A 57,671-nucleotide genomic window follows, 5' to 3' on the forward strand; every position below is an offset into this window, starting at 1 on the left:
TCTAATGTAAATCAAATCCCTCTTCAAGGTATAAATCTTCTGGAGTATCTCCTTTTTAGGATTTAATAGTAGCTCATCTTCTACAGTATCTATCTTTTCTCCTATATCCTCTACTATCAAAAAATAATTATCTACTATTGCATCAAGTAATCCATATAATAAATCATCTGCTCCGTTTTTCCTTATATTAGTACCTTCCTTTAATCGACACAAGATACCATCAAATAGCTCTGTTTCTAACTCTTGAAAAGATATAAGTTTATCTTTGAACAATATAAATGATATTTGCTCTGTTTCCAATTCCTCTTCTTCATTAAAATACATTAACTTAGTGACTAAAAATATATAATCATCATAATCCTCCATTTTTGGATTTTGAGATGTATTTAATATATCTTCTATTACTAGTGGATGTACCTTTAGTGATTGGCATATTTTATTTACTAAATTTGTATCGTGGATTCCTATTATATCTAACCATTTCACTTTATCATCCGTATCATTTATATCATTTATAAACTTACTTAAATCATTTATTTCTTTTCTTTCAAGTTCTAGGTTATTATATTTTGTATATGTAATTTTAATATTTTCTACCTTTTTCTCTCCTACATGTATCAGAGAACCTAGAGGCGTATTTACTATTTTAGCTATATTTTTACTTTCCTTAGTCATTTTACTCACCTCAGTATATTTCTATATATTATACCCTAAAAAAATCATACTTCATACCAAATATAATAATGAGCCAGAGAATAATCCCTGACTCATTGGTTAGTGTGAAGCAAAAGGAACCGTCCCTCTTGCATTTTCTATTTTTATATTTAACTCTTGTCTCTCTTCTCTGATTAACATATATGACGCAATACTTGCTAAAATATCTGATATTGGATAAGCTAACCAAACTCCCATAGCTCCTAAATGAAATACTTTCACTAATATAACAGATATCGGTATGGTTAAAATTAGCTGCTTAGATATTGATAAAAATATTGATGTCTTTGCCTTTCCAAGGGCTTGAAAATAAAATATAGATACATAATAAATACTAGCCATCGGAAGTGCTGCCACCACTATTCTAAATGCTTTTACTGATTCAGATATTATCTCAGGCTCCTTCACAAATATAGATATTAATTGTGGAGTATAAATCATAGCAATTAACCACATTATCATAGATGTAAGAAAGGCATATATGCTAGTTTTTTGCATTACTGTTTTTAATCTCTTATAATTCTTAGCCCCTACATTAAATGCGGCTATTGGCTGCATAGCTGAAGCTATTCCAAACATTGTTATAAACAGGAACATATATACCTTAGATATAACCCCAAGTACTATGATTCCATTATCTCCTGCTGTATTAAGTAACAAATGGTTGCGTACTGCCATTAGTACTCCATCTTCTGATTCTATAATAAATGCAGATAAACCTACTAATATAATTGCTTTTATTAGCCTTTTATCAAATTCAAAACCTGATGGTATTTTAAATTCTTTCTTTACCTTTGAATAATTATAATAAGCATAGCTAAATCCAATTATCTGAGAAACCGTTGTAGCTATGGCTGCCCCTTTAACTCCTATTTTAAATTCTACAACTAAAATATAGTCAAGGATTATATTAATTATAGCTCCTATACTGGTGCTTATTATTGAAACTTTATTATTCCCTACAGATATCATTATATTAGATATAAATGTTGTTAAACTTAAAAACGTAGATCCAAATATTATTATATCTAAATAATCCTTCGCATAAGGTAATGTCTGATGACTAGCACCAAGACCTAAAAGTATCTTCTCTGAGAATATATATATAATAGCCGTAATAGATACCATCAATAAGAAGGATAAAGAAAAACCATTTCTAACAATTTTTCTAGATTGATCCATATTATTTTGTCCGTTAGATCTAGAAAATGCTGTTGATGTTCCTACAGCTATCATTACACTCAATGCAATTATTATCCTTTGTATGGGAAATACTAGTACTAATCCTCCTATTCCATATCCCCCTACAGTTCTTCCCACAAATAGCGTATCCACCATATTATATAGTTCTGATACTAAGAAAGAAATTATTATTGGAATAGAAAATCTAAGTAGTAGTTTACCAATCTTTTCCTCTCCGAATAATTTATTGTTTTTACCCATAATAAAACCTCCATTTATCTTACCTTATTATGTTAACATAAATGGAGGTTCCTTTTCATTCACTTGTTTATCCTCTATCTTGGATTGTTTTTGGCTTTTTGAATAAACAAGATTTTCAAAAACCTTAAGATAATCCAAAAATTTATGAATTTAGTACATTATTTAGTACAAAAAGCACAGTTCCATATGGTTTTATAGTAGCGACTGTATTATATACTGTAGATTTTTTTCCATAATAGAAAGATACATTAGGATGTACATATTCCTTTAGTAATTCCCAATTATCATTATCTAATCTTTCTGGTCTATTTAAACCAACCCATTTATCATATACTGAGCCAAATCCCTTATCTAATACATATTTAGTGACTTGAAAATCTGATTCCATATTTAGTATATTCAATGAGATTTTTCGCTCTTTAATTTTATCCATAGGAAAGCTATCATATATTACCTTTTCATCTATTTCTACAGGATTAAAAAGCATTATCTGATATCCATACTCTGATTTTGTAACTATATAACCTTCCCCCCTATCTATTACTCTATCTCCTAAAAGAGATAATAACATATAAGCATAATAGGAAGGCTTCTTTAAGTAGTTAGATGTAAATATACCATTTCCACCGAAGAAGGTATCATTGTTTAATATGGTTTCCTTAGATATTTCATCTACCATGTTTAATACAACTCTATTATTCAAATGAATATAATTATATAGTACATAAGGTACCATAGAAATCGTATCCTGCATTCCACTAATTTTCTTCTTTGGGAAATATGGCTCTAAATCTTCTATCCCCATACTTAACCATTTCTCCACATCTTCATCATAGAGATTAGAAAAATGATTTATAAAATCATTAATTATATATTCTTCAACATTTTCACTAATGATTATCGGGATAAGATTCTGATCTCTTAAAAAATCTAATATATTTTCAACTCTAGTCCAGTTAATAAACTTATGATTCTTATCTCTATAAATATCCATATCCTCAGAGAAAAGTTTATTGACTATGCAGTATTTAAATTTTATCTCCCTTTGTATTTCCTCTAGAATTCTTCTATTTTCCTCCTCAAGAAGAAGATAAATATCCCCCAAATCTATTATATCTGGTTTCCTATATTCATCTATAATATCTTTATTCAAGTCTATATCAATCTTTATAATTCTATTATCATAATCATACCTTTCATAATCTTCAATGTGGTTAGTAAGATAAGGCATGGCTTCTCTAATATTAAAGTATTTAACCTTTGTCATCTTCTCAAGTTCTTTTTCGCTTACTTTATATTTCTTCCTATACTGCATAGGTGTGCAATTATAATGAAGCTTAAAATGTTTGTTATAATATCTTACATGGGAGAATCCTACTTCTTCTGATATTTCTGATATATTTCTATCTGAATCTAAAAGTAGTTTTGTAGATTCTTCTACCCTTATTTGATTTAAATACTCATTAAATCCATGACCTAATATATCCTTGATTTTATAAGATAAATACTGAGAGCTGAGAAACTCCTTGTCTGCTATTTCCTGCAAACTTACCTTATTCATATAGTTATTACTTAAATATTTAACTATTCTATGATATCTCTCTAACTGTTCGTCATCCTCTTCTAAGCCTTCTCCTTCATAGAAAAGGTAGTGAAAGTTATTTAATAGATGATACATCATATCTAATAAATATTCTTCTATCTTATCTTCATAATCATCTATTTTAGATATTGCTTCGTAAAGAAGTATCGAAATATACTTTCTTAACTCATGATATTTTTCATCTTCTTGGGGTTTTCCCTCTGAGGAATCTGTATAAAAGAATACTTCCTTGGCATCATCATAATATCTTTCAAAAAAATTAGGGTCGATATTGAGTACAAGGACTAAATTATCTGGATCATTGGACTTTATACTATACACTTCATTGACATTGATTATCTCTATTTCTCTTTCATTTAATGTATATATTTCATTTTCTACACCTACATCTATAGTGCCTTTCAGAACAAACAAAATTTGAATGGAATCCTGCCAATGGATTGGGTATTCCATGATATTGGCTAAAAATATATTTATAGGTAAATCCTTCATATATTCCACATGTACTTTTCTCATATTAAATCCCCTTCATTATCCCAATCTAATGTGTATTATTAGAAGAGTTTAATAAACGCCTTTACTATTTAAATAGTTTTTATATTTCATATCTGTAACAAGAATATGATTTTCGATCCAATTAGCTATAAAAACAATTAAATCCATACCAATTTTTCTTTGTTTTACATCTACATCATCAGCTTTAATAGACTGAATCTTAGCTACAAATGCATCATGTTGTTTCTTGTGATTATCAAAATCATTATAGCCATGAATCTTCATCAATTCTTCTTCATATGTGAAATGTTCTATAGTGTACTCTGCCAATCTATGGATTACAGTCATAATTTCATCATAGCGATCAACTCCATCTTTTGCAGAAACTAAGTTATATAATTCTGTACCCATTTTAAATAGTTCCTTATGTTGTTCATTAATCTTTTCAATGTTGACACTGAAATCGTCCTTCCATTTAAACATAATTTATCCCCCTTGTACTTTATTATTCCTCAAATTCTTCTCTATGATGTAAACCTATTAAATTAGTAACTGGTACTGTAAAAATAATGCCTGTCCCAGGCTTCTTAAGCTGTCCTGCATCTACCATTGCATTCATTATATTCTTATACTTATCTATTTCCGTTAGAATTAAGATTATCTCCTTAGAGGCTTCAACATGCATATTTAAGAACTTTTTCACTTCAGATTCTCCTGTTCCTCTACCATAGAAAATAGTAGCACCATTAGCTCCTGCTGATTTTGCAGCATCTACTACTTTTTCAGCTTTACCTCTTTCAACTACGGCTATTATACATCTAATTTCAATCACAATACCACCTCCTAAATTTTAGTTAATATACCTAATATCATTACAGAAATCATTGAGCCTATGGATGTAAGTCCTACTATTCCAAAACCAGATATCAATGGGTCAACCCCTTTAATAACTGAAGCCAATCCTACAGCCAAAGCCATATTGATTGGTATGTTCACAGGTCCTGTTGTAGCAGATGCAGCATCAAATGCTATTGCACCAAAGGGCTCTGGTGCGAAAAAAGATAGAAGTATCACTATTAGTAGTAGTGGTACAAGGACTTTTATATATGGAAGGTTCAATAATATCTTTAATAAACCTATTGTCATACCACAACCAAATCCTACGGCAACTCCATGGATTAGGACCATATGTGGTATAGCTCCTTGAGATAATTCTTCTACCTCTAAAGCTAATGCTTTCAATCCTGGTTCTACTAAAGTAGCAGCATAACCTATTACAAACCCTATTACTAGTATAATCCATTTTTTCTCAATAATTACAAAATTTCTACCAACTGAATCCCCTAAAGGTATTAAGCTCATGGTTGTACCTTTTAAGAATAAATGTAAACCTAGTACAGATAATATAAATCCAATTATAAAATCCCTCACATTATGTAATGGCTTTTTTAGGATAAATATCTGAAGTGCAGCTAATATAGCGGTTAGAGGTATGATGCTAATAGCAGTTTCCCAGAGTGCACTCAAATTCGGTAGTCCCTTCATGTCAATTCACTCCCTTGCTATTTTTATGATTTGTTTTATATATCCATTATAGCATATTTTTAACTGCAAGATTATGTAAAAAGAAAATCATAGAGGAAAACAATATTTATGGGTATAATATAATCATATAAATATCTTTAGGAGGTGTTTTATGGAAAAAGAAAAATATATACCAGAAGTAAAATCTCAGCTTAGATCTAGGATCATAGAGGTTCCACCTGTAATCTATAAAGCTAGTGGTATAAAAGTATTAGGGACAAGAATCAAATCCTTGCTATTTTCAACAGATGTGGCTATTATAAAAAATACAAATGCCAATTCAATTATAGCAGTATATCCCTTTACCCCGCAATTGTCTATTACTCAAGCTATACTTGAAGTTGCTCCAGTTCCTGTTTTTGTAGGTGTAGGGGGTGGACTTACAACTGGCAAAAGATCTGTTGATATAGCCCTTCAGGCAGAACTCATGGGTGCATATGGAGTTGTAGTAAATGCTCCTACAGCTAATGATGTAATTTCTAAAATGAAGGGTAGAATCGACATACCTATTATAGCTACTGTTGTTTCAGAATGTGACGATTATAAGGGTAAGGTTCAGTCTGGAGCCAGTATATTAAATATATCTGGTGGTCCTAGAACAGCTTCTCTCGTGAGAAAAATAAGGGAAGAATTTGGAAAAGAATTACCTATCATTGCTACAGGTGGTCCTACAGAAGAGTCAATCCTTGAAACCATAGAAGCTGGAGCCAATGCCATAACCTATACTCCGCCTACTAGTGCTGAAATCTTCGCAGGGGTTATGGAAAAATACAGAAAAGAAATGAAAGATCATCAATAAACAAAGGACAGATCCATTAAAAAGATCTGTCCTCTTTATTTATAGTTTATTTATTGCCAAGAACTCTTTCTTTTGCAAAGAATTCCTTAGTAAGTTTAATAACAACTCCACTTAAAGCAACCACTCCTATTAAGTTTGGAATAGCCATTAAACCATTTAATGTATCTGCTAAATCCCAAAGAACTTCAAGTCCACCCACAGCACCTACAACTATGAAAGGTATCCATAGGATTCTATAAATAATATTGACTTTAGGTCCAAATAAATATTCAGCACAACGCTCTCCATAGTATTCCCAACCTAGTATAGTGGAGAATGCAAATAGTAAGATACCTATAGAAACTATAATTCCACCCCAAGTTCCAGGTAAACCATGGCTGAAAGCTTCAGTTGTAAGAGCTGCTCCTGTTGCTCCATTCTTCCATACACCAGTGGTTAAAATTGCTAATGCAGTTATAGAACAAATAACTATTGTATCCATAAATACTTCAAATACTCCCCATAGTCCTTGACGTACAGGGTGGTCTGTAGTTGCAGCAGCATGAGCTATCGGTGCACTACCAAGACCTGCCTCATTGGTAAATACCCCACGTGCAACCCCATATCTCATAGCATGCTTAAGAGCTGATCCTGCAAATCCTCCTACAGCGGCTGTTCCAGTAAATGCTGAGCCAAAGATTAATTTAAATGCTTCCGGAATATGTGCTGCATTTATAATTATGATTACTAATCCACCTAAAATATAGAATGCTGCCATAAAAGGTACTAATTTTTCAGTTACAGAACCTATTCTCTTAATACCGCCTATAACAACCATAGCTGCAAATACTGCTAAAGCAATTCCTATCCCTAATTTAGGGATACCAAATGTAGCTTCCAATGCTTCAGCTATAGAATTTGACTGAACCATATTCCCTATACCAAATGCTGCTAAAGCTCCAAAGAATGCAAATATATATGCTAACCATTTCCATTTTAATCCATTTGTAATATAGTACATCGGACCTCCAACAAATCTTCCATCAGGAGTCTTTTCTCTATATTGAACTGCAAGTACTACTTCTGCAAATTTTGTAGTCATGCCAAATAATGCAGCAACCCACATCCAGAATATAGCTCCAGGTCCTCCAATAGATATTGCAGTAGCAACACCAGCAATATTACCTGTACCTACAGTAGCAGCTAATGCTGTGGCAACTGCCTGGAACGCTGTTACCTCACCTTCACCATGTTCATCCTTAGCGAACATCTTAAGTAAAGTGTTCTTTAAAATATAACCAAGTTTTGTAATTGAGAAAAAATTAGTGCGAAGAGTTAAATAAATACCTGTTCCTACCAATAAAACAAGCATTGGTGGGCCCCATACAAAATCATTAAGAATACCATTGATTTCCATCAACTTATCCATTAACCTGCCTCCTTTTTTATTAGACTAGGTCAATTATATATATGGAGTTTCAAAAAACTTCAAAAATACTCAGAAATGATTTCTGAATATTTCTAATTGTTATACTTTTCGCAAAGTATACATAATCCTGAGAGGAATTTTTTCATATTTATTGAACCTTTTCCATTATTTTTCCCTCGAATATAGTCCATTTCACGCTTTATTTGTTCGAAATTAAACAGAGTATTTGAATATTCCACAAAGGTTTCATTCATATAGTCCTCTATACCTAAGGATGCAATATTGCTCATAGCTACATTGATAGTCCTTCTCATTCTTTGTTCCATGGCCTTAGGATTATTGGTAAATCTAGAGCATAATTCTCGTATAGAAAGATCATTTATTTTAACTCTATTTTTCATTAAAAAATTTGCTACTTTTACTAAATCTTCACTTCCTATTTCACCCATAATACCTAGTCTAAAAAGTATTAAATTGATATCTTGTTCACAATCCTTTGACTCTATAGTTTGTTCAAAATTTGGCGTAATATCGTTAAATATTTGTTGAATTTTATTCATCTTTTCTTCTAATTCTATTTTATATTTGACCTTTTTTATTATGGTTTCTACTTCTAAGTAATTTATAGGCTTATAAATAAAATATTCTACTCCATGAATATATGCCTTTTCAACATTTTCCTTAGATGTAAAATTGGAAATCATAATAAATTTAGTGCTAAGACTCTCTTCTTTTATTTCTTTAATTATACGAAATCCATCAAATTCTTCATCTAACATATCCAAAATAATCAAATCCGGCTCTGAAGTCATTATTTCTTCTACACCTTCTAAAGGATCATCAGATACGCCCACTAAAAAACCTAAATGATTGTTATGGATAATCTTTTTTAGAGTATTTATATCATCCATATTTTTATCTAATATAAATATCTTCATATTTATCCTCCAATTACAATCTTTTGTTTTAATCCCTCTTCAACTTTAAAAATTCCCACTTTGTTTCACTAGTTATAACTGAAATTAAAATTGCCATACATCCTATTAAAAATCTTACAGTAAAGGGTTCTTTCAGAAATATAATTGCAAAAGTGCTTCCAAACACCGCTTCTAGACTTAAGATTATAGCCGCATGAGTTGAGTTTGTGTACTTTTGAGCAACAGTTTGTACTAGAAATGCAAACATTGTACTAAATAAAGATAAATATAATATCGGAATTAATGTCTGAGTTTGAATATTCATTTTTGTCCCTTCAAATAATATGGCAAATATAAATGAAAGTATACCTGCTGTACCTAATTGTACTATTGATATAACATATGGATCTGATTCCTTTGCAAAATATCCTGTAGAAGATATATGGCATGCAAACATTATGGCACATAAAAATGTCAAGAAATCTCCATATCCAATTGTCAAATTACTATTTAAGCTGAGTATTCCGATCCCAACTAAGCATAAAAAAGCTGCTGCTAAATCAAATTTATCTGGTCTTTTCTTAGATATACCCCAATAAATAAATGGTACCATAACCACATTGGTTGCGGTAATGAAAGCCTGTTTTCCAGCTTCAGTATATTGTAGACCTACTGTTTGCATAGCAAAACCTGCAAATAGAAATAATCCTATAATTACTCCAGCTTTTATATCTTTTATAGAAGCCTTCCTAATTTTGTTAAAAAATATCACTGATAGTATTATGGTGGAAATAATAAATCTAAAGAACAATAAGTAATAAGGAGTTACATGATCTAATGCATTCTTTGTCACAACAAACCCTGAGCCCCAAACAACAGCAACTAAAAGTAAAGATAAATCTGCATATAAAGTTTTTTTACCTGTCAAAAAAATTCCCCCTATATTTGAAGCAGTAGGGATGATCCTACCTTCTTATTTTTACTACTATTATATCATAATTATAGGATTATAACTTATATTCAGTAAAATGGCACCAAAAATATATTTTCTAATAAAATAGTATTATATTAAATAGTAAGGGTGATTTTATGGATAAAAACTTAATTATAGGTAGCAATAGTCTAGTAAGGTTAGAAAATGGCAACTCTGTGCATTATATCAACTTTGATAATGCTGCTACGACACCTCCCTTTCAATCTGTTGTAAAAGAGATAGTTGAGTTTTCTAGCATTTATTCTTCTGTGCACAGAGGTACAGGATATAAGTCCATAGTGTCTTCAATGATATATGATGAAGGAAGAGAAATAGTATTAAATTTTGTTGGAGGAAATAAGGATTATCATACAGTAATATTTTTAAAAAATACTACAGAATGTATAAATAAGCTATCTTATAGATTAAAAGATACTCTACAGGATAAAATAGTCTTATCTACATACATGGAACATCATTCTAATCTACTACCTTGGAAATATAGATATACTACAGATTATATACAAGTAGACGCCTCTGGAAGACTATGCTTAGAGGATTTAGAATTCAAATTAAAACTATATAAAGGGAAAGTGGGATTAGTCGCAGTAACTGGTGCATCAAATGTAACTGGTTATATTAATCCCATATATGAAATAGCAAAGTTATGTCATAAATATGGAGCTGAAATTTTAGTAGACGGAGCCCAGCTCATTCCCCACAGTCACTTTGATATGAGACCTGTAGATAGCCCTGAGCATATCGATTATATAGCATTTTCTGGACATAAAATGTATGCCCCCTTTGGTGTAGGTGCATTGATAGCGCCTAAAAAAGTTTTTGAAAAGGGTTTTTCAGAACAAGTGGGCGGAGGAACAGTAGAGTTTGTATCTATTAAAGATACAATATGGGCAGACCCTCCTGAAAAAGAAGAAGCCGGAACCCCTAACTTAATGGGAGTGGTTGCATTATCTACTAGCATCAAAACATTACAGAACTTAAATATGAGGAAAATAGATGAATATGAAAAAGATCTTACCCGATATGCCCTAAGTTTAATACATGATATACCTGGACTTATTCTCTATGATGATATGAATGTAGAAGAGAAAGTATCTATTATTTCATTTAATATGGAAGGATTAAAGCATAATGAATTAGCAACCATACTTGCTCGTGAGGGAGGAATCGCCGTTAGAAATGGTTGCTTCTGTGCACAGCCTTATGTTCAAAGACTGCTTAAAATACCTGATGAAGATGTAGAAAAATATATGACTAATCAATCACTATCTCGCCCCGGTTTAGTCAGAATTAGTTTCGGTCTATATAATGATTATAATGAAATATATCTACTTGCATATCTTCTTAAAGAAATCAGTCAAAACTTAGATTTTTACAAAAACAAGTATAGAAATTCTCCTTTCTACTAAACCTAGTAGAAAGGAGGTTTTTTATGGAAATGAATACTGATAAAAAAATGAGTATACTTATGTTCAGCGGTGATTATGATAAAGCATTAGCAGCTCTTATATTAGCTAATACTGCAAAGGAGATAAATGTAGATGTCACAATGTTTTTTGCATTTTGGGGATTAATGCTTGTTAGAGACCCCAATAGCATCTCTGCTGAAGATAAAACCACGTCAGAAAAAATGTTTGCAAACATGACTCCAAGACATATTGAAGAGTTACCTCTATCTAAAATGAACTTTGCGGGTATAGGAAAGAAAATGCTTTTAGGGATGATGGATGATAGTGATACTCCTAAATTATCTGATTTTCTCAATGGAGCATTAAAAAAAGGTGTAAACATGAAAGCATGTAAACTCTCTTGTGAAGTAATGGGCTTTAAAGAAGAGGAACTTCTCGAAGAAGTTAGTATAGTTACAGCAGAAGACTATTTAGTAGAAGCCTTGGATTCTAATATTCAGCTTTTTATCTAGGGTGCTATTATAGTACACAATAATATATAGGTGTAGGATTCTTCTATCTTAATACACAGAAGAATCCTACACTTATATGTCAATCTTTTTTCTTCCATTATTTAAATTTATCATATATGCTGAGGATAAAAGATATTATGGAAAACTATTTTATTATTCTTGGACATAAATTTTGAACCTCTTCATGTTTAGTTTCTAAGAAGACTATTAAAACACGAAGAGGTTCTCTTTTTAAGTTTTAAATATTTCCAATTTAATTTGTCTATAACTAACTTTTATATTGATGCAACACTAGAACTATGGATCAACCTAATTAATACTTACTTTTTTCTTTCTATATATAAAGTCTACTAATGTTACTAATCCAGCTATCATGACTCTCAAATAATAATCTATAAATCTCCATAGAATTAAAGCGAAGGATAAAATCTTTTTAGGGAATATCACTTTAAATAACATATAAAATCCACCTTCTGCTGCACCAGCAGTTCCTGGGGTAGGCATAAAAGATACTGCCATATAATGTAGCGATTGAATAGCAATAATGTCTAAGAAATGACCCATTTCAAAACCTAGTGCCAGATAAACAAAGAAAGTAATAGAAAAGCCAATTGTCAACTGTACTATAGATACTAGAATCAACTCTAATGTTGTTCTCTTATCTTTTTTCATCTCTTCAACACTTGTTTTATAATCTAATAAAGTATTATTCATTTTTTCTTCAGATTTTTCTATGTCTTTTATTATTTTAAATTTGTGTAAGATTCTAATAGACTTACTTAAAAGATTTCTAATAAATTTTTCATTCAGTAGAAATCCAAATATCATAATTAAAATTATAAAATTAACCAAGCAACCTATTATTACAAAAGGTAATGCTAGTTTGGCTTCAGTATAAAGCAAGTTAAATCTAATTATAAACATAAATAATGAATAGAAAGTAACTACCAATTGATATATCAAGAACCTATTAACAAACAAAGATGATGCAGTCCCTACAGGGACACCGTCACTTACCAATGAATATATTTGAACAGGCTGACCACCAGTGGAAAATGGAGTAATGGCACTATAATATTGACCTATCATACAAAGTTTGAGAGATGATCCATAGGTACTTTTAATATTTAAGGTTTTTTTCATTCTATGGATTATATAAGCCTCAAAAAACCAATACAATACCATACATAAAACGGCTATTAATAAAAACACAGTGTTTGCACTACTGATTAATTCAGAAAAATTATCAAAATCATTGTTGCTAACAAAAATCCATATGGTAAGCCCTATAAGACCTATTAATATCATATAATTTAATGCTTTTTTCATAGTAATTCCTACTTTCTTTTATTATGCACAAGAACTTTTATTCTCTATTATACCTCTTCTTGATATAAATTAGAAGGGGGCAATTTAAATGGAGAACTCATATACATAAAAAAAGACAGGATAAACGCCTGTGAGTCAATAGACGCTACCTGTCTTTGCCCTAAATTAATTGCATTCTTATATCTTCTGGCACTAAGCTTCCACCAGTCCCCCAACACATATGAGTTATATTTTCATCTTTATATTTTTCAGAAGTAAATATAGGTCCTAAAAATCCTGCAAGAGCAGAAGGCTCTAAGAATATTTTTTCCTCCTCATATAGTGATTTTAGAAAATCATATAACCTATAATCATCAATAGTAAATGCACCAGTTAATGTTTTATCCATAATTTTCCCTACAAAAGAGGAAGGTCTTCCAACTGCCAAACCATCTGCATCAGTTTTATTATCTAAACCGATATCTTCTACTGAAATTTTATCATGAAGTCCAGAAGCCAAACCTAATAACATAGCAGGTGAATGGGTTGGTTCTGCAAAGAAACATCTTACATTATCTCCATACATAAGTTTAAGTCCATAGGCTACACCGCCAGGGCCTCCACCTACACCACAAGGAAGATATACAAAAAGAGGATGCTCCTTATCAATTACAATTCCCATATCTTCAAGTTGTTTTTTAGTCCTCATACCGCCAACAGCATATCCCATAAAAAGATCCTTTGAGTTTTCATCATCTATAAAATAAGATTTAGGATCTTTATCTGATAAAGCTCTCCCTTCTTCTACAGCCTTTGAATAATCTGATGTATATTCGACTACTTTAACTCCTTTAGAGCGAAGCAAATCTTTCTTCCACTGCTTAGCATCTTGAGACATATGGACTATTACATTAAATCCTACTTTGGCAGAAATTGTACCAATACTTAGCCCTAGGTTTCCTGTACTGCCTACCTGAATTGTATAGGTAGAGAAGAATTTCTTGAAATTATCATCAGCTAATATACTATAGTCATCTTCTAATTTGAGTAGTCCATTGTCTATAGCCAAGGTTTCTGCATGTTTCAGTACTTCGTATATACCACCTCGAGCCTTAATAGAACCAGCTATGGGAAGTAAGTCATCTCTCTTGAGAATTAACCTACCGTATATGTTTTTATTATATTCATTTCCCATTCGACTTTTCATCTTATCAATTTTAGATATAGGTGATTCAATGATTCCATCTATTACTTCAGGAAATACTTTTTTTATATAAGGCGAAAACCTTTTAAGTCTATTTTCTGCTTCTAGTACATCATCTAAGGATACAGGTAGTCCATCTTTAACTTCATCAAAACTAGTATAATTGTCGTTATACCATATAATTTCCTTTGCAGCCTTCAATTCATTTAATAATGGAAAATCCATATGAAAACCTCCAATACAATATCTTTTATCCTTAGTATATATGATAAATTTAAATAATAAAAGAAAAAATATGTCTTTTTAATTAATACTTAATTTTACCTAATATTCTTATATAGTTTTATTTATACTATTATATTTTTCTTCCCAAATGCTATCTTTTATATTTAACAACTTAGGATCAAAAACGGGATCAATTCCTTGAGATTTCTGTTTTTCATAATCTTTTAATAGCATAATTCCTTGCTTAGATAATATTAAAATTGCAACGATATTTAACCATGCCATTAGGCCTACACCCAAATCACCACATGTCCAAATTAAATTACTTGTATTCAAAACTCCTGAAAAACTTGACAATATAAATATTATACGCATTATAAATATTGCAGTTTTATTCTTTGGGAACAAATATGACATATTGCTCTCTGCTTGATAGTAGTATGCAAGTAAAGATGTATAAGCAAACAAAAATATAGCAATTGCAACAAACTTACTACCAAACCCTGAAAACAATGTATCTACTGCATACTGAGTATATAAAACACCATACTCAATTCCAGGTAAGTTTTCTACTATAAAATTACCAGAGCCATCTAGTACATTATATGAGTTAGTTAATATAACCATTAATGCCGTTGCTGTGCACACTAACAATGTATCTATATATACAGAAAATGCTTGTACCAACCCTTGCTTAGCAGGATGAGAAGCTTCTGCTGCAGCTGATACTATTGCTCCTGAGCCTTGGCCTGCTTCATTTGAGTAAACACCTCGCTTCACTCCCCATGCTATAGCACTACCTAAGATAGCAGAGAACAAAGGCTCCTTTCCAAAGGCCGACTTAAATATCAATGCAAATGCCTGTGGAACTCTTGTAATATTAGTCCCAATAATAATTATTGCCATAATTACATATCCAGCTGCCATAAATGGAGCTATTATTTCGGCAGTTTTACCTATTCTTTTTACTCCACCAAATATTACAACTGCAATTAATACAGCTAAAATCACTCCTGTTATATAAACATTAATTCCAAAAGCCTCTTGTATTGAAGAAGCAATAGTATAGGTTTGAGCACCAGGCATCAATATACCCGGGGCCAATATAGTCACTATTGCAAAAGAAATACCGTACCATTTAGCACCTATTCCTTTTTCTATAAAATAAGCTGGACCACCTATATAAACATTTCCTTCTTTCACTTTATATGCCTGAGCTAAAGCAGATTCTATAAAAGCAGAAGCTGCTCCTAAGAAAGCAATTATCCACATCCAGAAAATAGATCCAGGACCACCTAATGCTATAGCCACAGCAACGCCCCCAATATTTCCTACGCCAACTCTTCCACCTACACTTGTCGCAAAAGCTTGAAAAGGTGTAACACCAGTTTCTGAAGTTTCCCCTTTCGTTAATAATCTTATCATATCTTTGAAAAGTCTTACTTGAGGAAATTTCATTCTAAATGAAAAGTAAATTCCTGTTAATAGACATAAACCCACTAGATACTTACTCCAAATTATGGTTTCTAAAAATGTTATAATGTCCTTAATACTCATATACTTTTCTCCTTGTATAGTTATATTTAGGTTTTAAGGATACCTATAAACCTCATCATTGGCTTTTTCATCTCATGTTGCTGAGACTATATTTAATCCTCAAGAAAATTAATTAGCTAAAATCAGGTTAGTTGGATTTTTGAATATATTATTTAAGTGCTGATTTTAATATATAATTTTATTCCTTCAATGTTCCTAATTCACTAGGAAAAACCCGTTCTTTTATCGTTACTTAATATCTTATATAATCTATAATTTAAGCTATTCGAAATATCCTTCATATAATGGAAATCTTCGACTTATGTCTAATACTTCCTTTTTTATTTCATTAAGCATATTCTCATTATCTATGTTGTTGGCCACTTTATTTATTACTGATCCTATTTCTTCCATATCCTCTTCTCTCATACCTTTTATTGTCATTGCTGTAGTTCCTATCCTAACCCCGCTAGTTACCATTGGTTTTTCAGGATCAAAAGGTATCATATTTTTATTTACAGTGATACCAACATAATCTAATGCTGTCTCTAACTGTCTACCAGTCAACTTCTTTGGTCTTAAATCAACTAATAATAAATGTGTATCTGTACCTCCAGATACAATCCTAAATCCATATTCTGATAACACTTCTCCTAATTTCTGAGCATTTTTTACGACTTGCTTCATTAGGTTTGCAAACTCTTCTGTAGATGCACGTTTAAAGGTATATGCTTTTGCTGCCATAGTGTGGAGATGAGGTGAACCTTGAGAACCAGGAAACATTGCTTTATCAATTGCCTTAGTATACTCTTCTTTACATAATATAAATCCACCCCTTGCACCACATAAAGTTTTGGTTGTGGTTGATGTAACAAAATCTGCATACTTCATAGGATTAGGATATATCTTAGCTGCCACAAGTCCTGCCACATGAGCCATATCTACCATGAAATATGCTCCAATAGATTTTGCTATTTCAGAAATCTTTTTGAAATCAATAATTCTTGGATAAGCACTTCCTCCTGTGACTATAAGCTTTGGATTGTGTTCTTTAGCAAGTCTTTCAATTTCATCATAATCAATTAACTCTGTTTCTTTATTTAGTCCATAAGCAATAAAGTTGTAAATCTTTCCTGAAAAGTTTACTTTGTTACCATGGGTTAAATGACCACCTTGATCTAATCTTAGTCCTAATACAGTATCTCCAGGTTCTAATATTGAAGCATAAACTGTTTGATTTGCTTGTGAGCCTGAATGTGCTTGTATATTAGCATGTCCAGATCCATAAAGTTCTTTTGCCCTATCTATACCTAGGTTTTCCATCTTATCTATTACATGACATCCTGCATGATATCTTTTTCCTGGAAATCCTTCCGTAGTTTTGTTTGTCAAGATACTACCCTGTAATTCTAGAATTTCAGTTGGCACGTAACTTTCAGATGCAATCATTTCAATGCCCGTCCTCTGACGCTCTAACTCCTCATTTACTATTTGAAATAACATAGAATCTGTTGTTTTTAAAGTATTTAACATATTTGTCTCCCCTTTACATAGTTGTTATAATACATTATTTCAAATATTCAAATAATTTTAAATTAACTAAATCACTATTTAATTGAACTAAATCATCTATTAACAAAACAGTAGCCTAAAGCTACTGCCTATAATTTTTAGGTGTATTTCCCGTTATAATTTTAAAGGTTTTATAAAAATAATTTAGATTATTAAACCCCACTTTTGTTGCTATCTCCTTAATAGGAAGTTCTTCATTGTACATTAATTCTATAGCTTTATCAATTCTAAATTTATTTAAATATTTTATAAAAGTCATATGAAAATATTTATTAAACAATCTATTAATTTGATTTACACTAATATGAAAGTCCTTAGCACATTGATTTAATTGAATATCATTTCTATAATTAATATTTATATATTGAAGAATATCATTTAACAATGGATTATCGGTGAACTTATATCCTATAACTCTAGCAATAGATTCCTTCAAGCTATTAGCCTCTATAGGTTTTAATAATATGTCCTTTGCTCCTAATCTCAGTGAGGACTGGGCATATTCAAAATAGCTAAATGCTGTGACCACAATAAATGTTATTGGTTCAATATAATGATTCTTTATATAGTCCATAACATCTATTCCATCGCTACCTGGCATTTCTATATCCAAAAAAACTACTTCTGGCTTTAAATCAAAGATTAGTTCTATAGCTTCTCTCCCATTTTCAGCTTCTCCCACCACTTCTAGAGGTATATTATTTTTGCTTATTAAAAGTTTTAATAAGTCTCTAGCTAGTATTTCATCGTCTACAATCAATGTTTTAATCATAATTCCTCCTTAATAGCTGGAATTACTATTATGACTTGAGTGCCAGCATTCTTCTTACTTAAAATTTTAAATTCAAAATTATTATGATGGAGTAATTCTAGTTTTCTATATATCATCATTAGACCACTAATAATAAAATTTTCTGTCTGTCCTTTAATCATATTATTAAGTTTTTCAATTTCATCTTCTTCTAATCCAGTTCCATTATCTAGTATTTGAATATAAATTTTATCCTGATTTTTTCTACAGCTAATTTGGATGCTTAGGTTGTCCATTTTATTTTTAAAACCATGGACAAAAGAATTTTCAATTATTGGCTGAATGAAATTAAAGGGAATTCTTGCCGATTTGGCATTTTCAGAAATATTAATATTTACACTAAGTCTTTCACCATATCTTAATTTTTGCAGCTCTAGATAATCCATAATAAATAAAATCTCATCATTTAATGTGGCAATAGAATTGCTTGACTTCAATGAATATCTAAAAATTTTTGATAATCTAATTATTGATTCATAAGTCTTTATGCTATCTTCTTTTATAGCAAGACTAGCAATTGCATTTAATGTATTAAAAAGAAAATGATTATTAATCTGTATACTTAAAACCTGTTCTTTTGTAGATCTTAAGCTCTCCTCCAATAGAAGTTCATTTTTAGCAATATCTTTAATTATTTCTTCTTTCTTATATAATTCCATCTCAGTATTTTCTAATAGATAATAATATGAAATGTTCTTACTCAAGGTCTTTATATGCTGCAAAATAGCCATGATACGTCCTTGATGAACTATCTGAATTTTACGATACAATTCATAATCTAAGTCTAATTCATCTTTAAATTCTACATAATTTTCATCATATATTCTAATATGTCCTCCTTTTATAGTACCAACCAAACTATTGTTTATAATAATTGGCATAACAAATACTCTTAATCCATATTGACAAACAAAAGCAAATGGATCTTTATAATGTGGAGGCATATATTCATCATAAATATTATATAGATGGCAATTCCTTACATCTTTATGTACATTGCATTTTTTCATGCAAAATTCGGGATAGTTATGAGAAATAATAATTGGCTCATTTTTTCTGTCAAATATGGATAATGGAATTCCTAGTATATCAATAGCTTCATCATATAGATGTTTAATCTTATCATTTAATACTATTGTATCCTCAAAATTTTCTTTATGTACCTCCCCGCTACTCAATATATCATTTAGGGGATTGCGTTGATTATAATATACTGGAATTGATATCAGTAATTCTTTGATTGGTTCTTCACCCGAATTTATTGCCTCATGTACTGAACCTGCATCTATATGAAATAAAGACCCAGGCTCCTTAATACTTAACTCCTTACCAATAAGCTGTTCTCCTTGTCCAGATAAAACATATAATAATTGTTCATCTCCATAGTGAATATGCTCCTTTTGTCTTTTTCCCGGTAATATGGTACTAATGCCTATATGCATTATATTAGTAGAGTTCTTAGTATCAGGCTCATAAATCCACTCTATATTACCCCAATCAAAATATTGTATATGACTCATTATCTTCACCCCTAAAACTATTGATAATAAAAATATGATATTGATTTTAGAATATTGAAATTATTCTATGTTCAGTTTACTATACCTAAGTAGAAAAGTAAACCAATGAAGTTAACCTTAAAATGCTATGTTTCTACGTCAAAATAATATTATTATAAATATCAAAGCAATAAAAATAAGTTAAGATTTTGATAAGAACATCAAAATCTTAACTTACTTTTATTTGTTTACTTTATTATTAATTTCTTTTTTGGTTGGTTAGTTTTAATTTTAAAAATAACTGTTGTTAGCAAAAAAGAGTATATATACCGTTTGCACAAAACATTTTATAGAATCTAGAAAACAGATTATGCTAACCATTTAATTTTAGTCTATTTTTATTTCATTATCATCCCTATCAAATATATACCAAGTCTCATATCCATCGATATTATCTGGTTCTTCATTTGATACTTTTGTTTTGTTATATTTACTATAAATTATATAATCATAACCATCCTTTTTATACTCTCCTATATGAATCCTTAATTTAAATCCACTAGGTCTGCTGCCATTCCAATATTCATCTCCAATTTTTTGCATAAAATCAATATCTATTATTGTTTGAAATTCATTTATTAGATATTGGAAATCTCCTTTTTCTAAGTCTCCTTTATAATTAATATCTGCATAAAGAGCAGGTCTTTTAAATCTAAATTCTAAATTTGTTATTTTTTCGTTAGAATCCATAATTGTTTTGGTAAATTCTTTGATTTCATCAATGCTAACGGTTTTATAAGGACTGCATCCTGCTAGTATTGTTATAAACATTAGGATAACAGTTAGGGAATAAGTTTTTATTTTATCTTTATAGATATATGTTAAAATATACAATTCCACCACCTAAATTATTATCATATATTTCATCTAAACTGTAAGATTTTCTTTTTTCCCAGGTTGATATAGCTATATTCCTATCTCCATGCACTCCATTTTGGAGGTATTTAGTTATAGTAACTCAATGCCAGTTTAGTCTAGATACTACTATATTATAATATTATATTAGATAAATATGGCATAAATTCTTACCTCCTTGTTATTTATTGCATAGCAACTTTTATTTAACACAGGTTCAGAGTTTATGCCCTATTCATTTTTGGTAACATTACCAATTATTATTTTATTTTCATAGAATTAAAGTTATTCACTTTATTATTAACTAATTAATCTTAACTAATTTAATTATCCATTATTAATCAGGTCTAGTTGTACCTGCATCACCTCCACAAGAGCTAACTGTAGGATATTCTGGTTTTCCTTGATAACCTGAATATCTCTTAGCTTCTGGTCTAGCAGTACCTGAATCTCCTCCAGCAAATGCAACTATAGATAGATTAAATAATAAAAACATCAATACAACTACACTTATTAACTTTCTTCTCTTCATATGCTTTCTCCTCCTTGATATTTTATTATATTATCGATTAGTTTTTCAAACCTATCATATTGTTTGCTATCAACATATGTCTTTAAACACTTAAAGACTGCCAATGAACCATCATTAAATTTCATACCAGATATAATATCATCATTATACTGCTCTATTATTTCAAAAATATTGTGAATCCTAGTTTTTCCATTTAACTCCAATAAGGATATTATATTCTTAGAAATATAATTGTACTGAACGTTTTTCTTTGCATATCCTAAGGATTCTTTATAATACTTTTCTGCTTGTTCAAACTCTCCTAGATTTTCATAGGAAACAGCTAATTGATTGCAAATTATTGAATAACTATATGAATTCTTATCCAATTCATCTATATCTTTTAGAATCGCATCTACATATTTATATGCACGATTTTCATCATCTAGTTTTGTATAGGCTTCAGCTATATTTCCATATATTAAATATTTAAGATCACTATATCCAGTAAATGTCAGAACTTGAAGTGCATTATTATAGCTGCTTAGAGCTGATTCATAATCTCCCATCTCAAGATAACATAGTCCTTGTAGATTATATGCTCTTCTCCATAAATCATAATCTTTTCTCTTAGTATAATTCAACAAATCTGAAATCACTTCTAAAGAAGGTGAATACATCTTTAATCTATAATAAGCTAAAGCATAATTATAGTATAGATGCATCAAATACTTTTCAGGTATGTCATCAATATTTACAAGTGCTTTTTGATATAGTATTATTGCATCTTGACATTTTCCTCTATCAATATAATTATTAGCTAATTTTATCATTATTCTATAATTTAGCTTTCTCTTAGGATATCTAGTTGTTAGCTCCCAAGCCTTAGACATATATTCATATTCCTTCTCATAATCTCTAGAATTAAAATATATATCTCCTATGAGCTCATATGCCTTAATCTTTTTGTCCATAAGATCATATTCATTTAGGAGAAACTCTAAATCATCTACATCATCTACATCAATAACATAATCCTTATCATTTTTATGCTTGTCCAACTCTGCAATATATGCTTCCACTTCTTCTTTTGCATCATATCTTCGTGGATTGAGCAGGTCCTCAGGCTCCATGATTAAGTCCATATTTCTTTCTTCTAGGATATTATTTATTTTCTTACATATTAATTGTGCATTATCTATCTTTAGGGGAATTTTACCAGACTCTATTAAGCTTATTAAGTTGCTAGTGCTATCTTCTCCCGTAATTTCTGATTGGCTTATATTTAATGTCTCTCTTATTCTTCTTAGAACTCCCCTAAAATTAGTCTCTGAGATTGCAATATCCAAACACATCACCCCTATCTAATATTTAACTTCTGGTGTTTGATATGGAAAGTTAGAACTATCTAAGGGAATAACTCTTCAATATAAAGAAACCCTTCTTATTTCATATACCTAACTCTATAATTTAAAATTATTATAGTTAGTATACACCATAAGTTATTTATTGAATCAACAATATGATTCTTAAGTTCATTAAATCATATTGTAACTTCTAGGGTCAACGTTTTTGTTTTTACAATTTTCGATACTTAGTGTCGTATTTTATCGAAGACTATCTTTCTAATCCTATGCTTGTTGGATCATAAATGTGTTTTTTAAAACATTTATCTTGCAAAAATATTTGAATATTTAATGACATCTTTTGTCTAATTATTTTGATATAATTAGAATAAAAAAACCTATAAATATAGATTTTTTTAGTATCTATACTATAGGTTTGATTTTAAAATATTCTATAGTTTTTATATAAACTTATTGTATCTTTATTTTTTCTAAAATTCCTTACCTTTATATATACCCTTTGAAATCTGTAGAGAAATCAAATACATTATTATCCCAACACCAACAAACAGAAGAATAAGTATTTTCCAATCCATGTTTATTAGATTTTGAAATATCTCTGCATTTTCAAATTTTCTACCAAATCTACTTATTATATTTGGCAATAAAATAAGTATAATATAGAAGATTTGGTTAAATGCTTGGGCTTTTCCTACATTATAATAATGAAATGGCAAGTATATAGAGAAAAATATCAGAGATAATCCCAATATAAATAATACGTCCCATATAGTTGCAGGATTTCCTACTATTGTGGTATTAAATATAATCTTAGATAAATTAGAGGATAAAAAGACAATTCCAGTTATAAATAAAATATATAGTCCCATAGATATATATTTGGATTTCACAATATCATATCTATCTACTGGAAATGAGTTTAACATCATATCAGTTTTTCCTTTTACATCATATTGAGTGGAAAACATTGAGACCATATATACCATTATAAACATAGCAAATCCATATACAAGCTTAGATTTATATACATGGTCGATACTCACTCCAGCATATCCAAAGAATAGCCCTCCACATAGTATAAATAGGTTTATAAATCTTAATAATCGTATATCCTTAATTACAAGCTGTTTCATTGATATCCCCCCTATGCAAAGTCCCTTGTTTCATATAACCATAAAGATATTCCTATGGATAAGAAATATACTATAGCTGCTATAGCTGGCAATCCTAATCCATTTAATATGTTCTGAAATTTATAAGATGTTACAATAACAAAATTCATGATAAATATATATACAAATATATTTGCAATACTAGCTATTTTAGGCGGTAATCTAAAAAGAGCTGGAAGTGATATAGATAGTGACAATAATACTATTGGTAAAGTAGATCCTATTAGAGAAAGATTGAAAGTATCCACATCTATAAATCCTAATAGATTAATTATCCACAAATAACCCCCAGTAATAACAAAACCAACTACATAATTTACAAATATAGATAAATACCTGCTAATAACTATATCCCTTTTCTTAATAGGCAGAGATTGCAATAATATATGAGGTTTCGTCTGCATCTCATAACCGAAAGGCATGGTTGTTAGCATATATACAAATGTGTAAATCATTAGGCTAACTACAAATTCATTATCTGTTCCCATTGTAAATAAAATAAACGGTACATATAATATTATTAAAATCCAAGATTGTTTATTGGAAAAGGTTAATAAGAAATCTTTTTTAATCAAGTTTAACATCTTCCTACCTCCTTACACTATAAACCATTATATCTTCAAGTGTTGGTTTTTCAATTAATATCTCACTGCCAAATAACTTCTTTAGCCTTTGTGGATTTTCTGCTAACCCTTCAAAACCTACATTAGTTTCCCTAAGTCCTATGAACTCTTTTCTTGTATCTCTGTCTAATAAATTTTTTCCACCCTTTATCACTCCATAGGATTCTAAGATTTCATCCTTCGATTTTGAAAATACTATTTTACCTTTATTAATAAATGTTATATAATCCGCTATCTTTTCAAGATCTGTCGTTATATGGGTAGAAAAGAATATAGATTTTTTTTCATCTTGTATAATACTATATAATACATCTAAGATTTCAGATCTAAATATTGGATCAAGTCCTGATGTAGGTTCATCCATTATTATCAAATCTGCATTGTGAGATAAAGCTATTGCCAAAGAAAACTTCATCTTCATACCTTTAGATAATTTTTTTATCTTTTGGTTAAGGTCTAAATCAAAATCCTTTATATATTTATTAAACAACTTTTCATCCCATTTTTTATAAAAAGGTGATATTATATTCTTCATCTGTCTTATGGTCAAATCCTCATAAAAATAAGATTCATCATATACAAAACCAATCCTATTCTTAATTTCTTTTTCAAACTGTATATGGTCTTTGCCAAATACTTTTATCTCTCCAGAATCCTTTTTTAGCAAATTCATTATGAGTTTTATAGTTGTACTTTTTCCTGCACCATTTGGTCCAATAAATCCCATTATATATCCTGGTTCTAATTTAAATGATACATTATCTAGCTTAAATTTATTAAAATCTTTAGTTAAATTTTTTATCTCTAACATATTTAAACCTCCTCAAATAGAATCTTAAGCATTTCGTTTACTTCAGTGTACTTTAATCCTAGCAATCTAGATTCTTCTACTACTTCAGCTAATTTTTCTTCTATTATTTTTAATTTTTTTTCTTTCATTAGCTCTTTATTTTGCATAGCTACAAAAGAGCCTTTTCCTTGCATAGTTTCTATAAATCCTTCCTTTTCTAATTCTTCATAAGCCCTCTTAGTTGTAATAACAGATATCTGAAGATCCTTTGCTAGACCTCTTATGGAAGGTAATGCTTCTCCTTCTCCTAGCTCTCCCTTTATTATCATACCTTTTATCTGATTAGCTATCTGCTCATATATGGCTTCATTAGAAGAATTAGATACGATTATTCTCATAACGTCCCTCCTTATATAACTGTTATCTTCGTATATACTGTATATATAATATATATACAGTATATGTCTATATTATTCTTTTGTCAATATTTTTTTTAATGATGATTTAAATAATATTTATAACGCATATTTATAAGATATAAATACTATATCTACAGATTGATTTATTATATGGTGCAGTAAAGTTTTTTTATATCCCGTTATAGTAATGGGTATATTAATGATGAGAATTTATTTATATATTAATATATCCTAATACAAAATTATTTAATGAATTAACCTATCAAGGGGGACTTATATATGAAAAAAGTACTAATATTTACTGCCTCCATAGGAGGCGGTCATAATGAGGCAGCCTCATGCCTAGAAAAAGAATTTACTCAACATGATTTTATAGTTAAAAAAGTAGATGCATTATTAGCTATAAGTAAAAGCTTCGATTCTTTTATCTCTGGTTCATGTAAAATTATAGTTAATAATTTCCCTAAATTATATGGAAATCTATATGATATCAGCAATAAAGAAAAAACTAATAAATTGCTTAATATATCTTTAGCTAAAATTGCTAAGGAGAAAATTTATAATATGATATTAGAAGAAAATCCAGATTTGATTATTTCAACTCACTCATTTGTCATAAGTATGGTAGGACATTTGAAGGAAAAGAATCTTATCAATATACCTTTTATTTCTGTAGTAACAGACTATGAGGCACATAAAATTTATGTAAATGATAATGTAGATGCATATATTGTTGCTAGTGAACATACAGGAAAAACCTTATTAGCTCAAGGCGTATCTAAGGATAGAATATTCCCTTATGGCATACCAATCAAAGCCGAATTTTTAGATAAGTGTAATATCGCCCCTATAAATAAAAAGCCTTTCCAGATATTATTGATGGCAGGAAGCTTAGGTCTAAAAAGTATGACAAAGGTATTAGATAATATAATAACTCTAGACGGTGATTATCATATTGTGGCTGTTTGTGGAAATAATAAAAAATTAAAACTTTCTATAGAAACAGAATATACTAACCTAATTAAAAGCAATAAAATTACTCTTTATGGATTTACTACTAATATACCATCTATCATGGAAAATTCAGATATACTCATAACAAAACCAGGAGGTTTAACTGTATCAGAAGCAATAGCCAAAAGACTGCCCATGATTATTCCATATTATATTCCCGGTCAAGAAAAAGAAAACTTAGATTTCTTGGTAAAAAATGGTATGGGCATATATGTATATCAGATAAAGGAAATTAAAAGCCTAATAGAATATATTATGAAAAATCCATCTGTTATTAATAGCATGAAAAAAAACATGGAGAAAATGGGTAATGGATTCTGCCCTAATAATGTTGTTTATCTTAGTGAAAATTTAATCAATGATTGTACTTTAAATAGATGAAATTGGCCTAGCATAAAGGTCTTTGACATATATTAATTTTTAATAAGAGATAACTTAATTTTAAAAGCCTAAGAAAAAAAGTGAAGAAACACACAAGGTAGGTTCAATATATGAAAAAGATAATAAATTACATTTTATTAATAGTTTCTCTAGGATTAACTTATTGGATCTTCTTTTATAAAAATGATTTCTCTAATTTTCCTCAATTAATAGGTAAAACCAATAAATTTTATCTCTCCTTAGGCTTTTTATGCATAATATTATACTGGATATTTGATGCATATATAATTTATAAAATAAGAAAGGTACTGGATATTGAAGGTAGCTTTAAATCATCTTTTATAATTACTATGATCGGTCAATATTATGGTGCAATTACACCATTTTCCAGTGGAAGTCAACCTGCACAAATCTATTTATTAATAAATAATGGTTTCCCAGTGGGAACTGTATCTTCATTAATGATAATCAGATTTTTAATTTATCAACTTGTAATTACATTCTACTCAATATCCATGTTTATAATTAATTTTAATTTTCTACTAAATAAAGTAAAATTTGCTATACCTTTTATAGCAATTGGCTGCTTATTAAACCTTTTTATATTATTAATGATAATAGGATTTTTCCGTAATGAAAAATTGATAAAAAAAGTATCTTCCAAAGTTTTTGCTATTGGTCATAAACTAAAACTAATAAAAGATATTAGAAAATTAGAAAATAAAATAGATAAGGGTCTTGTGGACTATACAGTTAGTATAAATCATATGAAGGAAGACAAGAGAATTACTTTACTTTTAATTTTAACTAGTTTTTTACAGCTAACATTTTACTTTTCAATAACTTACTTTGTATATTTAGCTATTGGGCTTATAGGATTTTCTTTTTTAGATATAATTGGAATCCAATCTCTGCATTATACGGCAGTCTCTTTCATACCTACACCTGGCACTGTAGGTGCTGCAGAAGGTGGATTTTATATATTATATAATACCATATTTCCTAGAGAAATCTTAGTATTTGCAATGATACTATGGCGATTTATAAGCTATTATTTTGTAATAATTATGAGTGGAATAGTTACATTGGCCAATTTTATCCACAAAAGAAAAAGAAATCAAGATAAGTATAACTAATCATAATATCTTTTGTAAACCTCTGTATATTTTCCTGTTGACAATTGACTAAAATTAATTTATTATACTATTGTAAACTATTTTTATATAATTGGTTGACAATAGGAGGTAATAAAATGAAATTATCTACAAGGCAAATGACTCTAGTTGCTATGTTTACAGGACTTACCACTGTAGGAGCTTTTATTAGTATTCCTTTAGGTGAAGTACCTATAACCTTGCAGACTCTATTTGTTATTTTATCTGGTCTTATTTTGGGTCCTAAATTAGGTGCTCTATCTCAAATAGTCTACATATTCTTGGGTTTAGTAGGTGTACCCATATTTGCAGAATTTACTGGTGGAGTTCAAGCTATAATGAAGCCTAGCTTTGGATTTATTATTGGATTTATTTTTGCAGCTTATATTGTTGGAAAGATTGCCCATTCTGGGGAGAAAGTATCTTCTAAGAATATTTGGATTGCATCTTTAGTTGGAATCATAGTTATATATTTATTTGGTCTGCCTTATATGTATTACATACTAAACATTGTAATGGCAAAAGGTTTATCTTTCAATACGATTATGAAAATAGGATGTCTTATTTTCTTACCTGGAGATTTTCTAAAACTTATAGTAGCTTCAGTTGTTGCAGCTAAGACTTTACCAATATTAAATAAAGCAGGGTTATCTGTAAATTAAGATAACCCTGTTTTTTATTAATTTATTTGAATATCTGATTTGTTTGGCATCAACATTCCCAAAACAGCTCCCAATATTGCTGGAACTAGCCATGATAATCCCCATGAAGCTAAAGGCAAATATTCCACTACATGGGTAAAATATGTCCATATTTTAAATCTATATAATAATTCTAGTGTACTTACTATTAAAGTTGCATATATCGCATGTCTATAAATATTCTTATTTGGCTTGTCACCTAAAATTATAGTTAATAAAATCATGACTATTACAACTGGATACATGAATACAAGTATTGGTTCTGAGAAAGCAATTATAGATTCTACTCCTCTTATGGACATAATGGCACTAAATATAGTAGTTGCTATTACTATAGCCTCATATTTTAGTTTTCCATTACTTATCTTATTGAAATATTGTCCCACTGTAGCAGTAAGTCCTATGGTAGTAGTTAAACAAGCTAAAGACACTACTATTCCAAGACCTATTTTACCAAAACTTTCTAAAGAATTATTTGCTATATTTACTATCAAACCTACCTTCTCTATATCCTTTGAAAATAATGAGCCTCCAGTAGCTCCTAAGTACCCCAATCCTCCATAAACAATAGTTAATCCTATCACTGCTACTAAACCAGCTTTTCTAGTCATGTTCATTTGCTCTTTCTCATCATCATATCCATTTTGAATTAAGGAGGTAGTTATTATTCCGCCAAATAGTATGGAGGCTAAAGCGTCCATGGTTTGATATCCGCTAATAAATCCCTCAGAAAAAGGTCTTGCAAAGCTTTCTGCTACAGGTACACCCATAGGATCAAAAAGACCCTTGATTATAATTAGACCTAATAATATAAGTAAGGCTGGTGTTAAAATCTTTCCTATCTTATCAATTACTTCATTGGGCTTTATAACTAATAATAAGGTTATCCCAAAATAAAGTATAGAAAATATTGTAGAATTGCCATTAGGCATAATGGGTAAAACTCCTATTTCAAAAGCAGTCGCTCCAGTCCTCGGAATTGCTAATAAGGGACCTATAGCCAAAACAACTGTTATTCCCAGAAATTTACTAAATAAGGGTGAAACTCTTCTTCCTAGTTTATCTACATCTCCTCCAGCTTTAGCAGAAGCTATTATTCCCAAAAGAGGCAGGCCAATCCCTGTAATAAAAAAACCAAACATAGACCAATTCCATTTTTGGCCTGCCAGCAGCCCTAAAAATGGAGGAAAAATTAAGTTTCCTGCTCCAAAAAACATGGAAAACAAAGCTGCTCCTAAAATAAATGCATCATTTTTCTTTTTCTTCACAACAACACCTCTCTATATTTTAAAAATTATTTAAATTGTACCATAAGTCTGAAAATTGTTCAACTATTCTTATAAATTTAGTGTTGTTATATATATCCTTCTAATCCTCTAATAGATATTTCTCCTGAATAAATATTTTCAACAACTCCACCATCAAATTCTACGACCAAATGCCCTTCTTCATTTATGTCTAATGCCTTTCCTACTCTTACTTCATCTCCTCTGATTATTCTAATGTCTTTACCTATTAATGCAGAATTTGCTTTACATATATCTATTGCTTCAGATATAGAGTCTTTATCTATAAAGTCTTTATATATTTTCTCAAACTCATTAAGAATATTGGCAAATAATTCTTTTCTATCTATTTCTTTGTCTTCAATTATCTTAATAGATGTAGCTTTATCTTTTAACTCTTCAGGTATATCACTTTCATCAAGATTAACATTTATACCTATCCCCATAATTACATAATTAATCATATTTAATTCAGCACTCATCTCTGTCAATATCCCACAAATTTTTTTTCCATCTATTAATACATCATTTGGCCACTTTATCTGAGATTTTATATTCATATTAGATAAGGCTTTATATACTGTTGCTGCACCTAATAAGGTTATCTTAGCTACCTTCATTGGATCTACTTTAGGTTTTAGAATTATACTCATCCATATACCCTTTCCCTTTGGAGATATCCAATGTCTTCCTAATCTGCCTTTTCCTTCTTCTTGTTGCTCCGCCACTATAACAGTACCTTCTTTTTCCCCAAAAGCTATTTCCTTGGCTTTTCTATTTGTAGAATTTATCGAATTAAAATAGTATATATTTCTTCCTATAAAATCAGTATCTAAATATTCTGCCACTTCTTCATATGTGAGTATATCTGGAAAAGACATTATTCTATAACCTTTTCTAGGAATAGATTCTATAATATATCCATCTTCCTTCAACATATTTATGTATTTCCATATGGCAGCACGAGTCATATGAAACTCCTTAGACATTTCTTCTCCAGATATAAAATCTTCACTGTCCTTTAGTATCTTTAGAATTTTATTTTTCAATTTATCACCACCTAAAATATAGTGAATAATTAATAGATAATAGTGAATAGTTAAAAGACAACAAGCTTTTACTTAAAACTATTCACTATTCACCATTCACTTTTCACTATTTATATCTTCAATACATCCTTCATGCTATATAGTCTTGGTTCTTTTCCAATAATAAATTTAGCTGCTTCTATGGCACCACTAGCAAAGACTTTTCTATCATAAGCCTCGTGAACAATTTTTATGGATTCTAATTCATTTATAAAGTTTGCTTCATGGTATCCAACTATATTTCCACCTCTTATGGCATGAATACCTATCTCACCTTTTTCCCTCGGACATTCACCAAGTCTTCCATATTGGTGAGGCCTCACTTCTCCTAGACCTCTTTCTATAGATTCTACTATGGTTACGGCACTACCTGATGGTGCATCTTTTTTTCTATTATGATGTGCTTCTATTATTTCAATATCAGTCTTATCTCCTAATATTGCAGCAGTTTGTTCCACCAATGCAAATAAAAGGTTCATCCCTAAGGACATATTAGTTGCATGAAGAATTGGAATTTTAGTTGATGCCCTCTTTATCTTTTGATTTTGTTCTTCACTATATCCTGTAGTACCTATTATAATTGGTAATCTTCTATCTAATCCAATTTGAAGTACTCTATCTAATGAGGATTCGTGAGTAAAGTCTAGCATTACATCAAATTTAATATCATCTGCTGGCATAGGAATCGTCCTACATAAACCATATACATTAGTCCAATAAGAATCCTGTATTGCTAATTCTTTAATTGTTTTCCCCATCTTGCCATTTATCCCATTGATTAATAAATTCATATTAACCTCCTAAATGATATTTAATTTCCTCATTTCTTCTGCTAGTTTATTTCTATTTACTTCCTCCATAGGTGTTAAAGGTAATCTTAGTTCATTCTCAATATAATTCATTTCTACTAAAGCTGCTTTAACTGGTATAGGATTTACTTCACAGAATAATAAATCTATGAATCTCTTATATTTTAGCTGAAGCCTTAATGCTTCTTCTACATCTCCATTCATAAATGCTTCACACATATGCTGCATTTCCTTAGGGATAACATTAGATGCTACAGAAATAACTCCATGACCACCACAGGCATATATAGGTACTACCTGATCATCATTTCCTGAGTAAATCATAAAATCTTCTGGAACTAATCTTTTTATCTCTAATATCTGTGAAATATTGCCACTAGCTTCTTTAACTCCTATAACGTTCTCTACCCTTGACATTGCTACAACTACATCTGGAGGTATATTCACTGCTGTTCTGCCAGGTACGTTATATAATATGACTGGTAGCTTTGTAGCATTAGCTACTGCTGTAAAATGTGCTATCATTCCTTTATTCGTACATTTGTTATAATAAGGCGTGACAATTAGTATTCCATCAGCACCTAATTCTTCTGCCTGTTTAGTATATTTAACTGCAACATCAGTACAATTAGAACCAGTACCTACTATAATTGGAATCCTCTTAGCATTTTTTTCTATTGCTGTACGAATAACTTCTTCCCTTTCTTCATAGCTAAGTGTTGAAGCTTCACCTGTTGTACCTAATACTATTAAAGCTTGGGTTCCGTTTTCAATTTGAAAGTCAATTAGTCTTTCATAAGCATCCTTATCAAATTTTCCATTCTTAAATGGGGTAACTATAGCAACACCTGCTCCTTTAAACATTAACTATCCCTCCATTTTAATATTCTCTATTGCTTCTATAATTTGAACAGCATTAGTGGCTGCACCTTTTCTAAGGTTATCTGCCACTACCCAAAGAGATAACCCCTTTGGATTATAAAGATCTTTTCTTATTCTCCCTACATAGGTAAAATCTGTATTTGCTGCTTCTATAGGTGTAGGGTATCTATTCATCTCCGGGTCATCATCTACTATTATACCTTGAGATTCTTCTAATATTTCTTTAATGCTATTTATATCTACTTCTTCTTTTAGCTCTAGATAAATTGATTCACTATGACCATAAAAAACTGGAATTCTAACTGCTGTAGGATTAATTTCTATTGAATCATCTTCCAGAATCTTATGTGTTTCATATACCATTTTCAATTCCTCTTTGGTAAATCCATTTTCATTAAATACGTCTATATGAGGTATACAGTTTCCAGCTATTTTTCTTGTATATACTTTATTTGGATATTCTTCATCCCTTATTTGGTTTTGTAATTCATCTATAGCCTTGTATCCACTGCCAGACACTGCTTGATAAGTAGATACTACTATCCTTTTTATGCCATATTTCCTATATAAAGGTGCTATAGCTACTATCATTTGAGTAGTAGAACAATTTGGATTAGCTATTATTCCTCTATATCCCCTTAGGACATGGGAGTTTACTTCTGGTATTACTAAAGGTATATTCTCAACCATTCTAAAATGTGATGAATTATCTATTACCATATTACCTGCATCTCTAGCTATTGGTGCAAATTTTTCTGATATACTTCCACCTGCTGCAAATAATAGATAGTCGTATTTTCCCTTCATAACATCTTCTGTGAGAAGTTCTACTGTAATTTCTTTATTATACTTATCTAGTCTAATAGTTTTTCCTGCTGATTTTTCAGATGCAAAAAGTCTTAGATTCGATACAGGTAAATTTCTTTCCATAATCACTTCAATCATCTTTTGCCCTACTGCACCTGTAGCTCCTACAATTCCAATAGTTAAACCCATGTTATATCACTCCTATTCTTGGGTAATTAATAGATATATTATATATCTTCTGACCTACCTAAACAAGAAATTCTTCAGTTATTGTCATACTGTTATTATATGAGAAAGCTGTTAAATATTAACTCGTATTTCTGATTATTTAGATATATAATATAATATATTATATCAAATATATACTATTTGGGGGTGGTCTATTTGTTTAGCAAAAGATTTAATATTTTATGGATTATAGTTCTACTAATTTTCATTTCTCCCACTAGCTTTGCAGATACTAGTATGAGTATTACTAGATGGATAGTTGATTCTACCTTGAGTGATAACGGTGATTTATTTATTTCTGAAGATATTACTTTTGACTTTGAAGATAAATTTAATGGTGTATATCGTGATATCGTTATTAATGGCACAGAAGGCATTGAAAACTTAGAAGTCTATGAGATGGCACAGGGAATTGAAGTTCCATATTCTCTTGTAGGGTCTGCTAAGAAAGGAGACAAAGCTGTATTTACACAAACAGAGGAAAAAAACACCTTGAAACTAATGATATTTTCACCTTCTAAAAATGAAATGAAGACATTTCGTATCAAATACACAGTTAAAAATGTGGCTGTTAATCATATAGATACTGGAGAATTATATTATAAGTTTTTAGGGAGTGAAAACTCTACTCCTATTGAATTTTTTTCTGCCAGTATTAGGTTACCAGATAAAAATAAAGAAAGCACTAAGATATTCGCTCATGGCCCTCTTAATGGAAGTATAAATTTTATAGAAGATGACTTAATAAAATTAGAAGTGTCTAATGTCCCTACAGATACCTTTGTAGAAGCAAGAATATTATTTCCAAATTCATTTATAAGCCAAAGTACTAATAAAGGAAATAGAACTCTTGATAATATAGTGGATCAGGAATTAGCTTTGATTAAATCGGCAGAAGAAAAAGCTATATCAAAAGCCAGAAATAAAAGTACTTTTAACAATATTGCCCTTATAGTATCGGGTTTACTTGTGGCTTTAACTGGATTTATATTTAATAAATTGAGGCGAAATTCGGATATATATGAATCATTAAATAGCAAGTATCCTGAGGATATTACACCTGCTGAGCTTAGAATGCTTATGGCTTCCGTTATTGATTCTAGAGCCTTAATGACAACGATCTTTGATTTTGCAAGAAAAGGATATGTCAATATAGAAGAAATTGAAAGCTCACAAAAGAAGAAAAAAGATTTTTTATTTTCAAAAACCATTAGACCAAGGGCAGATCTATTATCTCATGAGGAATTCCTCCTTGATTGGTTATTTAATACTATTGGAAATGGCAATGTAGTTTCTACAAGAGATATAGAACAATATAGAAAAAAATCATTTGATAAATTCAATCGAGATTTTAACTCATGGCAGAAAAAGGTTAGCTCAGATTTAAAAAATAGAGATTATTATGATCCCAGCAGTAAGAAATGGGGATTTATAACTTTAACTATAAGTATAATATCCTTTATTGTGGGAATTATTGCTATGGTATTTGAAGCATTCTATGGCGGAATTTTACTTATATTGTCAATCTCACTCTTCGTATATAGCATATTTATATTTTACAGAAAATCAGATAAAGGATATATCCAATATCAACTATGGAAGGATTTCAAGAAAAATCTAGATTATCAAGGAATAACACTAGAAGATTACAATATAAATATAACTACAGATAAGATTTTAATCTATGCCTTAGCTATAGGACTGCCTATGAAGTCAATAGATAGATTTAGAGAAAGAATGCCAGAGTCATATACATCAACCCACTGGTCTTACTGGTATTTTATGACAAACCGACACGGGGGCTCTAGTTTTGAAGATAGATTTAACTCATCATTTTATGGAAGTTCTGCAAGTTCTACTTCCAGCTCTATTGGAGGTGGAGGTGGCTTCTCTGGAGGCGGAGGCGGTGGTGCTGGCGGAGGAGGAGCAGGGGGATTTTAAATTCAGTGAATAGTGAAAAGTGAATAACTAATAGTTAAAAGGACCAGTTTTAGATTAGTTAGTATATCTATGATACCTAATCTAGTAACTGGTCCTTTTATAAAGATTTATAAATTATTCACTATTAGTTATTCACTAATTCTTTCAATTCTCCAACTATCTTATAATCTGTAGCTTTTAATTCTTCCATATTTCTCTTACCTAGAAGCAACATCACTATCTTCATTTTATGGATAGTTGCTTCTAAATAATTTCTTGCATTTTCATAACCTCCATGAAGCAGATATGATAGTATTTCCCCTGATATACCCGCCATATCTCCACCGACTACTAATGATTTTATAATGTCCATACCCGTTCTTATTCCACCACTAGCAATTAAGTTCAACTCCTGAGATAATTCTCTACATTTAATTAAAGCTAAGGCTGTAGGAATCCCCCATGAATAAAGGTCAGAAAAATCTATATTATTATATCTAATATTTTCGATTTCAATAAAATTAGTTCCACCGTAGCCAGATACGTCTATATTTTTAACTCCAACGTTATATAGTTTTTCAGCCACTTCCTTTGATATACCGAATCCGACTTCTTTTACTATAACAGGTTTGCCTATACCTTTTACAATAGTTTCAATGTTTCTCAAAATTCCCCTAAAATCTCTATCTCCTTCAAGCATAACTACTTCTTGAGCAGGGTTCAAATGCAGTTGTATTGCATCACCCTTTATCATGTCTAAAGCTCTTTTAACATCTTCTAAGGATGCCTGAGCATTAAGGTTGGCTATGACTATACCGTCATCTCCTATAGTTTGTCTAACTATTTCAAATGAATCTCTACATTCTTCTTCCTCACACAAAGCTATGGTTTGAGAGCCAACAGCCATTGGAATTTTAAATTCCTTAGCAATTAGTGACAAATCTCGATTTATTTCCCAGGAAAAGTCAGAACCTCCTGTCATTGCATTGATTATAATTGGATAATCTACAGTTTTCCCTAAAAAAACTGTTTTTGTGTCTATATCCTCAAAACTTAAATCTGGTAATGCATTATGTTGCAAAAATACGTCTTCTAATAACGTATCGCCTTTATAGGTTGTTCTTAGATAGTTCTCAACATGCTCTCTTTTCCTCTTTTTTCTCATATTTCCACCTCTATCTATTGACTTAATAAATAGTCTCCAAACATTTCTTGGACAATGGTTCTTGTCTCTTCTCTATTATATATCCAATAGTCAACTCCTGCAATCCTTTTACCGTCTCCAGGAATTGTATTTGTTGTCATATTTTCCATATTGATCTTTTTAGCGGATAATGCGCCTTTTGTAATAACCTTAAGTGGGATATTAGTCTCTACATAATCAAAATATGTTTCAATAAATTTTGGTATTTTTATTATGTTTTTAGGTTTTAGAGCTTGCTTAATTAGCTCCTTCATAAACATTTGCTGTGCTTTTATCCTTCCTATATCGCCTTCTTTGTAACCAGACCTATATCTTAAAAAATCATGTGCTTCTTTTCCATATAGGGTTTGTACTCCTTTTTTTAAGTCTATATGAAGTGGCGGAATTCCAGGTGTCGTATCATCATATTTCATTCTTTGAGGCACATCTATTTCTACTCCACCGATTGCATCTACTATTTCCATTACTGCTCTGTAATCAACTTTTACATAATAATCTATATCTATATTTAGAAAATCTCTTAGAGTCCTCATAGTAAGTTCTGGTCCTCCAAAGGCATGAGCATGATTGATTTTATCTTCTTTTCCTTTTATTAGCACTCTCGTATCTCTAGGTATAGATAGTAAATTTATATCTCCTGTGTCAAAATTAACTTTAAAAAGCATCATAGTATCTGTTCTTGTACCCTTAGACTTTTTCACGTCCTCAGCATCTACACCCATCATTAAAAATAAGATTTCATTGTCGACTTTTGGCTCCACTGCATTCTCACTACCTGGCTCTTCACCATCACCATCATCTACGGCTACTGTTGAATTCTTCCTTAGAAATATTTTTTCACCCAAAAAGGTGAATACTAAAGCAAAACATATAAATGATAATATAAATGATAGCACAAACTTCTTTTTCATCGTTACACCTCTAGTAATTAAATTATACATTAAATAATACTACATATGTCTACTAATTACAATTAAAAATATGACGAAATTAAGTTACAATTTAGATACAATGTCTATTTATGTAAAAAAAAGAGGCTATTTAGCCTCTTAAAATAATAAATGTCCTACTATTGCAATAATTGGTAATGTCACTAATGTTCTCTCAATAAATATAATAAATAGCTCTCCAACATTTACAGGAATCTTGGAACCTAAGATAACAGCACCTACTTCTGATAAATATATAAGTTGAGTAACAGAAGTTCCTGCAATCACGAATCTAGTTAGCTCAGATTCTATACTAGCACCAATTACAGATGGTAAGAACATATCTGCAAAACCTATAATCATAGTTTGACTTGCTTCTACTGCAAAAGGTATGTTTAATAGTTTCAATATAGGGATAAATGGCATACCTAACCAAGTAAATACAGATGTAAACTCTGCTAAAATTGTTGCTATAGTTCCAAATGCCATGATTACTGGCATAACCCCTACCCACATTTCAAGGACATTATGAAGTCCACCTTTAATAAAACCACTAACATCTGTACTGTTTTTAGCCTTCTCAATAGCTTGATCAAGTCCCCATGTAAATGGAGTGTATCCTACAGGCAGGTTTTCCATATTATCTCTACTAGTATCTGTTAGATAATCATCTTTCTTCCATGATAGTGGAGGTATGCGAGGAACTATAATAGCTGCAACTACTCCTGCAAAAGTAACTGCTAGATAATAAGGAACAAAGTGTTGTTCTAAACCAACTTCTGCTAATACTACTAAGGCAAAAGTAATAGATACTGCTGAGAATGTTGTAGCTATAACAGATGCTTCTCTGGTAGTATAATATCCTTCTTCGTACTGATTATTTGTGAGTAGAACACCTATAGTTCCATCACCTAACCAAGAAGTAATACAGTCAATTGAAGATCTTCCCGGGAGCTTGAATATTGGTCTCATAACTGGTGTAAGCATTGCTCCAACAAATTCAAGTAGTCCAAAATCCAATAATAAAGGAAGTAAAAATGCAGCAAAGAAAAATATAGTAAGTAAAGTTGTCAAAAGCCCATGTAACAACAAACCTCCTGTATTCTCATTCCATATCCATTCAGGTCCTATTTCAAAGTATGCCAAAATAACGAATATCATACCAACGATTCTAACTATGAACCAGAATATATTTACGTTAAATAATCCCTTTAGATTCTTGGATTTCTCAATAAAGCTTGGTTTTGCTACTTTATAAATTATGGTCATTATACCAGTAAAAGTAATGAGCAAAGTAATTATAGTTGGCAGTGCAGGTTCTAATATTGATGCGACAGATTTAGATAATATTGCAACTGGAATCGTATATTCCCCTTGAAATTTTAAAGGAATCATAAATAGCATAATACCAATTAAAGATGGAAGCATAAACCGTGTATAATCTGCACCAGAATATTTTTTCTTAGTCTTATCAGACATAGAAATCCCCCTCTCATATTTTATTTATTTTATCCCTTACTACCCTCCTTTCTTTATTATATTATCATAATATCACTAAACAACACTAATTTCAAGAAATCATATGAATATTTCAAATTTTCATTATTTTGGAATATATGACATGAAAATTTATATATCCCTTAATTATATAAGAAATCTTTACAAATATCTATAATAAAAACAAGATTTTATCTATAGTGATGTTTTTATTATAGATATTTTCTATTGGATTTGTTCATATTGGTGTGATAGTCTATCCAAGGAGAATAGTGTTTAAATTTAAAAGAAAAGGAGAGATGCAAATGAAAGAAATTATTAAAAAATTACCAGTTCCAATTGTTGGCTTAATGTTAGCTTTGGCAGCCATGGGAAACTTAGTCTTATCATATGGAGAAATATACAGAAATATCTTTGGTGTATTATCAGCAATTATTTTAGTTTTAGTATTAGTTAAAATTATTATGTTCCCAAAAGGTGTTTCTGAAGCTTTAGACAATCCAGTAGTTGCAAGTGTTTTCCCTACACTTTCTATGGGAATTATGCTTTTAGCAACATATCTTAAACCATTTGCTCCATCATTAGCATTTGGCATATGGATTATAGGGTTAGTATTACATGGCGTTCTAATTATTTATTTTACTAAAAAGTATTTATTTAATTTTGGAATTAAAAAAGTTTTCCCATCTTGGTTTATCGTTTATGTTGGCATAGTAGTTGGATCTGTAACTGCTCCTGCATTTGATAAAGCAAATATTGGACAAATTCTATTCTGGTTTGGTTTCATATCTTATTTTGCATTATTGCCAATAGTTCTTAAAAGGGTTTTTAAAGTTAAAGAAATACCTGAACCTGCATTACCAACTCTAATAATTTTTGCTGCACCTGTTGCTCTTTGCCTAGCAGGATATATGAATTCCTTCCAAGAAAAAAACATGTTTATTGTTTGGTTATTAGTTGCTTTATCTCAACTCTCATATTTATGTGTATTATTACAATTACCAAAGTTATTGAAACTAAAATTTTATCCGTCTTACTCAGCTTTTACCTTCCCGTTAGTTATTAGTGCAATTTCTATTAAATTAACTAATGGATTTTTAGTTAAAATTGAGAAACCAATAGCTATATTAAAGTATGTTGTAAATTTTGAAGAATTAGTGGCTTTGGCAATTGTCATCTATGTATTAATTAGATATATAAGCTTTTTATTTGCCAGAACTGAAACAGCTAAATAATCTACTGTATTGATAATATTATATAAATAAATTTAAGGAGGCTTTCTATATGACTAAGGAAGAATTATTAGCAAAAGTTAAAGAAGAAGCAGAAGGATATTTTGCAAGAGGAGAGTTTTTCTGTTCAGAAGCAGTAGCTCAAACTATCAACAATTTACTAGGAAATCCATATGATAACAATATCGTAAAAATGGCTTCAGGATTCCCAATTGGTATGGGAAAATCAGGCTGTCTATGTGGAGCAGTAAGTGGTGGTCAAATGGCTCTTGGTATGGCTTATGGTAGAGTTCATGGTGAACCAATGAAAGAAAAAATGTTTCCTATGGCAGCATCATTACATGATTTTATAAAGGATGAATATGGTGCAACTTGCTGTAGAGTTATTACTAGACAATGGGCTGGAGATAATTTCATGAGTCCTGAAAGAAAAAAACATTGTATTGAAATAACTGGAAAAGTTGCAGAATGGGTTGCAGCAAAATTAATAGAAGATGGCCAAGTAGAAGTTGCAGAAACGGTAGAATAAAAAACCACCATTTAGTAGCTACTAATAAGGCAGTATCACAACAAACTGAAATAGGGTAGCTGTCATATAGGGTGCAAAGCAAAACGGGCATATCGTCAAAATGGCGATATGCCCGTTTTGTCACGCAGTAGAATGCTATTTTGAGGGTGGCAATATAAAACCTTTACCCACCTTGTTTTCCCGTCTGCAACTGTTTCAAGGCTGCAATCTTCTGATAAGTGTGTACTTACTTCCTCACTGGTCTGATATACTTCCAAAACCGCTGGGGATTAAAATAAAAGTAAATTATTCTACCAGGGGAAGTATCAAAGCAGTAACCGGTGCCTGCAAAATCAAAAGCTGCCATTGCCTTTTCAACCTTTTCCTCTACACTACGATTTTCCTGCTCATAATCGTATGGACCATGTTCAAAAACAATATACTCGGCTTCGGGAACATCAATCATAAGCATTTGTGGTGGTACTTCTCCTTTATAGTCAAAAGGAAGACGTACACCATAACACTCTGTACGTGGAATACCCCAATCGCAGAGCCTGCCATCCGGGTCATTCATGTACGCCATAATCTGACCGCTGCTGCTGTTAGATTCGCTCCCACCATCGTCATCCAATTTGCCCTTGATACTATCGAGTAAGCCGCAAATTGTTTCGTAGTCCTGTCCTGGAATAAGACTTTGCTTTTGCCAAAAATCCCAATATCCATTACTCTCATAGTTTTTAATGTGCAAAAATTTGTGTGCGGGAATGGTTACAAAATAAATTTTAACATCATCTGTAGATTTCATCATACCAATCTCTCCAAATCCTAAAAAGTAGCGATCGAAAGGATTTATTTTTGTGCGAAGAACGACAGGCTTAGGCCTTTTTCGGTATTCACTTGGAGTTACACCATATGTTCCCTTGAAAGCTCTGGTAAAAGCTTCATGTGATGAAAAGCCATAATCAAAAGCAATATTCAAAATGCTTTTTTCACTATCTCGAACCTCTTTTAGTGCAAAGGCTAATTTTCTATGCCGCAGATAATCTCTAAATTGCATACCCGATATTTCTTTGAATTTTCTCGTTGTATAAAATTCGGAATAACCCAGCTTGCGAGAAAGAAAGCATAGTGTCAAGGCTTCGTCATTATAATTTTTAATACATTTGTCAATTTCATCAACGATTATTTGAATTTGTTTCTGCCACTCGTACATTCGTCTGTTCACCTCGTTTCAATCACCCTACATTTATTATAAAGAAATAGAGAGATTACTGCTTGATTTTACTTGCTGTTGTTTCATTTTTCTCTTTTAAGTTCTGCATCTTTGCGTCTAGCTATTTGATAACTGACATATTGAATTGTTTAATGCTGATTAGAGTTTCTTGTTTGCACTTCGGGCAAAATAGTGGAAAGTGCTTTAGCTCCGTATCTTCCCGGATTTTTAGACTTATTTTGTTCCCGCATACGGGACACAATATTCATTGTTCACCCTGCACCTCACCACCTCGATTCCTAATAACAAGAATCTTATTTCGTTTCAATATGAGATTTTTGAAATCTTATTCTATCCTTATTTGTTGGAATACCATTCGATATTTTTTCCCATCTTCCTTTGTTGAATAATTCATATTCCTCAAAAGCACACGGTAATCCGTTTGCGGTAGCTATGTCACTACTATCCATAAGCTGAAAATGTAAATGTGGAGCAAAGGAATTACCTGAATGACCTACTTTGCCGATGATTTCCCCTTTTGTTACACTCTGACCGACTGAAACTTGAACAGTCCCTGTTTGAAGATGACAAAGTGCAGCATATATATTATCGCCATATTCTATAATGATGTAGTTGCCCGCAACTGATTGTACGTCGTCTTTTTCCGTATAGGCCGTACATCTCCTAACCCCCTATTCATTGTTGGAAGTGTAGAATACTTTTCTAAACTTAGCTTCATCAATTTCATCAAATAATTTTGGATAGCAGCTTAAATGTTGTGTTCTATTTTCAATCTCCTTATTAACCTCATTGGAATTAGTAGTCCATAAAAGTTTATTAAACTCTAAAATCTAAGGATACTTTTCCAACAAATTAATTTGCAAAACATATGATTGACGCAATTTGTCAAAAATATCTTTTTCATCATAATTCATCAACTCAAAGTATTCTTTTTCCATTAGGTGGTTTTTTTATTCTGACATCAATCTCTTTTCTCCTGTTATTGCTTGAATAGGGGCTATATCTTGTGAAAACTCTAGAGTTCCCAGAAATTCTCCATTTTCGTCTCTCACAGCAAAATAACTAATTAGAATATATTTATCTCCCATCTTGATCCAAAAACTCTCACTATCTTTCTTTCCTCTCCTAAGATCGTCTACTAACTTATCTACCACATTTACAGATGCAGGAGGATGACAGTTTTCAACTGATCTACCAATCACCGCCTTAGTTCTGGCAAATATTCTCTCTTTTCCTTGGGAAAAATATTTAACTATATTATCCTTATCTACAAATGTCATATCTCCGGGTATAGTATTTAATATATAATTAATCTCTTTAGATGTTAATATTCCTGTTTCAAATTTTATATATCCATTATCTACTGTATTATTTATCTCTTCTTTTGCCTTTTGTTCTACATTTACTCTTACTCTATTCCATTTCCCTTCTGGAGCTATTAATGCATATCCTATCTCATCCGATTCATCATATATGCTAATCCATTCATCTTCTGTCAAAGTATCTAAACACATAGGGAATAATATGCTATCTTCCTTAAATATCATTTCTTTTATCTGAATTAGCATCTCCTCCACTTTTTCAGCAACCTCATCTTTATTTCCCTTATATGAAGTTAAAGATAATTTAATATCCTTTATTTTAGCTCTTATTTCATCATCTACACCCCACATAACCTTCGGTGGTGCTGTAATTCCATACTTCTCTAGATATGGGAATATTAGGTTTTCCTTTCTACTATAATGTTTATCAATATCCCAGAGTAAATTAATATCAGCAATTAAAGTAAATATATTTTCCTTCGAGTCATTTCCTTTAAATCTAACCAAATTAGGCTTGATTACATTTTCTATATGTTCCTCTATTGCCTTATTTTCCTGTCTCATAGTATAAATAGGATGTCCTGGTACTTCTTCAGGATGATGAATTTCTTCTATAGAGCCTTTAAATACAGCTGCATGAACATCACAAAGATTTTGTATTTCTTCTATAGGTAATCCTTCTTTAACAAGCTGTACCTCCATTTCTGATATTTCTTTTGCAGATACTCCTTTAATTACCTCAGCAAATTTTGCCTTTACTTCTTCTACCGTTTTTCCTTCATGTAGCTCTTTAATTACTTCTTTAAGTATCTTTTGTCTATGTTCTCTATTATTAATTAATTCACTCATTTTATCACTCCTATATTCTATTTCTTAATATAATACCCCTTATACGCTAATATAATTAAGTAAATAAAAGAATTGCCCCTAAATAGGGGCAATTCTTTTATTTACTTATTTCTAATGAAGACAATGCTTCATTTACAAGTGATACAACCTTATCCTCTACATCCTTATTTATTAAATTGTTGTTTTCTTTGATAACATCAATATATTTATTTACTACAAATGCTGTAGCTGAATCTTTTATTTTAGCTGTTTTATTATAGCTTTCTAATACATCATCATAAATCTTCTTTGTTTCAAAATCAGCTATTGGAGTATTATCTAACCCTCCTAGATAGAGAGCTAGTTTGTTTTTATAGTTTCCTAGCATTTCTTCATATCTCTGTCCTTGGGAATATTTCTCAATATATTTCTCTGTTTTTATTATTCTATCAGCCAAATCATCATAGGAAATCCTTAGTCCAGCATCCATTGCTACTGGCTCATTTGAGTCCATAGCTTTAATCTCGATATATTCCTTCATTTCATCTGAAATATAATTATTGTATTGTTTTATTTTTTCATAGTCTATTATTGGATAATAACTTCCTTCTAAATTTATAAGTTTATATTTACTATTTATTGTTTTTGTAATTTCGTCACGAAGCTTTTCATTCTGTATGTCTTTTATCTTATCCTCTGGGTAGAAAAGTTCTGTGCCTGCAATAGTCATTAGTTCTCCATTAGTATCTGCCTGAGAAATTTTATTGGTTGTAACATCTAAGGACTGATTAAGTATTTTCTCTAATTCTGATACCATCTTGTCCCCTTCTATCTGAGAAAGCTTTCCTATATTCTCATCTATAAAAAAGACTATCTTATCTAACTCTTTACCATTTAAAGCATTGTTAAATTCTGCCATGATCTTTTCTCTATCTTTTTCATTTGCACCTAAATCTTCTGTAGGTCCTGCTGGCTCTTTAACAGGATCTGTTATCGCTGGACTTTTCTTTTTACATCCTGAAAGAGTTGTAACTAAAACAACTAAAATAAGAATTATAGCCATATTTATTGACTTCTTCATAAATATCACCACTTTCATAATTATTTAATTAATATTATTATACCCAAACTATACCATATACTTAATAATAAGTCGTTACATTTCTATTACAAATCCTATGAAAAGCATTTCTATTTTATTTATTTTATTATACAATAGTATAGATGCATAAATGAAGGGTGGTTTATTATGGATATTAAAATATTAAAAAAAGAAAAGTCTATATATAAAGTGAATTTGTTTTATCTTTGTACAATTATATGGTCTATATTTAGCCAATTCTTACCTACACCAGCAAATTCATATCAATATATAGCGTTTTTAATACCTATTAGTATTTATTTATTTTTCAATAGATCTGAAGTGGAGAGAATACTGAAGCCAGATATGTTAGACTTAAAAAGTACAATAATTATATTCCTTATATGGCTGGCCTCATTACCCCTTATATTTTTAATTGTTGAATTATATATTTACTTTTTTGGAAGCACTTTAGCAGATATAGTATCTCAAGATACTCATGAAACCTTTGCTTTCAATCTATTTTTTACTGCAGTAACTCCTGCTATTTTGGAAGAAATCTTAATGAGGGGAATTATATTAGATGGATATAGAAACAAATCTAGATTAGTAGCTGCTACAATGAATGGTCTTATGTTTGGAATGTTACATTTAAATTCTTTCCAATTTTTCCATACCTTTATAGCAGGGTTTTTAGCCTCTTTTCTTGTATTCGCTACTAATTCCATATTTGCAGGCATTCTTATTCATATGATAAATAATGGTCTGCCTTTGACATTAAACTATTTATATCCTCCTAATCCTAATATTGGATATGCAGAGGATCCAAATTTTCTATTATTAACTCTCTATGCTCTATTAGGCGTTATGTTTTTATTTCAATTGATTAAAGTATTATTTAAAATAAATAATATCCCTTTTAGAAAAGATAAAGATTTATCTGATGAGAAGATTTTCAATCTACCTTTGATATTGTCAATGTTTATATTTTTAGGATTTAGTGCTTTGATAATATTTTCAATTTAAGTATTTTTTATTATATTATATTATTAAAATAGTGAAGTTTTTATAATTGAAAAGATGATCCTTGTAAAATACAAGGATCATCTTTTCAATATCCCTTCTTAGTTTTATTATTCTCTACATAATAAACCTAATGCTTTTTAAATCCTTCTATAATTTAAAATATTATAGCTTTCCATGATATTAACTAATTAAATAAAAAATAATATTTTTTATATCAATACTAAAAAATCAAAAATATTTATTTACTTAATATACTATTATTAATACTGTCTTTTAAATTAACAGAGCCTTGAAAAAAATAGTCAATGTAATACAATAATATTATATTGACTATTTCGGTTAAACCAATATAGTCAGAAAGGAGTCTCTATGAATAAGAAATTTTATGAATTACCAGAAGAAAAACAGATGCGAATAATAAATGCTGGCTTTGAAGTGTTTGGAAAAAACGAATATAAGAAAGCCTCAACTGAGGAAATTACTTCACGTGCAAATATATCTAAAGGACTACTTTTTTACTACTTCCATAATAAAAAATCTCTATATCTATTCTTATATTCATACGCAGAAAAACTTGTCAAAGAAAGTATTATTAATCTCCATTTTAATGAAATAACCGACTTTTTTGAGCTTTGTGAATATGCAGCTTTACAGAAATATAAGCTTTTACACAAATCTCCCCATATCATGGAATTTATAATGAGAGCATTTTATTCACAAAGGGAAGACGTATCAGATGATATTAACAAGAAATTTCAGAGCCCAACTTCTGGATTTTTGGCAGAATATTTTTCAAAAATAGACTATTCCAAATTTAAGCCTGAAATCAATCCACAAGATATATTACAAATGCTAATATGGATGACAGATGGCTATCTTCATGAAAAACAAAGGCAAAATACTACATTTGTACTTGATGAATTAATGGATAAATACGGAATATGGTCAAAGATGCTTAAAAATATATCATACAAGGAGGAATATCTATGAGTGTAATCACGGTTTCAAATTTAACAAAGGATTATGGCAAAAACAGAGGGATTTTTGATCTGAGTTTTGAAATACACAAGGGTGAGGTTTTCGGATATCTGGGACCAAACGGTGCTGGAAAAACTACAACTATTCGTCATCTACTTGGATTTCTAAATGCTGACAAAGGAGAATGCCATATCGGTCAGTTAAGTTGTAGAACTGATGCTGAACAGATTCAAAGGGACTTAGGATATCTTCCAGGTGAAATAGCATTTTTTGACGACATGAGCGGAATCGGATATCTAAAATTTATAGCAAATATGCGTGGTATGAAAAACTTTGAAAAGATGAATGAATTAATATCATACTTTGAACTTGATCCCAGCGGACGCATCAAGAAAATGTCAAAGGGGATGAAACAGAAAATCGGAATTGTCAGTGCTTTTATGCATGACCCGTCAACACTTATTCTCGACGAACCTACATCTGGACTTGATCCTCTCATGCAAAATAAATTTATTGAACTTATACTCAATGAGAAAAGCAAAGGTAAAACAATTCTGATGTCATCCCATAGCTTTGAAGAAGTGGAGCGTACTTGTGACCGTATTGGTATTATTAAAAAGGGTAGATTTGTTACAATCGAGACGGTAGCAAATCTCAAAAAGGCACAGCGGAAAATATATAGTATTTCCCTACGAAACGAGAAGGCCGCCAAGGATTTCGCCACCGAACCTCTGGAGATCATCTCCATAAATGGAGATAAGGTTCAGGTTGCAATAAAAGATAATATCAAGGTACTAACGACAGCATTGGACCGTCATCCCGTAACAGGTATTGATGTAGTATCCCAGAGTCTTGAAGAAATATTTATGTCATATTATGGAGGTGAAAATAATGCTTAACTCAGTGCTTTTAAAAAATACTCTAAGGTCAAACTATAAGTTGATACTTATCTTTCTAGGTGTTCTTGCAATGTATATGACCATCATAATAGGAATGTTTGATCCCAATGATTTGGATATATTGAATCAGCTCGCCGCATTGAAATTATCACCGGAGTTACTTGCAGCATTCGGATTCACTTTAACAGACACAAGCCTTGTAGGATTTATCGCCTCTTATTTCTATGGACTTTTGATGCTGGCTCTTCCCATGGTATGTTATATTATTCTTGGTAACAGTCTTGTAGCAAAACTAGTAGATAAAGGTTCAATGGCAAGCGTTCTTTCCACTCCTATTTCAAGAAAAAAAGTTGCTCTTACACAAGGTATGTTTCTACTGGCAGCAATTACTTCTCTAGTAGCCTTTGTAACAGTTTGGGGTATTTTTATCTGTGAAATGAAGTTTTCAGGACTTTTGGACATAAGTGCATTTATCAAAGTGAATTTTGGTGTATTGCTACTTCATTATGCAATCAGTGGTATTTGTTTCTTCGCTTCTTGTCTATTTAATGAAAGTAAATTATCTCTTATGTTGGGTGCAGGTTTACCGATTGGGTTTTTGCTTATTCAAATGCTTCATAACGCAAATGGAGATATAGAAATATTGAAATATCTTACTATTTTTTCATTATTTAACCCACTTGATATAATTCATGGTGAAAATATTTTGATACAAATGCTTGTGCTTATAATTATTACTGTTACATTTTACATTGGAGGAATTATTGTATTTGATAAAAAGAATTTACCAATATAAATTGTATATTAAAAGCCGCAGTCAATATTTATTAGAGTAGCTTTTAATACTGAGCAAATCTTTCTATCTATTTATATGTCCTAACTTGAAACTAATAAAAAAGAAAAAATCCTAATTAGGATTTTTTCTTTTTTATGGAAAGTTATTTTAACTATTACACTCATATAATAATTGTTTATGGTTTACATATAAATTTTTTACTTTGTTTTTTCTATTTTCCAAGATATTTAATATGTAAACCTTCTTTGATTCATCATATAATGAAAAAATTTCTCTATGATCATAGTTATTGGTATACACTTTCCAATACCCGTTAAATAAGCATTTATCTCCATTAATAAACCCTATTACATCCTCATATGGTATACCTAAAAATATACCACTTTCATGGGGAAAACTACCATTGACTATCCTTTCCCTCAGGCAATTCAAGCATCGTTCCAATTGAAAATTATTATTATAACCAAATTCACATAATAGCTTATGATTTTTTTCTAATCTTAGATGTTCGGAAAGATTAGATCTATCATAAACTAGCAAAACAATGCCTTCCTCTGTTTCTTGAAGCGTAATCGACTCTAGATTATATCGCCCCAATATATTACAGCCATTTTCATTCCAGTAATTATAAAGCTTTCTTCTACAATTTTTTAATGTAATAGTAGACGCTGGCTTAATGCCCGTAATAACTGGAGATAACATACATCCAATAAAATTTTCTGCATACTCATATTCGTCTAATAATTCAATTTTATTTAAGAAACTCATTAACAAATTGCCAGCCATTATTTACTTCCTATTCTGCAATCCTTCTACCATAGTCCACACATTTATTGGCTTCTTCTCCCTCTGGGAATAAGTTAACTATACAACCTTCTTCGAATATATTTGCTCCATGGGAACCCATTCTTTCGACCCAGTTCCTCATCCATTCTCCATCACCCCAATCATAAGAGCCAAATAATCCTACAGTTTTATCCTTTACACTATCTTTTATAGACTCTACAAAAGGCTCCATTTCATTTTCTTCAATTATCTCACTTCCCATTGAAGGTGAACCAAGCAATAATATATCTGAATTGACTACATCCTCTATTTTTGCATTTCCGACAGGAATTAACTTTACTTCAGAACCATTTTCCTGTGCTCCCTTAGCTATTAAATTAGCCATTTCTTCTGTATTACCTGTGCCTGACCAATATATTATAGATACTTTTTTCATATTTACTACCTTCCTTTCTAATTTGAATTTAGATTTATTTAATAAGCGTTATCAATGACAACTATTTCCACCTTCAGATTGATCACAGCCGCTGCATCCACATCCACAGCTACTGCCATTTTTCTTCGATTTATATATACTGCGGACAGCTAAAGCTATAGCTATCAATACAATAGCGCCAACAATGTATGTTCCCATAAATTATCTCACCGCCATTCCTTCTTTCCCCTTAGATTGTTTTTGGACTTGATCAGGGGAATATGGTTTTTTAAATAACATAAATATCATCAAAGCAGCAAAGATAAGGGCAAATACAGTACCAATGCCAAATCCATTGCCTTGAATAAGCATTCCAATCTGATACACAATTAAAGATACAACATATGCAAGAGCACATTGATATCCTATAGCAAAAATAGTCCATTTACCAGACATCATTTCCCTTCTAAGTGCTCCTATGGCAGCAAAGCAAGGTGCACACAATAGATTGAATATAAGGAATGAATATGCAGATAGTTGAGTAAAAGCCGCTGCAAATTGAGGCCAATATTCAGCACCATCTTCTGCTACTTCAGCAAATCCATAGAGAATTCCAAAGGTTCCTACTACATTTTCTTTCGCTATAAGCCCAGTAATAGACGCAACTGCTGGCTTCCAATCTCCCCATCCTAAAGGTGAAAATATGGGTGCAATGACATTACCTATACCAGCTAAAATAGATTCTTCTGCATCAACCATTTGCATTGACCAATTGAAACTGCTCAAGAACCAAATTAAAATTGTCGCTAATAATACAATAGTTCCAGCTTTTTTTACGAAGGCTAAACCACGCTCATACATAGTTCTTAAAACGCCTTTAACTTTTGGAAGATGGTATGCTGGCAATTCTATGATAAAAGGTGATGGCTCACTTGCAAATAATTTGGTTTTCTTCAACATAATACCTGAAACAATTATAGCTGCTATACCCACAAAATATGCAGATGGGGCTACCCATACTGATTCTGGAAATAGTGCACCAGAAATCAATGCAATTATAGGTAATTTAGCACCACAAGGCATAAAAGTTGTTGTCATGACTGTCATTCTACGTTCATTATCATTTTCAATAGTACGAGAAGCCATAATTCCAGGAACACCACATCCAGTAGATACTAATATTGGTATAAATGACTTACCAGACAAACCAAATTTTCTAAATATCCTATCCATTACAAAGGCAATACGAGCCATATACCCACAATCTTCTAAAATCGCTAAGCATAAAAACAATACAAGCATTTGAGGCAAGAAACCAAGAACGGCTCCTACACCTGCAACAATCCCATCAAGAATCAATGAACTTAGCCACTCGGCAGTTCCCATACTTTCAAGAAAACCTCCTATAGCTTCAGGAACTATTTCACCAAATAGACTGTCATTTACCCAGTCAGTCATAGCTGTTCCTACAGTAGAAATAGAAACATAATAAATAAGAAACATAACTATTGCAAAAATCGGTAATGCCAAAATTCGGTTAGTTACAATTCTATCAATCTTATCTGATGTAGTAAGTCTAGATTTATTCTTTATTTTGAAACATTGTTTAATAATGGATGATATGTATGTGTACCGTTCATTTGTGATAATACTTTCACTATCATCGTCAAATTTCTGTTCACAATCTACAATTATATCTTCTATCTGTTGCTGTAATTCGGTTCTAAAGGATGTTTCTTTTAATATTTCCTTATCTCGTTCAAATAACTTTATAGCATACCATCTTATACTTGAGCTGTTAATCTTATCTTTAACTAAATCACTGATTCTATTTAGCGCATCTTCAACTGGTTCCGAAAAAGTATGCTGTGGAACAGATTTAGCATTTGATTGTACGAAAGCCACAGCTTTTTCCACAGCGTTCTTTGAACCAATACCTTTAATGGCAGATGTTTCAACCACTTCACATCCTAAAGCTTTGCTAAGTTTTTTAATATCTATGATATCACCATTTTTCTTAACGATATCGATCATATTAAGTGCTACCACTACCGGAACTCCAATCTCTGTAAGCTGAGTAGTAAGATATAAGTTCCTTTCAAGATTTGAAGCATCAACAATATTAATTATTGCATCTGGTTTTTCTTTAATTAAATAATTCCTTGAGACAACCTCTTCCAATGAATATGGAGACAATGAATATATACCAGGTAAATCTTGAATAATAATATCTTTATTAGCCTTTAGCCTTCCATCTTTTTTCTCAACTGTTACCCCGGGCCAGTTACCTACGTGCTGATTACTTCCAGTCAAATCATTAAACATAGTCGTTTTCCCACTATTGGGATTTCCTGCCAATGCAATTGTTATAGACATAAGATTATTCCTCCTCTCATAATTTTCTTAATCTACTTCCACCATTTTCGCATCACTTTTCCTTAAGCTAAGATCATATCCACGAACATTCAGCTCTATAGGATCTCCTAAAGGAGCCACCTTTCTAACCATAACCTGTGTACCTTTTGTCAATCCCATATCCATAATTCTGCGCTTAATAGAACCTTCACCATGAAGTTTTAATACAGTTACGGTCTCCCCGCAAGCAATTTGATTAAGGGTTTTCATTTTTTATTCCTCCTCTTTAAACTAAAATTTTACTAGCCATCTGACCATCGATAGCTACTCTTGTATCCTTTACATTTATAATAAGATTTCCCTTGATTTTAGATATAACTACTATATCCTCACCAACAACAAATCCTAAGCTGCCTAAAAATCTTTTAGTCTCATCTCTTCCGTTTATCTGTTTTATTGAGATTTTTTCACCTTCATTTACAAATGTGAGAGGCATCATACTTCATCTCCTTTCTCCTCTAACTTTGTTGAATAAATAAAAATCTAATTAATACTATTGTATCGATATTGATAATCATTATCAATATCGTTGTAAAAAAATATTGATTTTGCTCTTAATTTAAAATCAATTTTATAAATTATATTATATGTTTATTAGTTAAATTGGTAATATCTAAGTTTATCGCATTCTTATATTACTCTACTAGATATTAACAAACCTTAACTTTTAATTGAAGTAATGTTTCTTCAAGAGAATTTTTACTGCTTGTATGACATCTCAATATAGGTATCTTTTTCCTCTTGGCCTCTTTGGTAGCAGTAAGTGCCATCTTATGAGAAACCGTATTTGTAAATAAAACAATAGCTTGTGGCTCTCCAATATTCTTATTAAATCTAGATGGCATCTGTGTAAAAATTTTCATCTTATATCCGTGTTTATCTCCGATCTCCCTATAATCATCATGCATTCTATCGTGTCCACCTACTAAAACTATGCACATTATGTACCCTTTAACATAAAATGCTTATAATGTATTATTTATGCTAAAGGACTCCCTCCTTTCTTTTGAAAATTATTTAAGGCTTTTACTATTATCCTTAATATAATTCGCTAATTGATAATCATTATCAATTAGTCTTTTAAAAAAAACCACTTTCTTAGCAAGTAGTTATTTTTGTTCCAATAATAATTGACATAATTATTCTTTTATTTGTATCGTATGATATCAAAATAACTATTAAATGTCAATAAAAACTTATAATATATTTCCTTTTATTTTTATCAATATAAAAGGTCCCCAAAAGCTGTCCTCACATAGGGATTGAAGAAAAACTTGAATGAACAGCTTCAAGCGGGGCAAAAAAGACCACATAAGAGTTTTATACTCCTGTGTGGTCTTTTTAACATTCAGCTAACTTTGTCCCAATAGTTCTATAATTAATAGTTTATCTGCGATATCCTTAATAAAATGAGGAATTTCCTCTATATGTTGTGCAATAGCTTTAGCTTTTCCTGGCTTTGAAGAAATATGATATTTTTCAGAAATAGTTTGTTCCATTGAAGTATAATCCTCTATTGCTGTACGCAAATAGGATTCAAAGTCTTTACCGAAGTATGCATAATCGGCTCTAACAATACAATTTTCAGTTTCTGTATCCCATTCTTCTTCGCAAAAGATGCCATTAAACACATCCCTAGTTTTTGATGCATTCCTGTCACAATCAAATATAGCATAACAATTGTAACCGTATGCTTTAAATAACCTCCAGTACAAGGGGATTGCATCCTTACCGCGACAATTAACAATTTCGGTTCCATGTTCAGCTAAAGAATACCCACTACGTTTTAAATACACTGGCAGAGCAAAATATTCAGTAGCTCCCTCCACTAATATGATTGTTTCTGCAAACATTCCTTTTAACTGGTCTGAAAATAGTTTTGTTGAGTAAAAATCAATTATGTTTTCTGGTGACACACAATTCTCTGGAACACCTGACCCTATACAAAAATCGCAAAGTTGTTGAGCGGATAGTTGTATTGCTTTAGTAACTCCACCCTCTTTATGTACTCGAACAAGTCCGTCTAAGTATTCTGCATCTATGAATTCTGCGGAATGTGTTGAAATGATTACTTGAATACCACATGAACACATATCTACAACATATTCCTTTAACCATCTTTGAGCTAAGGGATGGAGATGAGCTTCTGGTTCTTCAATAATCAACACAAAATTTTCACCTGTGAATACTTCCATATATGCTTTAACAAAAGCCATTAATAAGACTTGCTGTTCACCAGTGCCGAATTCTTCAAATCCACGAATATTATCTCCCTCTTTTGCATAGATCCGAAGTGACTTTGCATAATTGTTTGGATCATAGGCTGAAAAATCTACAGCCAATGAATGAACAAACCCTTTTACTGCCCCCTTTAGAGCTTCAGAAAATCGATTAAAAAAACCAGAGAATTCATCAGTCTGTTCAAAGGATGCTGTAATTTGATTAAAGGCTTGTGATAATTCATCTTTATGCTCTGTACTTAAGGCTTCATGTATCTTCTTTGAAAACTTGCTTAACAGAGAATAGCTACTACTATAATTAAAAGCACTCTGGATATTTCTTTCAGCATCAATCAAATAGGACTGACAAGCAGAACGCTGTTCGTTAGTGGGATATATTTTGTTTCCACTGCCATCGTGCAAAAGATTATTATTAGCCTGTCCATTATAACCATAACTTACAGCTATAACGTCATATCCATTACCTCTATTATCATAATATAAAGGCTTAGTAAATTTAGCGGTAATATGTGCGGTAGGATATTCATTTTGATTACGTTTAAAGTAATCACTTTCCAACATCTCAATATAAGTTGGATATCTTTCACCAAGTATTCTATTTATAGCTGATAATATATTAGATTTTCCTGCGTTATTCGGTCCAAATAGGACAAGTGGCTTATTTGGAGGAAGTTTAAGAGCCACTCTTTCTATCGATCGATAATGTTTAATTACAATTGCTTCTAACCTCAACCTTTCATCCCCCTAAATTAAATTACTCTGCCAATACTTCTTTAATAATCTGAGCCATCTGTTTGTTGTTTAACTGATCACGGAAGCAAACAGCTAAACCAGATACTTTATTACTTTGTACAATTCTTTAATCTCCTGAACAACCATATATTTCCTCATGAAATCATAATCAACTTTCCCAGTTGAATTAACCGGTAACATGATTTTTTGCCTTTTCATTCTAGCAGCATTGAACTTATAACCATAAGCATATTTGCTTTTTTGTTTTAAGATACATTGCTTTAGGAACAAGTAACAATATTTATTCCTTGCGGATTTGTCTTTAAAATGAAGTCTTTTAACATCATCAGAAAAAATACACTCATATGGATGATAAAAGTTATCCACAACGCTACCATTATAATTTACTCCGAGAAGGTTGCTATCCAAGCTATTATTTATATTCGAAACAAAGTTTGTAACCCCATTATTACCATCTGTTGATCCAATAAATGGTCGCTTCCCAGGTTTTTGATCTGCTTTTGTTAATCGAACACCTGACCTAATATCAACGATATTCTCAAGCCAAAATTCTTTCCATTGTATATTTTTACACCCTAGAGAATATTCTGATTGCCCTAAATAGACAGCTAACTTATATATATATTCAATTACTAAATTATCTGAACCAAGTATTTTATTTCCGTTGCCTACATTATTTGCAGAAACTAGTGGTATATCAACATTCTTATAAGCTCCAATCTTATTCTGTTTACTTCGATTTTTTTCAAATAATTCGGTTAAATAAGATTCTTTTCTCTCTACATTTTTCAAATCAAGCAGTTCAAAACAACATTCAACTATTCTCTGTTTATAATAAATAACAATCTTTTGTCCCTGGGCTTTTTGTTCCTGCTTAATATAATCCTCCATGAACTTCCAGTTGGGATTGCCACTAGAATCAACTGGGAGTAAAATTTTAGTTCTATTTAGTCTAGTTAGAGTTGCTCCTGTGCTACCCCAGCTAAACTTTATCATTTGTATTTTTAATAATGGTACTAAAAATAAAGCAATTTCTTTGTTCAAGAATTTATTTTCTAAAATTTGGATATTCTGTCCAGTAAAAAAGCTCTTTGGTTGATAGAAGACAGTTTGAGTATCTAAACCAATTGTTATTACATTTCCTTTGTCAATGCTAAATCCATTGTTTTGTTTTTCACCGACAAACATATCGATTCCATTATTAAGATTACTTCTAGTAACATATGGGATGTCTCCTGTATTCTCGAGAAGTTTATTTTTGTCTATCCCACTATTAGTTGAACGAATATTAAAAAGTCCCTCTTCTCCACCTATAAAAAACTCTTTCCATCCCACACTGTCAAGTTCGAGTCTATTCATCACTTTCACCTGCCAGTTCTTCTGCAACTTTTAGAATATCTGGTTTTTGTTCTATGTAATATTTAGAGT

The 57,671-nt window shown here is 30.9% G+C and carries 58 protein-coding genes and 1 pseudogene (2 of these 59 cut by a window edge); 13 read left to right on the plus strand and 46 right to left on the minus strand.

Features of this window, described 5'->3' with window-relative positions; genetic code table 11:
- From corA to KQI38_RS12570, 6 genes are all read right to left on the minus strand, one after another.
- A protein-coding gene (gene corA / locus KQI38_RS12545; protein ID WP_216559917.1) for a magnesium/cobalt transporter CorA crosses the window boundary here: on the minus strand, positions 1-675 show its 5' portion. 390 nt of this gene lie to the left of the window's left edge; only the first 675 of its 1,065 coding nucleotides appear in the window; the start codon lies at positions 673-675; the stop codon falls past the left edge of the window.
- A gap of 99 nt (positions 676-774) precedes the next feature.
- Positions 775-2,157: an MATE family efflux transporter gene (locus KQI38_RS12550; protein WP_216559919.1), complete on the minus strand. Its 1,383-nt coding sequence runs from the start codon at positions 2,155-2,157 to the stop codon at positions 775-777.
- A gap of 142 nt (positions 2,158-2,299) precedes the next feature.
- Positions 2,300-4,276: a helix-turn-helix domain-containing protein gene (locus KQI38_RS12555; RefSeq protein WP_216559921.1), complete on the minus strand. Its 1,977-nt coding sequence runs from the start codon at positions 4,274-4,276 to the stop codon at positions 2,300-2,302.
- Between the two features lie 48 nt (positions 4,277-4,324).
- On the minus strand, positions 4,325-4,738 hold the full coding sequence (locus KQI38_RS12560; RefSeq protein WP_216559923.1) for a bacteriohemerythrin: 414 nt from the start codon (positions 4,736-4,738) through the stop codon (positions 4,325-4,327).
- 22 nt (positions 4,739-4,760) lie between these two features.
- On the minus strand, positions 4,761-5,087 hold the full coding sequence (locus KQI38_RS12565) for a P-II family nitrogen regulator (protein WP_216559925.1): 327 nt from the start codon (positions 5,085-5,087) through the stop codon (positions 4,761-4,763).
- An 11-nt stretch (positions 5,088-5,098) separates the two neighbouring features.
- On the minus strand, positions 5,099-5,800 hold the full coding sequence (locus KQI38_RS12570; protein ID WP_094903096.1) for a DUF1538 domain-containing protein: 702 nt from the start codon (positions 5,798-5,800) through the stop codon (positions 5,099-5,101).
- Between the two features lie 151 nt (positions 5,801-5,951).
- Here KQI38_RS12570 and KQI38_RS12575 point away from each other — a divergent pair, with 151 nt between their 5' ends.
- Positions 5,952-6,638, plus strand: coding sequence for a hydrolase (locus tag KQI38_RS12575; protein ID WP_216559926.1), 687 nt, complete (start codon positions 5,952-5,954; stop codon positions 6,636-6,638).
- Positions 6,639-6,684: 46 nt separating this feature from the next.
- On the opposite strand, the gene KQI38_RS12580 is transcribed toward KQI38_RS12575, so the two are convergent.
- From KQI38_RS12580 to KQI38_RS12590, 3 genes are all read right to left on the minus strand, one after another.
- Complete coding sequence (locus KQI38_RS12580) at positions 6,685-8,046, minus strand: alanine/glycine:cation symporter family protein (protein WP_216559927.1); 1,362 nt, start codon at positions 8,044-8,046, stop codon at positions 6,685-6,687.
- Positions 8,047-8,138: 92 nt separating this feature from the next.
- Positions 8,139-8,984: a response regulator gene (locus KQI38_RS12585; RefSeq protein WP_216559929.1), complete on the minus strand. Its 846-nt coding sequence runs from the start codon at positions 8,982-8,984 to the stop codon at positions 8,139-8,141.
- Between the two features lie 28 nt (positions 8,985-9,012).
- Positions 9,013-9,891, minus strand: coding sequence for a DMT family transporter (locus KQI38_RS12590; RefSeq protein ID WP_216559930.1), 879 nt, complete (start codon positions 9,889-9,891; stop codon positions 9,013-9,015).
- Between the two features lie 161 nt (positions 9,892-10,052).
- On the opposite strand from KQI38_RS12590, the gene KQI38_RS12595 reads away from it, so the two are divergent.
- Positions 10,053-11,366: an aminotransferase class V-fold PLP-dependent enzyme gene (locus tag KQI38_RS12595; RefSeq protein ID WP_216559932.1), complete on the plus strand. Its 1,314-nt coding sequence runs from the start codon at positions 10,053-10,055 to the stop codon at positions 11,364-11,366.
- A 23-nt stretch (positions 11,367-11,389) separates the two neighbouring features.
- Positions 11,390-11,878, plus strand: coding sequence for a DsrE/DsrF/DrsH-like family protein (locus KQI38_RS12600; protein WP_246565815.1), 489 nt, complete (start codon positions 11,390-11,392; stop codon positions 11,876-11,878).
- A 309-nt stretch (positions 11,879-12,187) separates the two neighbouring features.
- On the opposite strand, the gene KQI38_RS12605 is transcribed toward KQI38_RS12600, so the two are convergent.
- The 13 genes from KQI38_RS12605 to KQI38_RS12665 form a co-directional block, all read right to left on the minus strand.
- Positions 12,188-13,207, minus strand: a complete 1,020-nt coding sequence (locus tag KQI38_RS12605; RefSeq protein WP_216559934.1) for a lysylphosphatidylglycerol synthase transmembrane domain-containing protein — start codon at positions 13,205-13,207, stop codon at positions 12,188-12,190.
- Positions 13,208-13,367: 160 nt separating this feature from the next.
- Positions 13,368-14,615: a D-serine ammonia-lyase gene (locus KQI38_RS12610; RefSeq protein WP_216559936.1), complete on the minus strand. Its 1,248-nt coding sequence runs from the start codon at positions 14,613-14,615 to the stop codon at positions 13,368-13,370.
- Between the two features lie 108 nt (positions 14,616-14,723).
- Positions 14,724-16,172 carry an alanine/glycine:cation symporter family protein gene (locus KQI38_RS12615; RefSeq protein WP_216559938.1) on the minus strand — a complete coding sequence of 483 codons (1,449 nt, stop codon included), beginning with the start codon at positions 16,170-16,172 and terminating at the stop codon, positions 14,724-14,726.
- A gap of 261 nt (positions 16,173-16,433) precedes the next feature.
- The gene (locus tag KQI38_RS12620; protein WP_216559940.1) at positions 16,434-17,684 is read right to left on the minus strand and encodes a serine hydroxymethyltransferase; all 1,251 of its coding nucleotides are present in this window, start codon (positions 17,682-17,684) and stop codon (positions 16,434-16,436) included.
- Between the two features lie 121 nt (positions 17,685-17,805).
- Entirely contained in the window at positions 17,806-18,495 is a 690-nt protein-coding gene (locus KQI38_RS12625; protein ID WP_216559941.1) for a response regulator transcription factor, read from the minus strand.
- Entirely contained in the window at positions 18,492-20,054 is a 1,563-nt protein-coding gene (locus KQI38_RS12630) for a histidine kinase (RefSeq protein WP_216559943.1), read from the minus strand. Before KQI38_RS12630 ends, KQI38_RS12625 begins: the two co-directional genes overlap by 4 nt.
- Positions 20,055-20,420: 366 nt before the next feature.
- Positions 20,421-20,864: a hypothetical protein gene (locus KQI38_RS12635; RefSeq protein WP_216559945.1), complete on the minus strand. Its 444-nt coding sequence runs from the start codon at positions 20,862-20,864 to the stop codon at positions 20,421-20,423.
- 421 nt (positions 20,865-21,285) lie between these two features.
- The gene (locus KQI38_RS12640) at positions 21,286-21,480 is read right to left on the minus strand and encodes a hypothetical protein (protein ID WP_216559947.1); all 195 of its coding nucleotides are present in this window, start codon (positions 21,478-21,480) and stop codon (positions 21,286-21,288) included.
- The gene (locus KQI38_RS12645; protein ID WP_216559949.1) at positions 21,477-22,808 is read right to left on the minus strand and encodes a tetratricopeptide repeat protein; all 1,332 of its coding nucleotides are present in this window, start codon (positions 22,806-22,808) and stop codon (positions 21,477-21,479) included. The genes KQI38_RS12640 and KQI38_RS12645 overlap by 4 nt, the downstream gene beginning before the upstream one ends.
- Before the next feature lie 488 nt (positions 22,809-23,296).
- Positions 23,297-23,959, minus strand: coding sequence for an ABC-2 transporter permease (locus tag KQI38_RS12650; RefSeq protein WP_216559951.1), 663 nt, complete (start codon positions 23,957-23,959; stop codon positions 23,297-23,299).
- A gap of 11 nt (positions 23,960-23,970) precedes the next feature.
- Entirely contained in the window at positions 23,971-24,582 is a 612-nt protein-coding gene (locus KQI38_RS12655) for an ABC-2 transporter permease (protein WP_094903129.1), read from the minus strand.
- A 4-nt stretch (positions 24,583-24,586) separates the two neighbouring features.
- Entirely contained in the window at positions 24,587-25,432 is an 846-nt protein-coding gene (locus KQI38_RS12660; RefSeq protein WP_216559953.1) for an ABC transporter ATP-binding protein, read from the minus strand.
- Between the two features lie 2 nt (positions 25,433-25,434).
- Complete coding sequence (locus KQI38_RS12665) at positions 25,435-25,809, minus strand: GntR family transcriptional regulator (protein ID WP_094903133.1); 375 nt, start codon at positions 25,807-25,809, stop codon at positions 25,435-25,437.
- Positions 25,810-26,109: 300 nt separating this feature from the next.
- Between KQI38_RS12665 and KQI38_RS12670 the strand changes: the two genes are divergently transcribed.
- The 3 genes from KQI38_RS12670 (at position 26,110) to KQI38_RS12680 (ending at position 29,041) form a co-directional block, all read left to right on the plus strand.
- Positions 26,110-27,225: an MGDG synthase family glycosyltransferase gene (locus KQI38_RS12670; protein WP_216559954.1), complete on the plus strand. Its 1,116-nt coding sequence runs from the start codon at positions 26,110-26,112 to the stop codon at positions 27,223-27,225.
- Between the two features lie 110 nt (positions 27,226-27,335).
- Positions 27,336-28,361 (plus strand): lysylphosphatidylglycerol synthase transmembrane domain-containing protein, encoded by a 1,026-nt coding sequence (locus KQI38_RS12675; protein ID WP_216559955.1) that lies wholly within the window; start codon positions 27,336-27,338, stop codon positions 28,359-28,361.
- A gap of 116 nt (positions 28,362-28,477) precedes the next feature.
- Complete coding sequence (locus KQI38_RS12680) at positions 28,478-29,041, plus strand: biotin transporter BioY (protein ID WP_094903139.1); 564 nt, start codon at positions 28,478-28,480, stop codon at positions 29,039-29,041.
- Positions 29,042-29,058: 17 nt separating this feature from the next.
- On the opposite strand, the gene brnQ is transcribed toward KQI38_RS12680, so the two are convergent.
- The 5 genes from brnQ to KQI38_RS12705 form a co-directional block, all read right to left on the minus strand.
- On the minus strand, positions 29,059-30,348 hold the full coding sequence (brnQ, locus tag KQI38_RS12685) for a branched-chain amino acid transport system II carrier protein (RefSeq protein WP_216559957.1): 1,290 nt from the start codon (positions 30,346-30,348) through the stop codon (positions 29,059-29,061).
- Between the two features lie 86 nt (positions 30,349-30,434).
- Complete coding sequence (locus KQI38_RS12690; protein ID WP_216559959.1) at positions 30,435-31,415, minus strand: biotin--[acetyl-CoA-carboxylase] ligase; 981 nt, start codon at positions 31,413-31,415, stop codon at positions 30,435-30,437.
- A 110-nt stretch (positions 31,416-31,525) separates the two neighbouring features.
- On the minus strand, positions 31,526-32,245 hold the full coding sequence (dapB, locus tag KQI38_RS12695) for a 4-hydroxy-tetrahydrodipicolinate reductase (RefSeq protein ID WP_216559961.1): 720 nt from the start codon (positions 32,243-32,245) through the stop codon (positions 31,526-31,528).
- Between the two features lie 9 nt (positions 32,246-32,254).
- Complete coding sequence (gene dapA / locus KQI38_RS12700) at positions 32,255-33,127, minus strand: 4-hydroxy-tetrahydrodipicolinate synthase (protein ID WP_216559963.1); 873 nt, start codon at positions 33,125-33,127, stop codon at positions 32,255-32,257.
- 3 nt (positions 33,128-33,130) lie between these two features.
- The gene (locus KQI38_RS12705; RefSeq protein ID WP_216559965.1) at positions 33,131-34,141 is read right to left on the minus strand and encodes an aspartate-semialdehyde dehydrogenase; all 1,011 of its coding nucleotides are present in this window, start codon (positions 34,139-34,141) and stop codon (positions 33,131-33,133) included.
- A 195-nt stretch (positions 34,142-34,336) separates the two neighbouring features.
- Here KQI38_RS12705 and KQI38_RS12710 point away from each other — a divergent pair, with 195 nt between their 5' ends.
- Positions 34,337-36,121, plus strand: coding sequence for a DUF2207 domain-containing protein (locus KQI38_RS12710; protein WP_216559967.1), 1,785 nt, complete (start codon positions 34,337-34,339; stop codon positions 36,119-36,121).
- Between the two features lie 124 nt (positions 36,122-36,245).
- Here the strand turns inward: KQI38_RS12710 and fni are convergent, their stop codons facing one another.
- The 3 genes from fni to KQI38_RS12725 form a co-directional block, all read right to left on the minus strand.
- On the minus strand, positions 36,246-37,265 hold the full coding sequence (gene fni / locus KQI38_RS12715) for a type 2 isopentenyl-diphosphate Delta-isomerase (protein WP_216559968.1): 1,020 nt from the start codon (positions 37,263-37,265) through the stop codon (positions 36,246-36,248).
- Positions 37,266-37,279: 14 nt separating this feature from the next.
- Positions 37,280-38,215 (minus strand): LCP family protein, encoded by a 936-nt coding sequence (locus KQI38_RS12720; RefSeq protein ID WP_216559970.1) that lies wholly within the window; start codon positions 38,213-38,215, stop codon positions 37,280-37,282.
- Between the two features lie 138 nt (positions 38,216-38,353).
- Complete coding sequence (locus KQI38_RS12725; protein ID WP_216559971.1) at positions 38,354-39,712, minus strand: YjiH family protein; 1,359 nt, start codon at positions 39,710-39,712, stop codon at positions 38,354-38,356.
- 323 nt (positions 39,713-40,035) lie between these two features.
- Here KQI38_RS12725 and KQI38_RS12730 point away from each other — a divergent pair, with 323 nt between their 5' ends.
- Both KQI38_RS12730 and KQI38_RS12735 read left to right on the plus strand, forming a co-directional pair.
- A complete protein-coding gene (locus KQI38_RS12730; protein WP_216559972.1) occupies positions 40,036-40,965 on the plus strand; it encodes a TDT family transporter in 930 nt (309 codons plus the stop codon).
- 49 nt (positions 40,966-41,014) lie between these two features.
- Positions 41,015-41,491, plus strand: coding sequence for a C-GCAxxG-C-C family protein (locus KQI38_RS12735; RefSeq protein WP_216559974.1), 477 nt, complete (start codon positions 41,015-41,017; stop codon positions 41,489-41,491).
- Between the two features lie 226 nt (positions 41,492-41,717).
- Here the strand turns inward: KQI38_RS12735 and KQI38_RS12740 are convergent, their stop codons facing one another.
- The 6 genes and pseudogenes from KQI38_RS12740 to KQI38_RS12760 form a co-directional block, all read right to left on the minus strand.
- Positions 41,718-42,683 (minus strand): helix-turn-helix transcriptional regulator, encoded by a 966-nt coding sequence (locus KQI38_RS12740; protein ID WP_216559976.1) that lies wholly within the window; start codon positions 42,681-42,683, stop codon positions 41,718-41,720.
- A gap of 121 nt (positions 42,684-42,804) precedes the next feature.
- On the minus strand, positions 42,805-42,945 hold the full coding sequence (locus KQI38_RS12745) for a cysteine-rich KTR domain-containing protein (RefSeq protein WP_216559978.1): 141 nt from the start codon (positions 42,943-42,945) through the stop codon (positions 42,805-42,807).
- Positions 42,946-42,997: 52 nt separating this feature from the next.
- Positions 42,998-43,153 (minus strand): hypothetical protein, encoded by a 156-nt coding sequence (locus KQI38_RS21975; protein ID WP_246565816.1) that lies wholly within the window; start codon positions 43,151-43,153, stop codon positions 42,998-43,000.
- Positions 43,154-43,159: 6 nt separating this feature from the next.
- Positions 43,160-43,321: pseudogene (locus KQI38_RS22820) on the minus strand (M23 family metallopeptidase); the annotation flags it as partial.
- A gap of 333 nt (positions 43,322-43,654) precedes the next feature.
- Entirely contained in the window at positions 43,655-44,875 is a 1,221-nt protein-coding gene (locus KQI38_RS12755; protein ID WP_216559980.1) for a DUF438 domain-containing protein, read from the minus strand.
- A 97-nt stretch (positions 44,876-44,972) separates the two neighbouring features.
- Complete coding sequence (locus tag KQI38_RS12760) at positions 44,973-45,935, minus strand: hypothetical protein (RefSeq protein ID WP_216559981.1); 963 nt, start codon at positions 45,933-45,935, stop codon at positions 44,973-44,975.
- Between the two features lie 168 nt (positions 45,936-46,103).
- Here KQI38_RS12760 and KQI38_RS12765 point away from each other — a divergent pair, with 168 nt between their 5' ends.
- From KQI38_RS12765 to KQI38_RS12780, 4 genes are all read left to right on the plus strand, one after another.
- The gene (locus KQI38_RS12765) at positions 46,104-46,961 is read left to right on the plus strand and encodes a CPBP family intramembrane glutamic endopeptidase (protein WP_216559983.1); all 858 of its coding nucleotides are present in this window, start codon (positions 46,104-46,106) and stop codon (positions 46,959-46,961) included.
- Between the two features lie 369 nt (positions 46,962-47,330).
- Positions 47,331-47,951: a TetR/AcrR family transcriptional regulator gene (locus KQI38_RS12770; RefSeq protein ID WP_216559984.1), complete on the plus strand. Its 621-nt coding sequence runs from the start codon at positions 47,331-47,333 to the stop codon at positions 47,949-47,951.
- On the plus strand, positions 47,948-48,838 hold the full coding sequence (locus KQI38_RS12775) for an ABC transporter ATP-binding protein (protein WP_216559986.1): 891 nt from the start codon (positions 47,948-47,950) through the stop codon (positions 48,836-48,838). Before KQI38_RS12770 ends, KQI38_RS12775 begins: the two co-directional genes overlap by 4 nt.
- Positions 48,831-49,634, plus strand: a complete 804-nt coding sequence (locus tag KQI38_RS12780; protein ID WP_216559988.1) for a hypothetical protein — start codon at positions 48,831-48,833, stop codon at positions 49,632-49,634. Before KQI38_RS12775 ends, KQI38_RS12780 begins: the two co-directional genes overlap by 8 nt.
- Before the next feature lie 147 nt (positions 49,635-49,781).
- Here the strand turns inward: KQI38_RS12780 and KQI38_RS12785 are convergent, their stop codons facing one another.
- The 10 genes from KQI38_RS12785 to KQI38_RS12830 form a co-directional block, all read right to left on the minus strand.
- Positions 49,782-50,420 (minus strand): DUF3793 family protein, encoded by a 639-nt coding sequence (locus KQI38_RS12785; protein WP_216559990.1) that lies wholly within the window; start codon positions 50,418-50,420, stop codon positions 49,782-49,784.
- A 10-nt stretch (positions 50,421-50,430) separates the two neighbouring features.
- The gene (locus tag KQI38_RS12790) at positions 50,431-50,856 is read right to left on the minus strand and encodes a flavodoxin (protein ID WP_216559992.1); all 426 of its coding nucleotides are present in this window, start codon (positions 50,854-50,856) and stop codon (positions 50,431-50,433) included.
- A 51-nt stretch (positions 50,857-50,907) separates the two neighbouring features.
- Complete coding sequence (locus tag KQI38_RS12795; protein WP_216559994.1) at positions 50,908-51,054, minus strand: FeoB-associated Cys-rich membrane protein; 147 nt, start codon at positions 51,052-51,054, stop codon at positions 50,908-50,910.
- Positions 51,055-51,057: 3 nt separating this feature from the next.
- Complete coding sequence (feoB, locus tag KQI38_RS12800; protein WP_216559996.1) at positions 51,058-53,211, minus strand: ferrous iron transport protein B; 2,154 nt, start codon at positions 53,209-53,211, stop codon at positions 51,058-51,060.
- A gap of 27 nt (positions 53,212-53,238) precedes the next feature.
- Positions 53,239-53,460 carry a FeoA family protein gene (locus tag KQI38_RS12805; RefSeq protein WP_216559998.1) on the minus strand — a complete coding sequence of 74 codons (222 nt, stop codon included), beginning with the start codon at positions 53,458-53,460 and terminating at the stop codon, positions 53,239-53,241.
- Positions 53,461-53,476: 16 nt separating this feature from the next.
- Positions 53,477-53,689 (minus strand): FeoA family protein, encoded by a 213-nt coding sequence (locus KQI38_RS12810; protein ID WP_216560000.1) that lies wholly within the window; start codon positions 53,687-53,689, stop codon positions 53,477-53,479.
- 211 nt (positions 53,690-53,900) lie between these two features.
- Positions 53,901-54,191 (minus strand): DUF2325 domain-containing protein, encoded by a 291-nt coding sequence (locus tag KQI38_RS12815; protein WP_094903185.1) that lies wholly within the window; start codon positions 54,189-54,191, stop codon positions 53,901-53,903.
- Between the two features lie 411 nt (positions 54,192-54,602).
- A complete protein-coding gene (locus KQI38_RS12820) occupies positions 54,603-56,222 on the minus strand; it encodes an ATP-dependent nuclease (protein WP_216560002.1) in 1,620 nt (539 codons plus the stop codon).
- 93 nt (positions 56,223-56,315) lie between these two features.
- On the minus strand, positions 56,316-57,602 hold the full coding sequence (locus tag KQI38_RS22375) for a restriction endonuclease subunit S (protein ID WP_216560004.1): 1,287 nt from the start codon (positions 57,600-57,602) through the stop codon (positions 56,316-56,318).
- Positions 57,595-57,671: the 3' portion of an HsdM family class I SAM-dependent methyltransferase gene (locus KQI38_RS12830; protein WP_216560006.1), read on the minus strand. The gene runs 1,906 nt beyond the window's last position; 77 of the gene's 1,983 nt are visible here — the last part of the coding sequence; the start codon falls outside the window, past its right edge; it ends in the stop codon at positions 57,595-57,597. The genes KQI38_RS22375 and KQI38_RS12830 overlap by 8 nt, the downstream gene beginning before the upstream one ends.

Source organism: Tissierella carlieri, assembly GCF_018917285.1.
Classification (GTDB): domain Bacteria; phylum Bacillota; class Clostridia; order Tissierellales; family Tissierellaceae; genus Tissierella; species Tissierella carlieri.

What these genes read in the sequence shown, in the direction of transcription:
- KQI38_RS12555 (WP_216559921.1), bottom strand. Translation starts at nt 4,276, where the DNA reads ATGAGAAAAGTACATGTGGAATATATGAAGGATTTACCTATAAATATA.
- KQI38_RS12575 (WP_216559926.1), top strand. Translation starts at nt 5,952, where the DNA reads ATGGAAAAAGAAAAATATATACCAGAAGTAAAATCTCAGCTTAGATCT.
- KQI38_RS12670 (WP_216559954.1), top strand. Translation starts at nt 26,110, where the DNA reads ATGAAAAAAGTACTAATATTTACTGCCTCCATAGGAGGCGGTCATAAT.
- KQI38_RS12705 (WP_216559965.1), bottom strand. Translation starts at nt 34,141, where the DNA reads ATGGGTTTAACTATTGGAATTGTAGGAGCTACAGGTGCAGTAGGGCAA.
- KQI38_RS12605 (WP_216559934.1), bottom strand. Translation starts at nt 13,207, where the DNA reads ATGAAAAAAGCATTAAATTATATGATATTAATAGGTCTTATAGGGCTT.
- KQI38_RS21975 (WP_246565816.1), bottom strand. Translation starts at nt 43,153, where the DNA reads ATGGATAGTAGTGACATAGCTACCGCAAACGGATTACCGTGTGCTTTT.
- dapB (WP_216559961.1), bottom strand. Translation starts at nt 32,245, where the DNA reads ATGAATTTATTAATCAATGGGATAAATGGCAAGATGGGGAAAACAATT.
- KQI38_RS12580 (WP_216559927.1), bottom strand. Translation starts at nt 8,046, where the DNA reads ATGGATAAGTTGATGGAAATCAATGGTATTCTTAATGATTTTGTATGG.
- feoB (WP_216559996.1), bottom strand. Translation starts at nt 53,211, where the DNA reads ATGTCTATAACAATTGCATTGGCAGGAAATCCCAATAGTGGGAAAACG.
- KQI38_RS12725 (WP_216559971.1), bottom strand. Translation starts at nt 39,712, where the DNA reads ATGTCTGATAAGACTAAGAAAAAATATTCTGGTGCAGATTATACACGG.
- KQI38_RS12650 (WP_216559951.1), bottom strand. Translation starts at nt 23,959, where the DNA reads ATGAAACAGCTTGTAATTAAGGATATACGATTATTAAGATTTATAAAC.
- KQI38_RS12630 (WP_216559943.1), bottom strand. Translation starts at nt 20,054, where the DNA reads ATGAGTCATATACAATATTTTGATTGGGGTAATATAGAGTGGATTTAT.
- KQI38_RS12600 (WP_246565815.1), top strand. Translation starts at nt 11,390, where the DNA reads ATGGAAATGAATACTGATAAAAAAATGAGTATACTTATGTTCAGCGGT.
- KQI38_RS12635 (WP_216559945.1), bottom strand. Translation starts at nt 20,864, where the DNA reads ATGTTTATAACAATACTAGCAGGATGCAGTCCTTATAAAACCGTTAGC.
- KQI38_RS12815 (WP_094903185.1), bottom strand. Translation starts at nt 54,191, where the DNA reads ATGTGCATAGTTTTAGTAGGTGGACACGATAGAATGCATGATGATTAT.
- KQI38_RS12680 (WP_094903139.1), top strand. Translation starts at nt 28,478, where the DNA reads ATGAAATTATCTACAAGGCAAATGACTCTAGTTGCTATGTTTACAGGA.
- KQI38_RS12730 (WP_216559972.1), top strand. Translation starts at nt 40,036, where the DNA reads ATGAAAGAAATTATTAAAAAATTACCAGTTCCAATTGTTGGCTTAATG.
- KQI38_RS12570 (WP_094903096.1), bottom strand. Translation starts at nt 5,800, where the DNA reads ATGAAGGGACTACCGAATTTGAGTGCACTCTGGGAAACTGCTATTAGC.
- KQI38_RS12765 (WP_216559983.1), top strand. Translation starts at nt 46,104, where the DNA reads ATGGATATTAAAATATTAAAAAAAGAAAAGTCTATATATAAAGTGAAT.
- dapA (WP_216559963.1), bottom strand. Translation starts at nt 33,127, where the DNA reads ATGTTTAAAGGAGCAGGTGTTGCTATAGTTACCCCATTTAAGAATGGA.
- KQI38_RS12560 (WP_216559923.1), bottom strand. Translation starts at nt 4,738, where the DNA reads ATGTTTAAATGGAAGGACGATTTCAGTGTCAACATTGAAAAGATTAAT.
- KQI38_RS12675 (WP_216559955.1), top strand. Translation starts at nt 27,336, where the DNA reads ATGAAAAAGATAATAAATTACATTTTATTAATAGTTTCTCTAGGATTA.
- KQI38_RS12550 (WP_216559919.1), bottom strand. Translation starts at nt 2,157, where the DNA reads ATGGGTAAAAACAATAAATTATTCGGAGAGGAAAAGATTGGTAAACTA.
- KQI38_RS12640 (WP_216559947.1), bottom strand. Translation starts at nt 21,480, where the DNA reads ATGAAGAGAAGAAAGTTAATAAGTGTAGTTGTATTGATGTTTTTATTA.
- KQI38_RS12760 (WP_216559981.1), bottom strand. Translation starts at nt 45,935, where the DNA reads ATGAAGAAGTCAATAAATATGGCTATAATTCTTATTTTAGTTGTTTTA.
- KQI38_RS12790 (WP_216559992.1), bottom strand. Translation starts at nt 50,856, where the DNA reads ATGAAAAAAGTATCTATAATATATTGGTCAGGCACAGGTAATACAGAA.
- KQI38_RS12770 (WP_216559984.1), top strand. Translation starts at nt 47,331, where the DNA reads ATGAATAAGAAATTTTATGAATTACCAGAAGAAAAACAGATGCGAATA.
- KQI38_RS12585 (WP_216559929.1), bottom strand. Translation starts at nt 8,984, where the DNA reads ATGAAGATATTTATATTAGATAAAAATATGGATGATATAAATACTCTA.
- KQI38_RS22375 (WP_216560004.1), bottom strand. Translation starts at nt 57,602, where the DNA reads ATGAATAGACTCGAACTTGACAGTGTGGGATGGAAAGAGTTTTTTATA.
- KQI38_RS12795 (WP_216559994.1), bottom strand. Translation starts at nt 51,054, where the DNA reads ATGGGAACATACATTGTTGGCGCTATTGTATTGATAGCTATAGCTTTA.
- fni (WP_216559968.1), bottom strand. Translation starts at nt 37,265, where the DNA reads ATGAGAAAAAAGAGGAAAAGAGAGCATGTTGAGAACTATCTAAGAACA.
- KQI38_RS12595 (WP_216559932.1), top strand. Translation starts at nt 10,053, where the DNA reads ATGGATAAAAACTTAATTATAGGTAGCAATAGTCTAGTAAGGTTAGAA.
- KQI38_RS12660 (WP_216559953.1), bottom strand. Translation starts at nt 25,432, where the DNA reads ATGTTAGAGATAAAAAATTTAACTAAAGATTTTAATAAATTTAAGCTA.
- KQI38_RS12610 (WP_216559936.1), bottom strand. Translation starts at nt 14,615, where the DNA reads ATGGATTTTCCATTATTAAATGAATTGAAGGCTGCAAAGGAAATTATA.
- KQI38_RS12810 (WP_216560000.1), bottom strand. Translation starts at nt 53,689, where the DNA reads ATGATGCCTCTCACATTTGTAAATGAAGGTGAAAAAATCTCAATAAAA.
- KQI38_RS12755 (WP_216559980.1), bottom strand. Translation starts at nt 44,875, where the DNA reads ATGAGTGAATTAATTAATAATAGAGAACATAGACAAAAGATACTTAAA.
- KQI38_RS12775 (WP_216559986.1), top strand. Translation starts at nt 47,948, where the DNA reads ATGAGTGTAATCACGGTTTCAAATTTAACAAAGGATTATGGCAAAAAC.
- KQI38_RS12785 (WP_216559990.1), bottom strand. Translation starts at nt 50,420, where the DNA reads ATGGCTGGCAATTTGTTAATGAGTTTCTTAAATAAAATTGAATTATTA.
- KQI38_RS12625 (WP_216559941.1), bottom strand. Translation starts at nt 18,495, where the DNA reads ATGATTAAAACATTGATTGTAGACGATGAAATACTAGCTAGAGACTTA.
- KQI38_RS12805 (WP_216559998.1), bottom strand. Translation starts at nt 53,460, where the DNA reads ATGAAAACCCTTAATCAAATTGCTTGCGGGGAGACCGTAACTGTATTA.
- KQI38_RS12615 (WP_216559938.1), bottom strand. Translation starts at nt 16,172, where the DNA reads ATGAGTATTAAGGACATTATAACATTTTTAGAAACCATAATTTGGAGT.
- KQI38_RS12720 (WP_216559970.1), bottom strand. Translation starts at nt 38,215, where the DNA reads ATGAAAAAGAAGTTTGTGCTATCATTTATATTATCATTTATATGTTTT.
- KQI38_RS12780 (WP_216559988.1), top strand. Translation starts at nt 48,831, where the DNA reads ATGCTTAACTCAGTGCTTTTAAAAAATACTCTAAGGTCAAACTATAAG.
- KQI38_RS12735 (WP_216559974.1), top strand. Translation starts at nt 41,015, where the DNA reads ATGACTAAGGAAGAATTATTAGCAAAAGTTAAAGAAGAAGCAGAAGGA.
- KQI38_RS12665 (WP_094903133.1), bottom strand. Translation starts at nt 25,809, where the DNA reads ATGAGAATAATCGTATCTAATTCTTCTAATGAAGCCATATATGAGCAG.
- KQI38_RS12655 (WP_094903129.1), bottom strand. Translation starts at nt 24,582, where the DNA reads ATGTTAAACTTGATTAAAAAAGATTTCTTATTAACCTTTTCCAATAAA.
- KQI38_RS12740 (WP_216559976.1), bottom strand. Translation starts at nt 42,683, where the DNA reads ATGTACGAGTGGCAGAAACAAATTCAAATAATCGTTGATGAAATTGAC.
- KQI38_RS12620 (WP_216559940.1), bottom strand. Translation starts at nt 17,684, where the DNA reads ATGTTAAATACTTTAAAAACAACAGATTCTATGTTATTTCAAATAGTA.